At 53.4% G+C, this 57,412-nt stretch carries 51 protein-coding genes, 4 tRNA genes and 1 pseudogene (2 of these 56 only partly in view); 30 read left to right on the plus strand and 26 right to left on the minus strand.

Translation table 11 applies throughout. The features are described from left to right. From EKL30_RS11760 to EKL30_RS11780, 5 genes are all read right to left on the minus strand, one after another. Positions 1 to 1,212: the 5' portion of a polysaccharide biosynthesis tyrosine autokinase gene (locus EKL30_RS11760; protein ID WP_233583048.1), read on the minus strand. Its footprint begins 1,083 nt before the window's first position; only the first 1,212 of its 2,295 coding nucleotides appear in the window; it begins with the start codon at positions 1,210 to 1,212; its stop codon lies off the left edge, out of view. Next, positions 1,209 to 2,363, minus strand: coding sequence for a polysaccharide biosynthesis/export family protein (locus EKL30_RS11765; protein ID WP_233583056.1), 1,155 nt, complete (start codon positions 2,361 to 2,363; stop codon positions 1,209 to 1,211). Before EKL30_RS11765 ends, EKL30_RS11760 begins: the two co-directional genes overlap by 4 nt. A 240-nt stretch (positions 2,364 to 2,603) precedes the next feature. Next, entirely contained in the window at positions 2,604 to 3,191 is a 588-nt protein-coding gene (locus EKL30_RS11770; RefSeq protein WP_233583057.1) for a transcription termination/antitermination NusG family protein, read from the minus strand. Positions 3,192 to 3,638: 447 nt separating this feature from the next. Further along, positions 3,639 to 4,784 carry an AI-2E family transporter gene (locus tag EKL30_RS11775; RefSeq protein WP_370246262.1) on the minus strand — a complete coding sequence of 382 codons (1,146 nt, stop codon included), beginning with the start codon at positions 4,782 to 4,784 and terminating at the stop codon, positions 3,639 to 3,641. A 225-nt stretch (positions 4,785 to 5,009) separates the two neighbouring features. Continuing rightward, a tRNA-Ser gene (locus EKL30_RS11780) sits at positions 5,010 to 5,099 on the minus strand. A 242-nt stretch (positions 5,100 to 5,341) separates the two neighbouring features. Here EKL30_RS11780 and EKL30_RS11785 point away from each other — a divergent pair. Together EKL30_RS11785 and yaaA are read left to right on the plus strand one after the other, a co-directional pair. After that, positions 5,342 to 6,124 carry a 3-hydroxybutyrate dehydrogenase gene (locus EKL30_RS11785; RefSeq protein WP_126707430.1) on the plus strand — a complete coding sequence of 261 codons (783 nt, stop codon included), beginning with the start codon at positions 5,342 to 5,344 and terminating at the stop codon, positions 6,122 to 6,124. Positions 6,125 to 6,247: 123 nt separating this feature from the next. Further along, entirely contained in the window at positions 6,248 to 7,063 is an 816-nt protein-coding gene (yaaA, locus tag EKL30_RS11790; protein ID WP_126707431.1) for a peroxide stress protein YaaA, read from the plus strand. Between the two features lies 1 nt (position 7,064). Here the strand turns inward: yaaA and EKL30_RS11795 are convergent, their stop codons facing one another. Beyond that, positions 7,065 to 9,296: an FUSC family membrane protein gene (locus EKL30_RS11795; RefSeq protein WP_126707432.1), complete on the minus strand. Its 2,232-nt coding sequence runs from the start codon at positions 9,294 to 9,296 to the stop codon at positions 7,065 to 7,067. A 282-nt stretch (positions 9,297 to 9,578) separates the two neighbouring features. Between EKL30_RS11795 and EKL30_RS11800 the strand changes: the two genes are divergently transcribed. From EKL30_RS11800 to pssA, 11 genes are all read left to right on the plus strand, one after another. Beyond that, positions 9,579 to 11,195 carry an AMP-binding protein gene (locus tag EKL30_RS11800; RefSeq protein WP_126707433.1) on the plus strand — a complete coding sequence of 539 codons (1,617 nt, stop codon included), beginning with the start codon at positions 9,579 to 9,581 and terminating at the stop codon, positions 11,193 to 11,195. Between the two features lie 143 nt (positions 11,196 to 11,338). Next, positions 11,339 to 12,559: an ABC transporter substrate-binding protein gene (locus EKL30_RS11805; RefSeq protein WP_126707434.1), complete on the plus strand. Its 1,221-nt coding sequence runs from the start codon at positions 11,339 to 11,341 to the stop codon at positions 12,557 to 12,559. A gap of 84 nt (positions 12,560 to 12,643) precedes the next feature. Then, positions 12,644 to 13,516, plus strand: a complete 873-nt coding sequence (locus EKL30_RS11810) for a branched-chain amino acid ABC transporter permease (RefSeq protein WP_126707435.1) — start codon at positions 12,644 to 12,646, stop codon at positions 13,514 to 13,516. Further along, complete coding sequence (locus EKL30_RS11815; protein ID WP_126707436.1) at positions 13,513 to 14,457, plus strand: branched-chain amino acid ABC transporter permease; 945 nt, start codon at positions 13,513 to 13,515, stop codon at positions 14,455 to 14,457. The genes EKL30_RS11810 and EKL30_RS11815 overlap by 4 nt, the downstream gene beginning before the upstream one ends. Then, on the plus strand, positions 14,454 to 15,224 hold the full coding sequence (locus EKL30_RS11820; RefSeq protein ID WP_126707437.1) for an ABC transporter ATP-binding protein: 771 nt from the start codon (positions 14,454 to 14,456) through the stop codon (positions 15,222 to 15,224). Before EKL30_RS11815 ends, EKL30_RS11820 begins: the two co-directional genes overlap by 4 nt. Continuing rightward, positions 15,221 to 15,925 (plus strand): ABC transporter ATP-binding protein, encoded by a 705-nt coding sequence (locus tag EKL30_RS11825; RefSeq protein WP_126707438.1) that lies wholly within the window; start codon positions 15,221 to 15,223, stop codon positions 15,923 to 15,925. The genes EKL30_RS11820 and EKL30_RS11825 overlap by 4 nt, the downstream gene beginning before the upstream one ends. A gap of 401 nt (positions 15,926 to 16,326) precedes the next feature. Next, positions 16,327 to 18,048 (plus strand): acetolactate synthase 3 catalytic subunit, encoded by a 1,722-nt coding sequence (locus EKL30_RS11830; protein ID WP_126707439.1) that lies wholly within the window; start codon positions 16,327 to 16,329, stop codon positions 18,046 to 18,048. Between the two features lie 9 nt (positions 18,049 to 18,057). Then, positions 18,058 to 18,549, plus strand: coding sequence for an acetolactate synthase small subunit (gene ilvN / locus EKL30_RS11835; protein WP_126707440.1), 492 nt, complete (start codon positions 18,058 to 18,060; stop codon positions 18,547 to 18,549). A gap of 166 nt (positions 18,550 to 18,715) precedes the next feature. Next, on the plus strand, positions 18,716 to 19,732 hold the full coding sequence (gene ilvC, locus EKL30_RS11840) for a ketol-acid reductoisomerase (RefSeq protein WP_126707441.1): 1,017 nt from the start codon (positions 18,716 to 18,718) through the stop codon (positions 19,730 to 19,732). Between the two features lie 269 nt (positions 19,733 to 20,001). Continuing rightward, positions 20,002 to 20,673, plus strand: coding sequence for a phosphatidylserine decarboxylase (locus EKL30_RS11845; protein WP_126707442.1), 672 nt, complete (start codon positions 20,002 to 20,004; stop codon positions 20,671 to 20,673). A gap of 8 nt (positions 20,674 to 20,681) precedes the next feature. Continuing rightward, a complete protein-coding gene (gene pssA, locus EKL30_RS11850; protein WP_126707443.1) occupies positions 20,682 to 21,581 on the plus strand; it encodes a CDP-diacylglycerol--serine O-phosphatidyltransferase in 900 nt (299 codons plus the stop codon). Between the two features lie 100 nt (positions 21,582 to 21,681). Here pssA and EKL30_RS11855 read toward each other — a convergent pair whose 3' ends face one another. Beyond that, positions 21,682 to 22,203, minus strand: a complete 522-nt coding sequence (locus EKL30_RS11855; RefSeq protein WP_126707444.1) for a hypothetical protein — start codon at positions 22,201 to 22,203, stop codon at positions 21,682 to 21,684. Between the two features lie 269 nt (positions 22,204 to 22,472). On the opposite strand from EKL30_RS11855, the gene rpsO reads away from it, so the two are divergent. Both rpsO and pnp read left to right on the plus strand, forming a co-directional pair. Next, positions 22,473 to 22,742: a 30S ribosomal protein S15 gene (rpsO, locus tag EKL30_RS11860; RefSeq protein ID WP_126707445.1), complete on the plus strand. Its 270-nt coding sequence runs from the start codon at positions 22,473 to 22,475 to the stop codon at positions 22,740 to 22,742. A gap of 91 nt (positions 22,743 to 22,833) precedes the next feature. After that, a complete protein-coding gene (gene pnp / locus EKL30_RS11865) occupies positions 22,834 to 24,993 on the plus strand; it encodes a polyribonucleotide nucleotidyltransferase (protein WP_126707446.1) in 2,160 nt (719 codons plus the stop codon). A gap of 96 nt (positions 24,994 to 25,089) precedes the next feature. Here pnp and EKL30_RS11870 read toward each other — a convergent pair. Both EKL30_RS11870 and EKL30_RS11875 read right to left on the minus strand, forming a co-directional pair. Next, positions 25,090 to 25,175: transfer RNA gene (locus EKL30_RS11870), tRNA-Leu, on the minus strand. 86 nt (positions 25,176 to 25,261) lie between these two features. After that, positions 25,262 to 25,351: transfer RNA gene (locus EKL30_RS11875), tRNA-Ser, on the minus strand. Between the two features lie 196 nt (positions 25,352 to 25,547). Here EKL30_RS11875 and EKL30_RS11880 point away from each other — a divergent pair. The 5 genes from EKL30_RS11880 (at position 25,548) to EKL30_RS11900 (ending at position 29,697) form a co-directional block, all read left to right on the plus strand. Continuing rightward, on the plus strand, positions 25,548 to 26,525 hold the full coding sequence (locus EKL30_RS11880; protein WP_126707447.1) for an NAD(P)H-quinone oxidoreductase: 978 nt from the start codon (positions 25,548 to 25,550) through the stop codon (positions 26,523 to 26,525). Positions 26,526 to 26,632: 107 nt separating this feature from the next. After that, a complete protein-coding gene (tpiA, locus tag EKL30_RS11885; RefSeq protein ID WP_126707448.1) occupies positions 26,633 to 27,382 on the plus strand; it encodes a triose-phosphate isomerase in 750 nt (249 codons plus the stop codon). Positions 27,383 to 27,398: 16 nt separating this feature from the next. Then, a complete protein-coding gene (secG, locus tag EKL30_RS11890) occupies positions 27,399 to 27,935 on the plus strand; it encodes a preprotein translocase subunit SecG (protein WP_126707449.1) in 537 nt (178 codons plus the stop codon). Between the two features lie 82 nt (positions 27,936 to 28,017). Beyond that, positions 28,018 to 28,102 (plus strand) — tRNA-Leu (locus EKL30_RS11895). A gap of 356 nt (positions 28,103 to 28,458) precedes the next feature. Then, the gene (locus EKL30_RS11900; protein ID WP_126707450.1) at positions 28,459 to 29,697 is read left to right on the plus strand and encodes a formylglycine-generating enzyme family protein; all 1,239 of its coding nucleotides are present in this window, start codon (positions 28,459 to 28,461) and stop codon (positions 29,695 to 29,697) included. 234 nt (positions 29,698 to 29,931) lie between these two features. Here EKL30_RS11900 and EKL30_RS11905 read toward each other — a convergent pair whose 3' ends face one another. The 7 genes from EKL30_RS11905 to pqqA form a co-directional block, all read right to left on the minus strand. Further along, positions 29,932 to 31,575: an arylsulfatase gene (locus EKL30_RS11905; protein WP_199748551.1), complete on the minus strand. Its 1,644-nt coding sequence runs from the start codon at positions 31,573 to 31,575 to the stop codon at positions 29,932 to 29,934. Positions 31,576 to 31,627: 52 nt separating this feature from the next. Beyond that, complete coding sequence (locus tag EKL30_RS11910; protein WP_126707451.1) at positions 31,628 to 32,635, minus strand: HAD family phosphatase; 1,008 nt, start codon at positions 32,633 to 32,635, stop codon at positions 31,628 to 31,630. Between the two features lie 333 nt (positions 32,636 to 32,968). Then, positions 32,969 to 34,153, minus strand: a complete 1,185-nt coding sequence (gene pqqE, locus EKL30_RS11915) for a pyrroloquinoline quinone biosynthesis protein PqqE (protein WP_126707452.1) — start codon at positions 34,151 to 34,153, stop codon at positions 32,969 to 32,971. A gap of 12 nt (positions 34,154 to 34,165) precedes the next feature. Continuing rightward, positions 34,166 to 34,429 (minus strand): pyrroloquinoline quinone biosynthesis peptide chaperone PqqD, encoded by a 264-nt coding sequence (gene pqqD, locus EKL30_RS11920; protein WP_126707630.1) that lies wholly within the window; start codon positions 34,427 to 34,429, stop codon positions 34,166 to 34,168. Positions 34,430 to 34,449: 20 nt separating this feature from the next. Beyond that, positions 34,450 to 35,166, minus strand: a complete 717-nt coding sequence (gene pqqC / locus EKL30_RS11925; protein ID WP_126707453.1) for a pyrroloquinoline-quinone synthase PqqC — start codon at positions 35,164 to 35,166, stop codon at positions 34,450 to 34,452. Continuing rightward, on the minus strand, positions 35,163 to 36,089 hold the full coding sequence (pqqB, locus tag EKL30_RS11930; protein WP_126707454.1) for a pyrroloquinoline quinone biosynthesis protein PqqB: 927 nt from the start codon (positions 36,087 to 36,089) through the stop codon (positions 35,163 to 35,165). Before pqqB ends, pqqC begins: the two co-directional genes overlap by 4 nt. Positions 36,090 to 36,160: 71 nt before the next feature. After that, on the minus strand, positions 36,161 to 36,235 hold the full coding sequence (gene pqqA, locus EKL30_RS11935; RefSeq protein ID WP_102070171.1) for a pyrroloquinoline quinone precursor peptide PqqA: 75 nt from the start codon (positions 36,233 to 36,235) through the stop codon (positions 36,161 to 36,163). Between the two features lie 269 nt (positions 36,236 to 36,504). Between pqqA and EKL30_RS11940 the strand changes: the two genes are divergently transcribed. The 3 genes from EKL30_RS11940 (at position 36,505) to EKL30_RS11950 (ending at position 39,108) form a co-directional block, all read left to right on the plus strand. After that, a complete protein-coding gene (locus tag EKL30_RS11940; RefSeq protein ID WP_126707455.1) occupies positions 36,505 to 37,467 on the plus strand; it encodes an alpha/beta fold hydrolase in 963 nt (320 codons plus the stop codon). A gap of 102 nt (positions 37,468 to 37,569) precedes the next feature. Further along, on the plus strand, positions 37,570 to 38,124 hold the full coding sequence (locus tag EKL30_RS11945) for a cytochrome b (protein ID WP_126707456.1): 555 nt from the start codon (positions 37,570 to 37,572) through the stop codon (positions 38,122 to 38,124). Between the two features lie 36 nt (positions 38,125 to 38,160). Beyond that, complete coding sequence (locus tag EKL30_RS11950; RefSeq protein ID WP_126707457.1) at positions 38,161 to 39,108, plus strand: beta-propeller fold lactonase family protein; 948 nt, start codon at positions 38,161 to 38,163, stop codon at positions 39,106 to 39,108. 46 nt (positions 39,109 to 39,154) lie between these two features. Here the strand turns inward: EKL30_RS11950 and EKL30_RS11955 are convergent, their stop codons facing one another. From EKL30_RS11955 to thdT, 6 genes are all read right to left on the minus strand, one after another. Continuing rightward, positions 39,155 to 41,122: a sigma-54-dependent Fis family transcriptional regulator gene (locus tag EKL30_RS11955; protein WP_126707458.1), complete on the minus strand. Its 1,968-nt coding sequence runs from the start codon at positions 41,120 to 41,122 to the stop codon at positions 39,155 to 39,157. Positions 41,123 to 41,291: 169 nt separating this feature from the next. Continuing rightward, on the minus strand, positions 41,292 to 42,323 hold the full coding sequence (locus EKL30_RS11960) for an ATP-grasp domain-containing protein (RefSeq protein WP_126707459.1): 1,032 nt from the start codon (positions 42,321 to 42,323) through the stop codon (positions 41,292 to 41,294). A 65-nt stretch (positions 42,324 to 42,388) separates the two neighbouring features. Continuing rightward, complete coding sequence (locus tag EKL30_RS11965; RefSeq protein WP_126707460.1) at positions 42,389 to 43,072, minus strand: hypothetical protein; 684 nt, start codon at positions 43,070 to 43,072, stop codon at positions 42,389 to 42,391. Between the two features lie 3 nt (positions 43,073 to 43,075). Then, positions 43,076 to 43,966 (minus strand): quinoprotein dehydrogenase-associated putative ABC transporter substrate-binding protein, encoded by an 891-nt coding sequence (locus EKL30_RS11970; protein WP_233583059.1) that lies wholly within the window; start codon positions 43,964 to 43,966, stop codon positions 43,076 to 43,078. 44 nt (positions 43,967 to 44,010) lie between these two features. Then, the gene (locus EKL30_RS11975; protein ID WP_233583061.1) at positions 44,011 to 44,478 is read right to left on the minus strand and encodes a cytochrome c; all 468 of its coding nucleotides are present in this window, start codon (positions 44,476 to 44,478) and stop codon (positions 44,011 to 44,013) included. A gap of 115 nt (positions 44,479 to 44,593) precedes the next feature. Beyond that, on the minus strand, positions 44,594 to 46,435 hold the full coding sequence (gene thdT, locus EKL30_RS11980) for a thiol dehydrotransferase (RefSeq protein ID WP_126707461.1): 1,842 nt from the start codon (positions 46,433 to 46,435) through the stop codon (positions 44,594 to 44,596). A 368-nt stretch (positions 46,436 to 46,803) separates the two neighbouring features. Here thdT and EKL30_RS11985 point away from each other — a divergent pair, with 368 nt between their 5' ends. Further along, entirely contained in the window at positions 46,804 to 47,742 is a 939-nt protein-coding gene (locus tag EKL30_RS11985; protein WP_126707462.1) for a quinoprotein relay system zinc metallohydrolase 2, read from the plus strand. Positions 47,743 to 47,798: 56 nt separating this feature from the next. After that, positions 47,799 to 48,623 (plus strand): quinoprotein dehydrogenase-associated SoxYZ-like carrier, encoded by an 825-nt coding sequence (locus EKL30_RS11990; RefSeq protein WP_199748552.1) that lies wholly within the window; start codon positions 47,799 to 47,801, stop codon positions 48,621 to 48,623. A gap of 59 nt (positions 48,624 to 48,682) precedes the next feature. Here EKL30_RS11990 and EKL30_RS11995 read toward each other — a convergent pair whose 3' ends face one another. Together EKL30_RS11995 and EKL30_RS12000 are read right to left on the minus strand one after the other, a co-directional pair. Further along, positions 48,683 to 49,237 (minus strand): DUF3280 domain-containing protein, encoded by a 555-nt coding sequence (locus EKL30_RS11995; protein ID WP_126707463.1) that lies wholly within the window; start codon positions 49,235 to 49,237, stop codon positions 48,683 to 48,685. Beyond that, the gene (locus tag EKL30_RS12000) at positions 49,218 to 49,577 is read right to left on the minus strand and encodes a hypothetical protein (RefSeq protein ID WP_199748553.1); all 360 of its coding nucleotides are present in this window, start codon (positions 49,575 to 49,577) and stop codon (positions 49,218 to 49,220) included. The genes EKL30_RS11995 and EKL30_RS12000 overlap by 20 nt, the downstream gene beginning before the upstream one ends. A gap of 126 nt (positions 49,578 to 49,703) precedes the next feature. On the opposite strand from EKL30_RS12000, the gene EKL30_RS12005 reads away from it, so the two are divergent. The 4 genes from EKL30_RS12005 to fghA all read left to right on the plus strand — a co-directional run bounded on the left by EKL30_RS12005 (position 49,704) and on the right by fghA (position 53,459). Then, the gene (locus EKL30_RS12005; RefSeq protein WP_126707464.1) at positions 49,704 to 50,639 is read left to right on the plus strand and encodes an MBL fold metallo-hydrolase; all 936 of its coding nucleotides are present in this window, start codon (positions 49,704 to 49,706) and stop codon (positions 50,637 to 50,639) included. Positions 50,640 to 50,794: 155 nt separating this feature from the next. Then, positions 50,795 to 51,358, plus strand: a complete 564-nt coding sequence (gfa, locus tag EKL30_RS12010; protein WP_126707465.1) for an S-(hydroxymethyl)glutathione synthase — start codon at positions 50,795 to 50,797, stop codon at positions 51,356 to 51,358. A gap of 67 nt (positions 51,359 to 51,425) precedes the next feature. Further along, positions 51,426 to 52,535 (plus strand): S-(hydroxymethyl)glutathione dehydrogenase/class III alcohol dehydrogenase, encoded by a 1,110-nt coding sequence (locus EKL30_RS12015; RefSeq protein WP_126707466.1) that lies wholly within the window; start codon positions 51,426 to 51,428, stop codon positions 52,533 to 52,535. 84 nt (positions 52,536 to 52,619) lie between these two features. Next, the gene (fghA, locus tag EKL30_RS12020) at positions 52,620 to 53,459 is read left to right on the plus strand and encodes an S-formylglutathione hydrolase (protein ID WP_126707467.1); all 840 of its coding nucleotides are present in this window, start codon (positions 52,620 to 52,622) and stop codon (positions 53,457 to 53,459) included. A 35-nt stretch (positions 53,460 to 53,494) separates the two neighbouring features. On the opposite strand, the gene ligD is transcribed toward fghA, so the two are convergent. Continuing rightward, entirely contained in the window at positions 53,495 to 56,023 is a 2,529-nt protein-coding gene (gene ligD, locus EKL30_RS12025) for a DNA ligase D (protein WP_126707468.1), read from the minus strand. 2 nt (positions 56,024 to 56,025) lie between these two features. After that, positions 56,026 to 57,084, minus strand: coding sequence for a Ku protein (locus EKL30_RS12030; protein ID WP_233583063.1), 1,059 nt, complete (start codon positions 57,082 to 57,084; stop codon positions 56,026 to 56,028). Positions 57,085 to 57,271: 187 nt separating this feature from the next. On the opposite strand from EKL30_RS12030, the pseudogene EKL30_RS19475 reads away from it, so the two are divergent. After that, positions 57,272 to 57,412 (plus strand): annotated as a pseudogene (locus EKL30_RS19475) (imelysin family protein); its annotated part runs 180 nt beyond the window's last position; the annotation flags it as partial.

Consider the following 57,412-nt stretch of genomic DNA (forward strand, 5'->3'; position numbering starts at 1 on the left):
ATGCGCCGTCAGTCTGCCAACTTCACTTTCCAGTGCTGAAATCTGTCCATTTAACGCCTGGATGGTGGGGTGCGAAACACCGAACTGAGCTCCAAGTTCGCGGCGCTTTTGTTGTAGTTCGAACAATTGAGTTTGCATGGCCACTGATCGATTCAGCGACAAGGTTCCTTCAGTGCCTAGGTTAAACGTGCCGTGAAGGTCGCGAAAGGCGGTGTACTTATTATCAGAGGCATCCATTTGTCGCCTTAGTTGAGGCAGGAAACCCTCAAGGAACTCAAGCGATTTTTCCGCTTCAGCGGCTTTACGCTCTGTGTTCTGTTTCACATAAGCCAAACCTATCGCGTTCAGGATAGCAGTGATCCTTTCGGGGTCCGGGCCATCTAATGTCATGGACAATACGCCAGAAGGTTTGCCCTTTTCATCGATGAGCAGATCGTCTTGCAAGTCCTGAATGATGTTCTGGCGGGAACGCCGTACAAGCGTGAAGCGGGCGGCAGGCCTGGCGTTCAAGTTACTGATAAGTATCGTGCCGGTTTGTTTGCCAAGTTTGATTTCATTGGGCACACCCACCTTACCCTGGGCCAGCTTTTCGCCACCCGGTCCATGCAGCTCGTATCCGGTCAGGGTGGTGGTCAGCGTCAGTTTCTCATTTTCAAGCTTTTCCGGTACGTCCAGTTGAGCGACTTTTATTGATTCCGTCCCCCAGACGTAACCCCCTACCAGGTAGCTGCCGATTTTGAACAGGCGCGGTGTGGAGAGTTCGGTGGCGTGTTTAGCAAGCCACGACCCAACAATAGGTAAATAATCCGGCGCAGCGTCGACATACAGCTGCAACTGATCGCTGGCATGCCCGATCACGAGCCTGGAGCGAAGAATTTCAATTTCAGCCGTGGCCGGGGACTGAATGTTGAAGACCGTTGATAATTCGCTCAGAATATTCTGATTGGTAGAAGTGGTGGGATTCTGTTCCACCTGAATCAGTACGTCCGAGCGGTATATCGGTTGGCTGAACAGGGCGTAAGCTCCACCGATGAGCAGGGCGATCATCAGCACGCTTGCAATAAGCCAGCGAGAGTTCAGTGCGGTGTCCAGCACGCCCAAAAAGTCGATATCGTCGTTATTCGGCGGGCCGTAAGGCGGCGCGAAAATAATCGGTGCTGTCTGTCCTGCCTGCGCCAACGGATATTGCTTGTTCATATCTGAATTATTCATCGCGTCATGTCCCGGGTGACACTGACGGCACCGTAACTGGGCAGTAGCATGGTGATGACGCGGTTCCATCGGACAACAGGAGCCGGGTCAACGAAAACCATGTCGCGGGCTTTCAGCTCGAAGTCAGCAGCCAGCACGTATGCGGTAGGCGCACTGGCATCCAGGTGATAAATTTCGGCAAATCCATTACTGCCTTTGCGAATTACATAAACTTGGCGCGGATTGCTGGTTTCAGGGTTTACACCACCGGCTTCACCTAGCGCCTGAGCAAGCGTCAAATGGCCATCCATCAAAGGTTGGGAGCGTGGAGTGTGAACGTCGCCAAGCATGAAAACCTTGGAATCGTTGCGATTGATAACCCGCAGAAGGTCTCCGTTAGCCATCAGGATTTGAGCTGGATTCACGCCACTCCTCGTCAGCTGCGGCAAATTGATGTGCGTTGCAACACCATTGCGTGTCAGAATGACGGACGAACGGTCAGCCTCCGGTGTAAGGCCGCCTGCGCGATTAATGGCTTCCGGCAATGTCATGGGGATATCGTTCATCGTCAGCAGGCCAGGGCTTCGTACTTCCCCATCGACATACACCCGTCCGTTCCGATAGGCCTGGATGCGAACAGTGAGCTGGGGATCGTTGACAAAGCTGGCCATGCGCTTGGTCAATAGACTTCGAACTTCATATTCGTTCAGCCCTGCTACCTTAATGGCGCCGACAAATGGAAATTGGATCAGACCGTCCGGACTGACGTTGTATCCGTTTCCAACATCGGAGACGTTGGGGGTGTTCGCAGATACGGCGGCGCCGGCCATCGTCAAGGCCAGTTCGGGATGATTCCATACGACGATGTTCAAAATATCCCCGGGGCCGACCTTGTACTCTGCCGGCACGCCAAACAGGCGCTTTATTTCCTTATTGACGTTGGCATCTTGCGATGATCGCTGTTGTTCTATCAATTGAGGCGAAATAGTCAGCAGGACTCCCGGAGGAGCTCCTTCTTGTTCCATTGCTTCGGCGACATCCAGGGGCTTGCCCATATACATGCCTGGAGACATGCTGCATGCAGAAAGCAAGGAGACGATACCGGCCATAATGCCAGCGGTGGCAAGGCGCGAAAATCCCGATCGACGCGAGGAAAGAAGAAATTCTTTCATTGAGTTCACTCTAGAAAAACGAAGGTTAACGAGAAGGCCGGAGCTGAAATCAGTCGTCGGCTTCAGTAATTCAGTCACGCGCAGGCTGCCGCAATGTTTTCACCGTTTTGGCAAAAATCAAGGCTGTCCAGCGGTGTCATGTTGCGTTTTGAGGTCAGTGCTCTACAAACTGCGACGCGCCTCGCTCACCCCGGCAAGGTCGTTTTTTTCTTTTGGGTTGTACGCTTTAAGGTTTAAGCTTCAAGTTGGTTCTACGTGATCAATGGGTAGTTTGATGCGGGCCTGCCGTCCCAGAATCTCCATCAGAACGATGACTCGCTGGGTCGATACAGAATGCACAAGCCCCTCTAGTCCTTTTAGCGCCGGATCGCTGAACCGCACCCGGCGTCCGGCTTTTAATGCGTGAGTGCCTTGCTGGCTCTCGCGATTGCGTTCTCTTTCATGTTGCTCAATCGATGCGACAATTTCCGGCGAGACCTGCGCTAGTGTGGTTCCGAATCTAACAATAGAGTTGATTCCCCTGGTAGACCGCACAGTGCTGATTGACTGCTTGATGTTGGAAGGTTTAAAAAACAAATAGCGAGGGAACATGGCCTCGTGTGCGGCGGCTGCCGTAAGCTTCGCTGCGGCTTTTTTTCCTGTCTTCTTGTATAAAGGAAGATAGGTTACGAATCCTTGTTGCTGCAGGTTGGAGCGGGCCAGGTGCTCCTGGCGCGGTTCGGTGTATGCCACGTACCACGCGGTCGAGTGTTCAGCTTCGGCACGGTTGGCCGTCATACGTGCAGGCACCGCCGGTTTGGCGGGTGACGGGTTGACATGGCAATGCATACTCTCTCTTCCCCCAATCTCTGATCAATTTTTTTTCAAAACGGCTAACGGCAAACAGGCGAAGCGAGGCATATTGATCGGCGTCGCCTGCAGCGTTATCGAGCGTTATCGAACCGTTCGAGTATGTGCAATTTTTAGCAGATATTGATTTTCGTCAGCTATCAGCTGTACGAGGTAAGCCGGGGGAGTTAGGAAGCCTTGGGTAGGGAATGAGCCCTACGATTTTGTTGACGTGATGTAAGAGGGTGTGCGCGTTAAATCGCGGTTTTGCTAGTGATATGCGTGGATGGCGCACATAAATTTACACATCTGCTTTTTTTTTGTATTAATTGCACGACACGTAGAAGCGGCCGGAAGGACTTGGAACCTGCCGGACCGCAGCAAATGATCTACGACAAGCGGCTGACCGTACTTATTAACAAGGCGCGCCGTTATCAACCGAATTTCTTAGTCGGAACGCGATCGCGGCTGCAAAAACGGCAGAGCTTGATTCGATCCCACGCGAGCGACCTGAGTTCCCGATTCATCCACCGCTATCACTTCCATCTTTTCTTCGTGTATCCATTCACGCCATATCGCCACCAGCAAGGCCATAAGCACAGGGCCGATAAATAGTCCCACGAGGCCCATAGTTTTGACGCCACCAACCAAGCCGAAAAATGTTGGAAGAAATGGCAGTTTGACGGGGCCTCCGACCAGTCGTGGACGTAATGTTTTATCGACGATAAATAGCTCGACAGCACCCCACACGAACAAGCCCAGACCAGCCATGGCATTGCCAGAGCCGACAAGATATAGCGATACCAAAGTAAAGGAAAGCGGCGCGCCGCCCGGTATCAAGGCCATGAAACCTGTCACCACGCCCAACAATACCGGTGACGGAACGCCAGCAACCCAATAGGCGAGGCCAAGCACAACGCCTTCGCCTAAAGCGATAAGTCCCATGCCTGTAACGGTGGAGTTGATCGTCGCAGGTACCACTCGGGAAAATCGTTGCCAACGTTGCGGCAGAATGCGCTCGCCGACGATATCCAGCTGGCCTAAAATGCGAATACCGTCTTTATAAACAAAAAACAAAGTGATCAGCATAAAGAGCACGGTAAGCAGTAGCCGAAATATGTCGCCGGTCGCTGAAAGCAAGGTACGATAAATGTTGCCCAGGTGTTCGCCACTGACCATTTCGACCACGGCTCCTAGAGCATGAGGCTCACCTAAATAGCTTGCCCAATACCTGGCGAGGCGTTCTCCGACCAACGGTAGCGCGAGAATCCAGTCTGGCGTTGGCATCCCGTTGCGATTTGCGGCCAAGGCCCAGCCGATAAAGCTGCTTGCTTCCTGGATGGCGTAGCTTAGAGCCAGGGACAGCGGAACGATAAGCACCAGGATCACAATTATTATCGCAATCGACGCGGCTATAGCGTTGCGGCCATCGCAGCGCCGCAGCAACCGCCGGTAAAGTGGCCAGCTGGCCAATCCGACAATTAAAGCAGCCAGCACCGGTACCAGAAAGCCACTAAGAAAGTAGAGCCCGGCGACGACAACTAGCACCAACAACCAGCGAGCAATCAGAAAAGCGGGCAATACAGGTTGCATAATGATCTGACGGTTATATATGAGTGTGCTGAAACTTGAATGGATGCATCCGGAAGGCGGATACGCGAAGTTTCGACGATATCACGGAATGCCGCGCGTGCAATATTCCATTCATATGTCGATACAGAGCGGATAAGGGTAGGGAAGTCGTTACGCGAAAGATATATTCCGCGAAGGATCTTGAACAGTTTCTTATTAATTCTGACGCATCAAGATCTGAGCAAGTGGCGGACAGGGTGAGATTCGAACTCACGGTACGCCTAAACGTACACTGGATTTCGAGTCCAGCGCATTCGACCACTCTGCCACCTGTCCTGGTTTGCCGCTACGAAACTGCTGTGCATGGTAGCCATGGAGCAGCAATGTCGCCCGCCTGTAAAGCTGCTTCGGCTGGTCGAGGGCCGTTGCATACAAGCAAGTCCGCTATTCTAGCAAGGAAATATTAAAACGCATAATTGCCCTGGAACGAGCGGTCTGAAACAACGTCAATAGCGTATTGAACGGTACACTAACACCGCAGCATTGAGCAATTCTGGACGACATAACAAAGGAAAATCATGCTTACAGGAAAACATGCAGTCATCACAGGCTCGACCAGTGGGATCGGACTCGCCATCGCACGCGAGTTGGCCTCTAGTGGTGCCAATGTAGTCATCAATGGGTTTGGCGACGCAGCCGCCATAGAAAAAGAGCGCGTCAACCTCGAGCTTGAATTCGATATCAAGGCATACTATATCAATGCCGATTTGATGCAGGCCGGCGCCACGCGCGCCTTCATTAATGACTCGGTACAGGCGCTTGGAGGCCTCGATATACTGGTCAATAATGCCGGAATCCAACACACTGACCTGATCGAAGACTTTCCCATCGAACGCTGGGATGCCATCATCGCGCTCAACCTGTCTGCAGTGTTCCACGGTACTGCGGCCGCTTTGCCGTATATGAAAAAGCAGGGCTGGGGGCGCATTATCAATATTGCGTCCGCCCATGGTCTGGTTGGGTCGGTAAATAAATCTGCCTATGTGGCGGCCAAGCATGGTGTTGTTGGCTTGACCAAAGTAACGGCGCTGGAAAACGCCGGTAATGGCGTCACGTGCAATGCGATTTGCCCGGGATTTGTTCGGACACCATTGGTTGAAAAACAAATCGTAGCGCTATCCCAAAAATTGAGCATCAGCGTCGAAGATGCTGCCAAAGAGCTATTGTCCGAGAAGCAGCCGTCACTACAGTTTGTCACACCGAAACAACTGGGCGGAGCTGCAGTTTTCCTGGCATCGGAAGCTGCCGACCAAATGAGCGGCACTACACTATCGCTGGATGGTGGCTGGACAGCAAGGTAACCACACCTTATCGGGCCAGCGGGTAGAGCCCTGGCGCGATAAGGCTTTTACAGACAGGGTCTTCTTGGTCAGACCATAGCATTAAACTAGACCACCTCTGGATTTACTTAAGGAAAGGGCAGAATGTTGTTGCTACTGTCACCGGCAAAAAAGCTGGACTACGACTCGCCGGTACGAACTACGCTTACTACGCAACCATTGTTTGTCGAACAGGCGAGCGAGCTAATACAAGTCTTGAAAAAAAAGCCGGCGTCCGAAATCGCTCGGCTGATGAAATTAAGTGACGCTTTGGCAAAGCTCAATGTCGACCGTTACGCCGCATGGAAGCCAACATTCAACCAGACAAATTCTCGCCAGGCAATATTGGCCTTTAACGGCGATGTATATGAAGGCCTGCATGCTCCCGAGCTTTCGGACGCCCAGATGAAATGGGCTCAAAATCATGTGGCGATATTAAGTGGGCTATACGGAGTCCTGCGCCCTCTGGATCTCATGCAGCCTTATCGTCTCGAAATGGGCACCCGCCTGATAACCGGCAATAACAAGAATCTGTACGACTTCTGGGGTACGACTATTGCACAATACCTCAACTATCATTTCACTGAAATGGCAAGAGGCAGGGGCAAAACGACTGAACGCGTCGTCCTGAATTTGGCGTCAGAAGAGTATTTCAAATCGGTAGACTTAAACGTCCTGCATGCTCGAGTAGTGCAATGCGTCTTTCAGGATTTCAAGAATGACACGTGGAAGATCATTAGCTTCCACGCCAAGCGCGCACGCGGTTTGATGGCGCGTTACGTCATTGAAAACAAAATCAACAACAGCAACGGCTTGATCGGCTTTGCAAGTGAAGGTTATCGCTTCGAGCCCTCGATCTCAACGGAAAACAAGCTTGTCTTCCGGCGCTCAGAGCAGGCCGCTGCTCAACTTGCCGCGTGAATCACGTCGGTACGTTGGCTGCTTTCATTGTGTCGGTCTCAACGCCTCGCATTTCTTGACGTATCAGCTGGGCAGCCTTGACCATCTGGCGTAAAGGATACGCTAAAGTGGCCAGCTCGCCCTCGGTCTCGATTGAGACGGGAGGGTTCGCATCGTTGCCTTCCAGTAATTCGCCTACGGCATCCAGCGACTTCTGGATGCCTTCAGGAACGACGGGTAGGCTTGCCAGAATTGGGATCGCCGCGCTGATCTGAGATGCCAGGACATGGTTTTGAATCATCAGATGATTCAGTTCAGGCACATGCTTTTGTTGCTTGATGGGTTCGTCCATCATGCGATAGAACGCGGACGCGAAATTCCCAAACGCGATATATACGTTCTTGCGGGCGAGTCTCCACCGAACTTCCGCTTCGTGCTGCTCAGCGTCGAGCGCTTCAGCTTCTGGCAAGGATAGCGCCCGGGCTGCGGTTTTCGCCCTCGTTAACCCGGCGTAGCGAAGGCCAGTTTTCAAGAGCTCCAGGTTGGCTTTCTTTGCGGCATTTGCCAGTGAAGCCATGAAATTTCGTTCCCACCATGGCAAGATATAGCTGCAGAGCAGGGCTATCCCGCAACCTATGAAGGTGTCCATCAGCCGTTCTCCGATGACAAGGTTTGTGCTCGGCGATAGAAAGTGGAAGACAAGCAGCACGAAAAGGGTGTTAAATACGGCCGCTACCATGAAGTTCAACTGGATTAAGCTGTAACCCAGTATGCACGCAATGACCAGCACGGCAAGGTAGATGTCAGTACTTTGCGTCACATTGAACAATGCTAACGCCAGCCCGCAGCCTATCAAGGTACCGGCAAGTCGCCAACCATTACGCTGTCGAGTAAGCGCGAAGCCCGGCTTCATGATTACGAGAATGGTCAGGATGATCCAGTAGCCATGCATGCCGGCCCCTGGCATTACGCTGTCCAATCCCGCATGTGAAATAGCCGCATTTAGGGTCATGGCAACAAGGGCGGCGACGGCCACGCGGGTTGCATACCGGAAGTGCGATGAATCAATTCGCAGGTTGCTTGTCAACATGCCAATGCGCCATGTCTGGCGAGAAAGGAATCGGTCTAGCGCTTTATCCAGCCGCATGTCGACGAGTTCAGCGGTAACGGTATTGCTTATGTGGTCGGCCATACGGTCGACCAGCCGCGTAGCGTTGCGCAACCTGCGTAGCACCTGTACAAGCAGGGCATAGACTTCGGGCTCTCTTTCCACCAGTCCTCCCTGGCGGTATTGGTCGAGCTCAAACTCAATCGCGCGCAGTTCGGCCTTTACACTGTTGCGCTCCTTTACGCTACGGTTACGTGCAATGTTCAGCGCTATATGCGAGACGTTGATCGACAGTTTGAACAGGGCATCGCGCGCAAAGATCAAAACGTCGCTGTCAGGCACGCTACGGCGCAGGGTCGCATAGTCGGTATGGGTCGCCACCAGGCTGTCGAGCAGCGCCACCATATCTATGAAGACGTTCAGCGCCGCGGCGCGCAATCGGTCGCTGCGGTGTCGTCCTTTCGGTAGTTCTCGCAGAACCGTATCGCGCGCTGCCTGATGCTTCTCCGTCATGGCGGACTGTGCATGGATCAGCTTTCGATAGTCAGCGTCAAGATCAGTGTTTGGATCATAGAATTGAGCACGGGCGCCGATGTAGTCGGCGGTGGCGAACAAGGCCACCGAAAGGGCTTGCTGTTCTTCGCGATGCCACAGCAACCGATGCGCAATCGTACTGAAAATGAAATAGAAGGCGCCGCCTGAAAAGGAATAAATCGTGTGAAGAAGGACTTCATGGGGAGCCAGCGGGGTGCGCATGGTCAGCGTCATGAGCAGCAAGCAAGCGAAACCCAGCAAGCCGCCTTGCTTTCCGAATACCGTAAACATCGAAAAGAAAAAGCACAAGGCAGGAACGACCAGCCATATCAACACGCTATGCGATGACGCCAGGCCGGTTATCGCCGCGGTCAATGACCCCAGTAATACAGCGGCCAGCATACCGCTTGTTCCGTAGCGACGGGGGCCGCCCGGCTGGTCGATGATTGCGACGCAGGCTGCGCCAAAGGCGGCAATCATCCCGACGTCATACAAGCCTAGAGCGCCGCCTAAAAATAAAGGCGGCAACAGGACTCCAACCGCTTGGCGCAGGCCGCCAAAGAAATAATGGCTGTAGAAGAAGCGCTGCAAATGGGGTATGCGATTTGCCATTCTTGTACTGGGGCAGTAAGGGATGGTCCGAGTATATAGGGAGTTGGGCTGTGGCTCTCGCTCTCCCAAAGCTGGCCACTTTATTTTCCTCTCCTGGCCAAGCAGGAAGGCGTGCGCGCCGAGGCCTGCTTCATGCGGCTGGGACGAGCAGCATTAGCTTGCCGCGGAAAAAGGCGATAAGCAGACTTGGTCATGGGGCTTTGCGCCAATTGCTTTTGTTGTTCACACAAGCCAAGCTAGTCAACACCAATCTGAGGTACCTGGACAAATAAGAGGTATTGCATGGGCAGCATGTATCAAACCGGGCTGAATAAGCAGACGGCTAATTATTCCAGTTTGACCCCGCTTAGTTTTCTACAGCGATCCGCCTATATATTCCCGGACAAGACCGCAGTAATCGATGACGATATGGTCTTGAGCTACAGCAATCTATATCGCCGCTGTAGCAGTATGGCCTCAGCGTTGGCGGCGAAAGGCATTACGGCCGGCGACACGGTGTCGATCCTGTGCTTCAACACACACGAATTGCTGGAAAGCCATTATTCCATTCCCATGGCTGGCGCCGTTCTGAACGCTCTGAACACCCGCCTGGACGCTAACGCGCTGGCGTTTATCCTAGGGCATGCTGACTCGCGTATCTTGTTCTACGACACCGAATTCGAGCCGCTGGTTCAGCAAGTGGTCACGGCAATGGCGCAGCCGCCTTTGCTGGTCGCCATTGCACGTTTGGCTGGAGCCCCATCGTCTTCCTCTACATTGCTTTACGAGGATCTACTAGCGAGCGGCGATCCCGAATGCTCATGGTCGAAGGTGGCAGATGAATGGGATGCCATTGCGCTCAATTACACGTCGGGTACGACGGGCGAACCTAAAGGCGTTGTCTACCATCATCGTGGCGCTTACTTGGCCGCGTTAAGCAATACTATGGCATTCAACATGACCGCAGATACCGTCTATTTATGGACCTTGCCGATGTTTCATTGCAACGGCTGGTGCTATCCCTGGGCAGTCACGGCGGTTGGCGGAACTCATATTTGTTTGCGCAAAGTACAGGCTGAACTGGTTCTGGATCGGATCACGAATCATAGGGTCACTCATATGTGCGGCGCCCCTGTGGTGCTGAATATGTTGTTGGATAACTTCCGCAAGCACGCGGCGACCTTGAGCATGCCGGTGAAATTCGCCTTGGGTGGAGCCGCGCCGCCAAGTCCAGTTATCGGTCGCGCTCAACAGATTGGCTTTCAAATAACGCATTTGTATGGCTTGACTGAATCGTACGGTCCATCGGCCTTATGTGTGTGGCAAGACGACTGGCAGGATCTACCGCCCGAAGAGCTTGCTCTGAAAATGTCCAGGCAAGGGGTGGGCTTATTGGGGATCGACGAGCTAAATGTGGGTAGGTTGGACGGCGGTGGTTATGTACCGTTCGATGGTCAGACTTTGGGCGAATTGCTTATCCGGGGCAACACCCTTATGAAGGGATATCTGAAGAACGAGGCCGGTACGCGAGAAGCATTCAAGGATGGCTGGTTTCATACCGGAGACCTTGCGGTGGTGCACCCGGACGGTTATATCGAAATTAAGGACCGTGCCAAGGACATTATTATTTCCGGCGGTGAAAATATCTCGAGCCAAGAAATTGAAGAGGTCCTCTATCGCCACCCTCTGGTGTTAGAGGCGGCAGTAGTCGCCTTGGCAGATGAAAAATGGGGAGAGGTGCCTTGCGCTTTTATCGCCCTGAGGGACAGTCCGCAAGTCATCACAGACGAAGAAATCATCGCCTTCTGCAAAGCAAATATGGCGTCGTTCAAAGCCCCTAAAAGGGTGGTGTTTGGTGAGTTGCCAAAAACGTCAACGGGGAAGATTCGAAAGAACATTCTTCGGGATTCCCTGGCATAGAAGCAGCGCTGTAATCAGGCCTTATGCCAAAGCGTGTAGTCGCAGGACTTTAGTGCAGTAGTGGCAATGGGGGTTCAACCCACAGTAAAGCGGAATCAAAAATATACGGTTACAGCACAATAATTCTTCAAGGAGACGTCCACATGTTCAAGATACTGAGCAAGAAGCCGCTGTTGTCTATAGCCCTTGCCGGAGCCTTCGGTTTTAGCCCGGCGCACGGTGCTGACGGTCCCATCAAGATAGGCGCTATCTACATTATGTCCGGTAGCGCTGCTACCTATGGGAAATTTGCCCAGCAAGGTATGCAGTTGGCCATAGACGAAATCAATGCGGCGGGCGGTGTTCTCGGACGCAAGTTGGCGTTGCAGCTTGAAGATGGACAGGGCAAGGCAGCCGTAGCGATCCAGGCTGCCCGTAAACTGGTTTACCAGGACAAGGCCGACGTATTAATGGGCCTTGATAGCTCCGGCGTTGCGCAAGGCTTGGTACCCGTGCTGCCCGAGCTGGGCAAACCTTTTATTATCACGCATGCCGCCACACCCGATGTCACGGGCAAGCTGTGCAATTCCTATACCTATCGTGTCAGTGTCAACGTGCATCAAAATATGCAGGGTGCGGCAACGATCGCCGCAAAAACCGGCGTCAAGAAATGGACCACCATAGGTCCCGACTATGCCTTCGGTCATCAATCCTGGGAATTCTTCAGCAAATATCTTAAGGAAAAATCGCCAGAAGCTGTGCTTATGACCCAAACGGCATTTCCTCGATTCGGCGCAGAGGACTTCACGCCCTTTATCAATGGCGTCATGGAATCCAAACCGGACGGGGTGTTGATTTCACTATGGGGCGGTGATTTGGTCAATTTCATACGCCAGGCCAATAACCGAGGCTTTTTCAAGCAAGGTTTTGAAGTGTTGCTTACAGTGGGCGCGGCTACCGAGGTTTTGACAGCGTTAGGCGATCAAATGCCAGAGGGGGTCTGGCTGGGCACGCGGTATTGGTATGGCGCTCACGATAACGAGTTGAACAAGAAATTTGTCACTTCATACCAAAAAAAATACGCCACACCGCCCAGTTATAACGCCGAAGGGGCTTATGTTGCGGTATACGCTTTCAAGACGGCCATTGAGAAAGCTGGCAATGTCGATGGGAAAGCCGTAGCGACCGCGCTTTCTGGCTTGAGTATTGAAGCGCCCACAGGAACGTTGACGTTCCGCAAGGGCGACAATCAGGCCCTGATCGGCCCAACTTGGGGGAAAACGGTCGCGATGAACGAGCAAGACAAAATCCGTTCCTTAACGGATGTGCAGTTCTTTGACGGTCAAAAAATCACCCCAGCCGTAGATCCGGCCTGCAAGTTATAAGCCCTTTGCACTCTCCAGCATTACGGCACTCATCCCCCTGGCATTGATACGCCAGGGGGTAATACAAAATAACAAGGGGGCGTCATGAGCAGTTTAGGGATGGCTTTGCTCAATAGTCTTGATATTGGGCTGTTGCTGTTTGTTATTGCAGTTGGCCTGAATATAGTGTTTGGGGTGCTGAACGTTATTAATTTTGCCCATGGCGCACTGTATATGCTAGGTGCTTACTTGGCTTATAGCTGCATGACCTTACTGGGAATGTCGTTCTGGTCGACCCTGCTGCTAGCGCCGTTAGGTGTCGCCGCCCTGGCCGTGCTTATCGACCGGCTGATGCTGCGCTTTATTTATCAGCGCGAGATTTCCGACAGTCTGCTCCTTACTTTTGCCTTGCTGCTCATCCTTAACGAATCGGTACGCCAAATCTGGGGGACAGGCATACATGTCATTGATCCGCCGGCGTCGTTGCAAGGTACGGTGGCGCTGCCAGGGGGTATCACTTATCCGCTTTACAGCCTGTTCGTGGTGCTCGTGGGGCTGGTCGTCGTGTGTGCCCTGTGGCTGCTATTCAATCGTACGCGGATCGGCAGAATCATGCGTGCTGCGGCTCTCGATCGCGAAATGGCGCAGGTTCTTTGCATCAATACCAAACTGGTTATTACGGGGGTGTTTGCTTTTGGGGCTTGGCTGGCCGCGCTCGGTGGCGTGGTCGCCGCGCCCATGCGCGCCATCGATCCTGGCATGGGTGACAAGATTATTATCGAAAGCTTTATTGTCGTCGTTATCGGCGGTTTGGGTAGTTTTCCGGGAGCCTTGCTCGGCGCAATTGTTCTTGGCCTTATTTACGGCTTCGGAGGGCGCTTTTTGCCGGAGGTTAATCTGATACTTCCTTTTATAGGCATGGCCATTATTTTGCTGCTCAAGCCTCATGGCCTAATGGGCAAAGGAGCGGCGTCATGAAGAATTACTGCATTCCGATAGCGCTGATTCTAGTCCTGGCTGCCTTGCTTGCCTTACCCTCGATCGCACCGTACTTTTATATTTTCATTGTCACCGAAATTTTGATCCTGGGTTTATTTGCGGCCAGCTTCAACCTGATCTTCGGGTATACAGGCATGCTCAGTTTTGGGCACGCTGCTTTTTTCGGAGTAGGGGCCTATGCCACGGCGATGCTGTTGCAAGATGCTCAATGGCCTTTATTGGCCTGTCTATTGGCATCTACTGTTGCCGGCACCATTTTGGCGCTGGTAATCGGGTTTTTCAGCGTCAGGCTAAATGAAGTGTACTTTTCCATGCTGACTTTGGCCTTTGGCATGATGGTCTTTGCCGTAGTGCATCAATGGCGCTCCGTCACCAATGGAAGCGATGGTATCGCAGGGTTTCAGATGGGCTCGCTAGGTTTGGGAATTGAACTGGCATTGGGTAACCCTAGTGTTTATTACTATGTCGTGCTAGTCATCGTGGTCATCGCCGCCGGTGTTTTGTACCTGATTTGCCGATCGTCTTTTGGACTGATACTGCGTGCCATTCGACAGAACCCGGAAAGAGTTGCATTTTGCGGTGTCGACGTAAAAAACTATCGCCTTGCCGCCTTTACCGCTTCGGGCGCCTTTGCAGGCCTGGCGGGCGGATTGATGGCCCCGTTCCTGCGTATCGCCAGCCCAGAACTCGTGCATTGGTCGATGTCGGCTGAACCGATATTAATGTCGATACTGGGTGGTACGGGCTACTTTCTGGGGCCGTTTTTCGGGGCTGGCATGTTTGTGCTGTTAGAGACTTGGATCACCAGCATGACGCATTCGTGGATGCTCGTGCTTGGCATCATCCTGGCATTGATGGTGATGTTTTTCAGACGAGGCGTGTTTGGAACCGTTCTTGACCGCTTACAGGGGCGAAAATGACTAAGCCTATCTTACAACTCAGCCATCTGACCAAACGTTTTGGCGGAGTGGCTGCCGTATCAGATGTTTCGCTCGATGTTGTTCCCAAAGAAACGCTTGCCATTATCGGCCCCAACGGCGCGGGGAAAACCACTTTCTATAACTTGTTGTCGGGCCGCATGACACCAACAGAAGGGACAATTATCTTTCAGGGCTGCGACATAACAGGCCTGCCGCCGCATCGCATCAGCCGCATGGGCATATCACGCTCATTTCAGCTCAACAATATTTTCAATGAAATGAGCGTGCGCGAAAATATCGAAGTTGCGCTTACCGCCTATCACGGCCATAGCCGCCGCTGGACGAATATCGCTTCACGTAATCGGCCCATACAGCAAGAGGCCGACACCTTGCTTGAACGATTGTCGTTGACCGATCTAGCTCAGCGTCGCGCGGGAGTCATCAGCTACGGAGACAAAAGGCTCGTCGAAATAGCGGTGGTGCTGGCCACGCGCCCCCGCCTGGTGTTGCTTGACGAACCTACCGCAGGCATGACACCCGACGAAACCCATAGGGTTACGGCATTGATCAAGACCCTGGGTGCAAGCGGCGACTATACCTTCCTGATTACCGAGCACGACATGGGTGTGGTGTTCGATGTAGCCGATCGGATCCTGGTGCTGCATCGAGGCCAAACGCTGGCGTTAGGCTCGCCGCACGAGGTGAAGATGAATGCCGAAGTCAGGCGAGCCTATTTGGGCAGTACCGAAGAGGAGCTTGCGTCATGATGCTGGAAGTCGACAATATTCATACTTATTATGGAGAAAGCCACGCATTGCAAGGCTTGTCATTAAAGCTTGAAGCGGGCGAAATTGTGTGCCTGCTAGGGCGCAACGGGGCGGGGAAAAGCACCACACTGCGCAGTATTATCGGCTTATCATCGCCAAGCAAGGGTAGGGTCATATTTCAGGGCCGCGACATTACCGGACAGCCGGCCTATCGTATTGCCCGGCAGGGTATAGGGCTCGTGCCCGAAGACAGGCGTATTTTTCCTGGTCTAAGCGTTCGGGAAAATCTTGAGGTGGCCCAGTACCGGCGCCGTGGTAGCAGCGGCCAATGGACCATAGAACGTATATTTGACGAATATCCGATGTTGGGTGACCTGGCGGATCAAGACGGTAAAACCCTGTCCGGTGGCGAGCAGCAAATGCTGGCAGTCGCCCGGTCATTAATGAGTGAGCCCTTATTACTATTGCTGGATGAACCCAACGAAGGTCTGGCTCCGGTCATCGTCCAGCAAATCGGTGCCCTTATCGATGAATTATCCAAAACCACCACCATTCTATTTACCGATCAAAGCGTGCACTTTGCCCTGAAGTATGCTGGACGGGCGTATATTTTAGAAAAAGGGATGGTCGTGCACGAAGCCAAAAGCCAAGACCTGATTAACGATCTGGATACGCAACACCGGTACTTGTCGGTCGCATAAGCCGCATTATTTCGTCGACCAACGGTGCAAGACCGGTGTTTGTTGCCCCACGATTTGCCTACGCCGCTGCAAAAAGGTAAAGTATTGTGTTGACTCGCCTAATACCAACGGCTAGTCACGAAGGGCTCTGTCATCCGGGCTATCCGCCCGGTTTTTTGCGCTCGTAATACTTTGCTGTTGGCCGCGCCACAAGCGTGTGTTGCCAAAGCTTCCGTTCTACCTCCCGCGTTCACGCGAACGCTCGTGCTGTGTTTCGACGAGTCCGAGTCGGTTCGGCAAGGTGTCTGGGTGGCATGGCTCCGTGAGCCATAAAGCGCCAGATCATGTTGCTGTAGCTGGTTTACGCTCAGGCCATCATTGGCCAGTCGGGGTGTCAGTACTGGTTACGAAAGGAATACAATATGGAACTCAATGGCGCAGATATCGTCGTGCGCTGCCTTGCCGAACAGGGTGTTGACCACGTGTTTGGTTATCCCGGCGGCGCGGTACTCTACATCTACGACGCAATCTATAAACAAGAAAATTTTCAGCATATATTGGTGCGTCACGAGCAAGCAGCCGTGCATGCAGCCGATGCTTATTCACGCTCATCCAACAAAATCGGTGTGGCGTTAGTTACCAGTGGCCCAGGCCTGACCAATGCCGTTACCGGCATCGCAACGGCGTATATGGACTCCATTCCCATGGTGATCATCAGTGGGCAGGTACCTAGCCATGCAATCGGAGAAGACGCTTTTCAGGAGTGCGATACCGTCGGTATTACGCGTCCTTGCGTCAAGCACAACTTTCTCGTACGTGACGTCAAAGACCTGGCCGAAACCATGCGGCGGGCATTTTATATCGCTAAAACGGGTCGTCCTGGTCCGGTGCTGGTTGATATTCCCAAAGACATAACCGTTGCCACTTGCAAATACACCCCGCCACGCGGCGAGGTGAAAATGCGCTCGTATGCTCCCGTCGTCAAGGGGCACCAAGGCCAAATCAAAAAAGCGGTACAAATGCTGCTTACGGCCGAACGGCCCATGATTTATTCCGGCGGCGGGGTGGTGCTTTCCAATGCGTCTGCCGAATTGCGTCAACTGGTCGAACTTGTCGGCGCGCCTTGCACAAATACCTTGATGGGGCTGGGTGCCTTTCCTGCAAGCAACGACAAGTTTGTCGGTATGCCTGGCATGCACGGTACCTACGAGGCCAATATGGCCATGCAGCATTGCGATGTTCTTATTGCGATCGGCGCTCGTTTCGATGACCGGGTCATTGGTAATCCCAAGCATTTTTCGCAAAATCCTCGCAAAATCGTGCATATCGATATCGATCCTTCGTCGATCTCGAAGCGCGTTCGTGTCGACGTACCGATCGTCGGAAATGTTAAAGACGTGCTTGACGAACTCAATGCCTTGTATGCGCAGTCAGCAGCCGAGACGCCGCCCAATAAAGCGGCTTTGGGCAAATGGTGGCAGCAAATCAATACCTGGCGTGGCAAAGAATGTCTGGTGTACGAGAACTCCGACACGCTTATCAAGCCTCAGTATGTGGTTCAAAAGCTCTGGGAGATCACGCACGGCGACGCCTTCGTCACATCGGACGTTGGGCAGCATCAAATGTGGGCCGCGCAGTATTACCGTTTCGACGAGCCGCGTCGCTGGATCAATTCGGGGGGCCTTGGCACCATGGGCGTAGGTTTGCCTTATGCCATGGGCGTACAGATGGCCAACCCCGATAGCCAGATCGCCGTTATCACGGGTGAAGCGTCGATTCAGATGAACATCCAGGAACTTTCGACCTGCAAGCAATATCACCTGACGCCCAAAGTGCTCTGCTTGAATAATCGCTACCTCGGAATGGTGCGTCAGTGGCAGCAAATCGATTACGGATCTCGTTACTCAGAGTCCTATGTCGATGCCTTGCCCGACTTCGTAAAGCTGGTTGAAAGCTATGGCCACGTTGGCATGCGCATCGATAAACCAGCCGATGTCGAGCCGGCTATCCGCGAAGCATTTACTAAATACAAAGACAGGCTAGTGTTCATGGACTTCATTACCGATCAAACCGAGAACGTGTGGCCTATGGTGAAAGCGGGCCGCGGACTTACCGAAATGTTGCTTGGTTCTGAAGACTTGTAAGGGAAGAACATGAAACACGTAATTTCTATCCTTCTCGAGAATGAGCCTGGTGCACTGTCTCGCGTCGTGGGGCTTTTTTCGGCGCGCGGTTACAACATCGAAACCCTTACCGTAGCCCCGACTGAAGACAGCACCTTGTCGCGAATGACTATCGTCACCAATGGTTCAGACGAAGTCATTGAACAGATCACCAAGCATCTGAATCGCTTGGTCGATGTCGTCAAGGTGGTGGACTTGTCCGAAGGTCCCCACATCGAGCGCGAGCTCATGTTGATCAAGGTGCGCGCGGTGGGCAAAGAACGCGAAGAAATGAAGCGCATGGCCGACATCTTCCGAGGTCGCATCATCGACGTGACTGATAAGGTCTACACCATAGAGCTTACAGGCGACCAGGGCAAAATCGAGGCCTTTATCGGGGCGCTCGATCGCAGTGCCATTCTGGAAACAGTGCGCACTGGCGTGTCCGGTATAGGCCGCGGCGAACGCGTCCTGAAGCTGTAGAACGTGCCGTAACTTTTAACTAGCACGAATAAAAAGGGCATGGTGCTTCACGCCGCAACGCGGAGCGCGAAATGCCATGATCCGGTTCGCGGTACAACTTAATCTGATATAAAGCCCGGTATCGGGCTAAATGAACAACAATTCCTCAAGCATTGGAGCACTTTAAATGAAAGTTTTTTACGACAAAGATTGTGACTTGTCCCTAGTCAAGGGTAAAACCGTTGCCATCATCGGTTATGGTTCGCAAGGCCATGCGCACGCGCTGAATTTGCACGAGTCGGGCGTCAATGTGGTGGTCGGCCTTCGTAAGGGCGGCGCATCCTGGAGCAAGGCGGAAAACGCCGGCCTGAAAGTTCAAGAAGTGGCAGAAGCCGTTAAACAGGCCGACCTCGTCATGATCCTGTTGCCGGACGAAAATATTGCTGAAGTCTATCGTTCGCAAGTTGCCGCCAACATCAAGGCTGGCGCCGCATTGGCGTTTGCCCACGGTTTTAATGTCCACTACGGACAGGTTCAGCCACGCGCCGATATCGACGTCATCATGATCGCGCCTAAGGCTCCTGGCCACACTGTCCGCGGTACATACCGTCAGGGCGGGGGCGTACCTGCGCTTGTCGCGGTGCACCAAGACACATCGGGTGCCGCACGTGATGTCGCCTTGTCGTATGCGTGCGCCATCGGTAGCGGCCGTGCCGGTATCATCGAAACCAACTTCCGCGAAGAAACAGAAACCGACTTGTTCGGCGAACAAGCTGTCTTGTGCGGCGGCGCGGTCGAGCTCATCAAAGCCGGTTTTGAAACCCTCGTCGAAGCGGGTTACGCACCGGAAATGGCTTATTTTGAATGCCTGCACGAACTGAAGCTTATCGTTGACTTGATCTACGAAGGCGGCATTGCCAACATGAACTACTCCATTTCGAACAACGCCGAGTACGGTGAATACGAAACGGGTCCGAAGATCGTTACTGAAGAAACCAGAAAAGCCATGCGTCAATGCCTGGCCGATATTCAAAATGGCGTATACGCTAAGAACTTCATTTTGGAAAATGCAGCCGGTGCTCCTACGCTGACTTCCCGTCGCCGTATTAACGCCGAGTCGCAAATCGAGCAGGTTGGCGGGAAGTTGCGCGCCATGATGCCTTGGATCGCTGCCAACAAGCTGGTTGATCAAACCAAGAACTAATCGCTTCTATGCTTGCTGCGCAAGCGCGTCCCCAGGCTATTTTTCGACCTCGGTTCGCGCCTTGCGTCAAGCAAGATAAATAGTGCTTTGTAAACGGCACCCCAGACGTTGGAGACTGATCCAATCTCTGGGGTGTTCCTTTTGGCTTGCGCCAGATGGCCTCCAAGGGGTGTTTTGGTAGATAATCGGTTCAAAGGGCTCGCCGTAATGCCGGTCTCACGGTAAACGGGTAAACACTCACGCACATTTGGGTTATTCTTCGTCCTACGATGAATAAACCTCCTTATCCCCATCCCATTATTGCGCGCGAAGGCTGGCCATTCCTGGCCGGCATCGTGCTGGTTTCCATAGTAGTCAGCTTTTGGTCGGGCGCTGCCTCGATCCCGTTCTGGCTACTGTCGATTTTCGTACTACAGTTCTTTCGGGACCCTCCGCGCATTGCCCCTGAAGGCGAGTTCAATGTTCTGTCGCCCGCCGACGGCCGCATTGTGGCGGTGGAAGAAGTTCACGATTCCTACGCCGATCGGAACGCGCTAAAGATAAGCGTGTTCATGAACGTCTTCAACGTTCACTCTAATCGCTCGCCCGTCAAGGGATCCGTCGTTTCTGTCAATTATTTTGCCGGCCAGTTTTTCAATGCTTCGCTGGACAAGGCTTCACTCGAAAACGAGCGCAATGCTACGGTATTGCTCACCGAACACGGTCACGTGGTCACTGCCGTTCAGGTGGCTGGTCTGGTGGCCAAGCGCATTCTTTGTTATATCAAGCCGGGTGACCCGCTGTATGCAGGACAACGCTACGGTTTTATCCGTTTTGGTTCGCGGGTAGATGTTTATTTGCCCCCAGGTTCACGCCCTCGCGTTGCGATAGGCGATAAGGTTCAAGCCACTAGTACGGTATTGGCCGAATTGCCCGACGCTATCGCCGATTTGCCAGAGTAAACTAACCAATGCCAAATTTCTCATCGGACGAAGCACGCCGCCGCAGTATTTATCTGCTGCCTAATGCCTTCACTACCGCCAACCTGTTCGCCGGGTTCTACGCGGTGGTGCAGGCCATGAACGGCCAATTCGAGATGGCGGCTATTGCAATCTTTCTTGCCATGGTTTTTGATGGCATGGACGGGCGTGTCGCCCGGCTTACAAATACGCAGTCTGCCTTTGGTGAGCAGTATGATTCCTTGTCGGATATGACATCCTTCGGAATCGCTCCTGCTCTGGTCATGTACGAATGGTCTTTGCAGGGCCTGGGGCGTTGGGGCTGGCTAGCAGCTTTTATTTATGTCGTCGGTGCGGCGCTGAGGTTGGCACGTTTCAATACCAATATTGGCGTCGTCGATAAGCGTTTCTTCCAAGGGTTGCCCAGCCCTGCCGCAGCGGCACTGGTCGCCGGCTTTCTTTGGTTGGCTGTCGACAACAAATTATCTTTGCAAAACGAAACAATTGCTTGGCTGTCGTTCGGTTTTACAGTCTATGCAGGCATTGCAATGGTCACTAATGCGCCATTTTACAGCGGAAAAAGTTTTGCGCTGGGCCGTAGTGTGCCGTTTTGGGTCATGCTGTTGTTGGTGGGTGCGTTCGTCTTCGTATCCAGCGATCCACCCATCGTGCTATTTAGCCTGTTCGTCGTCTATGGTTTATCGGGGTGGGCCATTATGTTCTGGCGGTGGCGGCGTGCCCGCGAACTGACGCGCTTGCGCCAAGAAGGGATCGAAGAACGCGACACGCCGATAGCACCTACATTTACCGCGCCTCATACCTATCAGCTTCCCGAGAGCGAAATACAAAGGACGGATACTGATCAGCGTTCACCACCAAGCGGAAACATTAGGGGTCCAGACGGACCCTAGGTTGCGGCGCGGCATTAGGCAGTAAAGCCTGATGCCGGCTCGCATGCTCGATCGTGCTGCGGTTTCACCTTGACGCCACTGGTTGCGACAAGGCTATCCACTAGTCGAACATGAAATTTCTTTCATACATGGGATCTGGCCCGGGGTGAAAGCGCGTCACTTTCGATCCGTCTCTACCGAAATAAACATACATGAGCGAGTTCCAGGTATGGTTCTGCCGATATCGGTAGCTCCAGACAATCTGCCTCGACGCGGGCAAACCAACTGTCGTGATTTCGGCAGGCGGCCCGAACTCGCAGCGCACCTGGTCGGGAGTCCAGGTTCCTGAAGACAGAACGCGAAAGTGCTCATCTGTCAGTACGGGTTGGACGCGATCGGTGTTGCCCGCGGCATCCGCATTAGTCGCCCAGGCGTATTGGCCCATGGGCTGCATGCTCCAGATCAATCGTTGACCGCCGTTTTCAGTGGGACATGAGTAAGTGGGACGGCCATACTCTGCCTCTATCTGATGCAGTGGGGTACCGGGGGGGGTGTCGGCCATTGTTCCGCAGGCAGTCAGAAACGCTACCGATATGGCAGCGAAGCCCGCTTTACTAATTCGTGTGAAGTTAGAATTTTTCATCGAGTCTCTGCCAAGAGGTTATCCTTGCGATATTTTACGAGCATACTCCTCAATAGTGGCAGGTGTTGACCCGATTTATATCGCTGTGCTATTGGCGCGACATATCGCGTTTGGCACTGGCCCAGGCGAATATTCGGCCATTCCGCTATAATGCTTTCTGCTTGGAGATCCGCGTACGCATGTGCATGGCAGGTATCCAGGTAAAATTTTTATTTTTAATCATCCACGTCAGGGCACCTCGGCGCTGACGCCTGTTAAAGAGGCTAATAATGTCTGTTGCTGACATCAAAAAATCCGATATCGTTGCAGAATATCAACGTGCACAAGGCGATACCGGTTCCCCCGAAGTACAAGTCGCGTTGCTAACCGCACGCATCAACGAACTGACCGGCCACTTCAAGGCCCACATGAAAGACCACCACTCACGCCGTGGTCTGTTGCGCATGGTTAGCCGCCGTCGCAAATTGCTAGATTACCTAAAGGGCCGCAATCCCGATTCGTATCGTGCGCTTATCGAAAAGCTCGGTCTGCGTAAGTGATACTCGGGGCTGGCTCCCCATGATGCAACCGTGCTCACTGCGATTCTAATCGTGGTGTGCACGGTTTTTTCCATTGTAAGGATACCCACCAATGTTTAATAAAGTGAGCAAATCGTTTCAGTACGGTCAGCACACAGTGGTTCTTGAAACCGGCGAGATAGCTCGCCAGGCATCAGGCGCCGTTCTCGTTTCGATTGAAGATACCGTTGTACTGGCGACCGTTGTCGCCGCAAAGACCGCAAAGCAGGGCCAGGACTTTTTCCCATTGACCGTCGACTACGTCGAAAAAACCTACGCTGCGGGCCGTATCCCAGGTGGGTTCTTCAAGCGTGAAGGCCGTCCTTCCGAAAAAGAAATCCTTACGTCGCGCCTGATCGATCGTCCTTTGCGTCCCTTGTTTCCTGAAGGCTTCTACAACGAAGTCCAGGTCATTATCCACACCGTCTCGGTCAATCCTGAAATCGACCCCGACATGGCGGCCATGATTGGTGCGTCGGCTGCGTTGGCTATTTCGGGTATTCCATTTGACGGCCCTATCGGCGCTGCGCGTGTGGGTTATGTGAGCGGACAGTATGTACTGAATCCTACCAGCAGCCAACTTAAAGAATCGCAGATGGATCTGATTGTGGCCGGAACCGAAGCCGCCGTGCTGATGGTTGAATCCGAAGCCCAGCAACTGTCTGAAGAAGTCATGCTCGGTGGTGTGGTGTTTGGTCACGAACAAATGCAGGCCTGCATCAACGCTATACACGACTTGGTTGCAGAAGCCGGCAAGCCCGAGTGGGAATGGCAGGCTGCACCGAAGAATGAAGCTCTGGTCACGGCTGTAACAGCTGCCGCGCAAGACGACTTGCACGCTGCCTACCAGATTCGCGAAAAGCAGGCTCGCACCACGCACCTGCAGAACGTCTACACCAACGTCAAAGCCAAGCTGCAAGAGCATGCTGCTGCAAAAGGCGAGGCTGCACCCGATAACGTCGGTGTCGAAAATCTGCTTTTTGATCTCGAGTCCAAAATCGTACGCGGCCAGATCTTGAACGGCGAGCCCCGTATCGACGGCCGTGATACCCGCACCGTACGTCCTATCAGTGTACGGCTCGGTGTATTGCCTCGGGCTCACGGCAGCGCCTTGTTCACACGTGGCGAGACGCAGGCTCTGGTCGTCGCCACCTTGGGAACCAAGCAGGACGAACAGATTATTGACTCGATCATGGGCGAATCCCGTGACCGTTTCATGCTGCATTATAATTTCCCGCCGTTCGCTACCGGTGAAACCGGTCGTTTCGGCTCGCCCAAGCGTCGCGAAATTGGCCATGGCCGACTAGCCAAGCGTGCATTGGTGTCGTCCTTGCCTGAAGCTCAGGATTTCCAGTACACCATTCGCGTTGTCTCTGAAATTACCGAGTCCAACGGCTCGTCCTCCATGGCGTCGGTATGTGGCGGTTCGCTCGCCATGATGGACGCGGGCGTACCCATCAAGGATCACGTTGCCGGTGTGGCGATGGGGCTTATCAAAGATGGCGGCAAGTTCGCTGTGCTTACCGATATTCTGGGCGATGAAGATCACCTTGGCGATATGGATTTCAAAGTCGCTGGCACGGTACAAGGTATTACCGCCTTGCAGATGGATATCAAGATCCAGGGCATCACCAAGGAAATCATGCAGGTCGCATTGGCTCAGGCCAAAGAAGGGCGTCTGCATATCTTGGGCAAAATGAAGGAAGCTATCGACGGTTCGCGTACCGAGCTTTCCGAGTTTGCGCCGCGCATGCTTAGCATTAAGATCAATCCTGAAAAAATCCGCGACGTTATCGGTAAGGGTGGCGCAACCATCCGTGCCCTGACTGAAGAAACCGGCACACAAATCGATATCGGCGACGATGGCACCATCACCATCTCCAGCGCCGATCTCGATAAGGCTCGCGAGGCCGAGCGCCGTATCAAGGAATTGACTGCCGACGTAGAAGTAGGTCAGGAATATGAAGGTCCAGTCTTACGTTTGCTCGACTTCGGCGCAATCGTTCAGGTATTGCCGGGGCGTGATGGTCTACTGCACATCTCCGAAATCGCCAACTATCGTATCGCGAACATCAACGATGTCCTGAAAGTTGGTCAATTGGTACGAATCAAGGTTATCGAAGCTGATGACAAGGGCCGTTTGCGCTTGTCGATGAAAGCGATCGGTGGCATTGAGGCCCAAGGCGGGCCGCAGGGTCCTGTCGCGGCGCCTGCCGTCACACCGGAAGCCTAATGGCGAAGGGGCGACCTTAGTGGTCGCCCGCCCGCTATTTCCTTCTGTATGCGCTTAAAAAAATAGACACCCAAGGGTGTCTATTTTTGCAAATGCTGGTGCACCCACCCGGAATCGAACCGGGACGACCAATGATCGAGAGATTTTAAGTCTCTTGCGTCTACCTATTCCGCCATGGGTGCGCGGGGCGCATAGCGCCGGGTACTGTCTGTATGTCGGATTGGCAATGCTGCTGCTTGATCCGATAGTACTTGATCGAACGATCAAGTGGCGGAAGCGGTGAGATTCGAACTCACGGACGAGTTACCCCGTCGCTGGTTTTCAAGACCAGTCCATTCAACCGCTCTGGCACGCTTCCGTTCTTCTGCGAGCATGCAAGGACTACTTGCAAACCCCTGTGGCGCGCATATCCGTTAATCACGGAAATTGCACCTTTCAGAAGGACGTGAGTTTAGCCTAAGTAGCGGCCCTTGTGGGCTGAATGACGCAGATTGAAGGAAAAAAGTCATTTCACAGGTGATAATAGGATCTTTCGTTTGTGCCAAGGAGTCCCAATGAAGGCAGTGGAAATCTCGAAACCGGGCGGCCCGGAGGTTTTGGTGCTGGTCGATAGGCCCCTACCTGAACCGAAAGCTGGAGAAGTTCTTATCAAGGTGTCGGCAGCTGGCATCAACCGCCCTGATGTCTTTCAGCGCAAAGGCAATTATGCGCCTCCTCCCGGCGCCTCCGACCTACCTGGTCTAGAGGTTGCGGGCGAAATCGTCGGTGGCGATGCGGCCGCCGGTGGGTTTGCTATTGGCGACAAAGTTTGTGCCCTGTTGGCCGGTGGCGGTTACGCTGAATACTGTGTCGCTCCTGTCGCTCAGTGTTTGCTTATTCCCGAAGGTCTATCCGACATCGAAGCTGCAGGCTTGCCGGAAACCTATTACACGGTGTGGAGCAATGTGTTCGATCGTGGGCAACTGTCGACTGGCGAGTCTTTGCTGGTTCACGGTGGCGCAAGCGGCATCGGTACCACAGCCGTGCAACTCGCTACGGCCATGGGACATAAGGTCTATGCAACGGTGGGCAGCGACGAGCGTGCCCGGGCTGTCGAGAAACTGGGTGCAGTGCTTGGGATTAATTACCGCACTCAAGACTATGTAGAGGAAGTCAAGAAAGCCACGGACGGCCAAGGCGTTGACGTCATACTCGATATGGTGGCCGGCGAGTACATCAATCGTAATCTTAATTGCCTGGCTGACGACGGCCGTATTGTCATCATCGCCTTGTTGGGCGGTTCCAAGGCAACCTTAGACTGCAATCACATATTACGCCGGCGCCTTACCGTTACCGGCTCTACGTTGCGGCCACGCCCGGTTGCCTTCAAAGCAGAAATTTCAAAGGCATTGAAGCAGCATGTGTGGCCGTTGCTTGAAGCGCGAAAGATACGGCCGATCGTTCACGCAACGTTCCCGTTGGCCAAGGCTTGCGATGCGCATGCAATGATGGATGCCGGAGAACAAATCGGCAAAATTATACTGACCGTGTAGTCAAGTCTTCCGGATCACGCCACCGTGGTGTGATCCGGGCATTCCGTGCGTATTTCCGGCTAACAAGCTACAATGCCGGGTTATCCAATTTTTTCTTACTGAGCTTCATGAATACTGCCTTAGTTCGTAAGCGCCTTGTCATAGGCAACTGGAAAATGCACGGTACTCGTGCAAGCAATGCGGCTCTTCTTACGGGCTTGTGTGCTGGGGTGGCCGTCGTTCACGACTGTGACCTTGCGGTTTGTGCGCCATTTCCTTATCTGGCACAGGTAAGCAGCAGTTTGGCGGGCAGCGGGATTTCTTGGGGTGCCCAAGACATCAGCAAGCACGAACACGGCGCTTATACCGGTGAAGTCTCATCGACGATGCTAGGTGACTTCGGTTGTAAGTGGACTCTGGTAGGTCACTCCGAGCGTCGCACCCTGCACGGCGAGTCCGACCAGTTGGTTGCCGACAAGGCGGTATCAGCAATCAAGGCCGGCATCACTCCGGTGGTTTGTATTGGTGAAACCTTCGCTGAACAAGAAGCCGGGCGCACCAATGAAGTGATTTCCCGGCAACTGGCTCCTGTGCTGGCCCTAGGGGCGCAGTCGCTGAGTCAAATGGTATTGGCCTACGAGCCAGTATGGGCAATTGGTACAGGACTTACGGCGACGCCTCAACAGGCTCAGGACGTTCATGCCTTTATTCGAGCACAACTGTCCGAATTAGGTGTGCCGCAGGTCCGAATTTTGTACGGCGGTAGCGTCAAGGCGTCTAACGCTGTCAGTTTGTTTGCCATGTCTGATATCGACGGCGCCCTCGTAGGTGGCGCGTCGCTGGTGGCAGAAGAATTTTTACGTATAGCGGCCGCATAGGCCTCGGAGTTTTTTCATGCAATGGTTGTCACCTGTTCTTCTGGCGATCCAGGTCGTATCGTCGTTGAGTATTATTTTGTTGGTCTTGCTGCAACAGGGCAAGGGCGCCGACATGGGCTCTTCGTTCGGGGGCGGTTCGGCAGGTAGTTTGTTTGGCGCCACCGGTGCCGCCAATTTCCTGTCGCGCGCAACCAAATGGGCCGCAATTATCTTTTTCGTATCCACCGGTGGTTTAGCCTACGTCGCGCACCATCCTGGCGGAAAGTCAATTCTTGATGGCGGCGTTATGCAGGGCTTCCAGGCCCCCGTGCCTGCGACAGGGTCAGCGGTACCCGTAGCACCTAATGCTGCCGTGCCCGCCGTTCCCGCCGTTCCTGCAGTTCCTGCGCCCGCAGAGGTCCCCGCGACCCCCGCACCGGCTCAAGAGCCAGCAGCGACTGTTCCGGCTGCACCCGCTGCACCCGCTGCGCCGGAAGCGGTTCCTGCTCCTGAAAAACCAGCCGCGACGCAGGGTACAACGCCGCCTGCCACGGCGCCCGCTGGAACTAAATAACTGGCTTTCTGGGCTTTCGCTTGTTTCGGAAGGCTTGGAAAAATGCGAACCAAAATTCGTGCTAGAATACCGCTCTTTACAGGCCGACGTGGTGGAATTGGTAGACACGCTATCTTGAGGGGGTAGTGGCGAAAGCTGTGCGAGTTCGAGTCTCGCCGTCGGCACCAAATAGTGGTAATGCAAAGCAGTCTGATCAAGTCTAACTAACCCGCTTCTTCATAGGAAGGCGCGGGTTTTTTAATGCAGTGTAGTCTTGTAAGGCCTTATATAATCAGTTGCTCTGTGTACGTTTATGTGTTCCTTATTAAACGATGCACATATATGGTTTCACGCTATGCCGGCATGGGCCACGTCTGTGGTTCCGGTATTTTTGGACCAGATTCCAACCGGGCAAACCGGCACAGCCTTGCTACAGACTTAGTGGCGCACATACGTTCCGCATGCAACTTGCTGGCCGCCAAGTAAGCTGCACTAAGCGATGCACTTACGCCTCTGTTAGAAGCACCTGCCCAGGAGTCGCCTTATGAAACGTAAAACTTCAAAAGTTCGGTCTGGCAAGTTAGACGCAATTCCGGAACCAGAGTCGGCCAGGCCAAGGTGGCGCAATGCCATTTTCGTGCTGCTAGGCCTCGTGCTGTGCATTGCTGCTGGCGGGTATGCAGCGCAGCGCTTTAATGCCCGTGCGGACCAGGGCACGTCTACCGATAGCGCGTTGCCGATGGCAGTGATTATGGGCGACGGTGTAAAGGGTCCCAAGGGCATGGTGTGGGTACCCGGCGGCGAGTTTCTGATGGGCAGCGATTCCAAGCAGGCGCAAGCAAATGAAAAGCCCACGCACAAGGTCAATGTGCACGGTTTCTGGATGGATACGCATCACGTCACGAATGCCGAGTTCGCCCGTTTCGTCAAAGAAAGCGCTTATGTGACGACGGCCGAACGTAAACCCGACTGGGAAACTCTCAAGGTTCAAATGCCGCCGGGCACGCCGGAGCCGCCAGCTGCGGCATTCGTAGCAGGGGCTATGGTCTTTGTCGGGACAGAGTCAAAAGTGCCCCTCAATGATTGGTCGCAATGGTGGCGCTATATGCCTGGTGCGAACTGGCGCCACCCAGAGGGGCCAAATAGTGACATCCAGGACAAGGACGATCACCCGGTGGTGCAGGTGTCGTATGAGGATGTGCAGGCCTACGCCAAGTGGGCCGGCAAGCGTCTGCCGACCGAGGCCGAATGGGAGTTCGCTGCGCGCGGTGGCCTAGAACAAGCGACCTACGTTTGGGGCGACGAACTGAAGCCGGACGGCAAGCAGATGGCTAATATCTGGGACGTACAGAGGCGCGACTTCCCGGTCATCAGTCCCAAAGCCGGCGGTGCCGCCGGTACTTTGCCGACCGGCACGTTTCCGCCCAATGGCTACGGTCTCTACGACATGACGGGCAATGCCTGGCAGTGGGTGGCCGACTGGTACCGTGAGGATTACTTCCAGCAGCAGGCAACACTGAAGCACATCGTCGATCCGCAGGGGCCGGACAACAGCTACGACGCACACGATCCGGGTGTGCCTGTCAGTGCGCCCAAGCGTGTGACACGCGGCGGTTCATTCCTGTGCAACGAAGATTACTGCCTCAGCTACCGGCCCAGCGCGCGGCGTGGCAACGATCCCTATAATCCCATGTCACACATCGGCTTTCGATTGGTCATGACTGATGCGCAGTGGCGCGCATATACGAGTGAAGGTAAAGCCAAAGCGGCATCTCTGAATTAATTCACGTTATGCTGCGAAAGCTCGGCGAGTTGATAAGCCATTTCTACCTGCTTATGGTCTGAGGCAAGTATTGAAGAAAAAGGGCGTAGGTTGATGATCATAAGCCCTTTCTCGTCAGGCTCGTGCTTATGTTTCACCCATATATTTCCCGAGTCTGGGCGATGCAATATCAGTAAAGCGGTGCTGACGGAATCGCCCGCAGCTTTTCTGCCGCGGGCGTCCTTGCGGGGTGGATTACTTGCTGGGTCGTGCCGTTTCAATTTTTTTCTGTGCCTCTTCCAGCGCCTTTTTCAGACTAAGCGTATCCGCGCCCTGACTTGGTGGGTAGTCCGTCAGCGTTTTCAGATGCTCGGCGATGAAAGGCCCCGATGAATTCAGCGCCCACATTTTCGCGGCAAAGAACTTTCGGCCAGCTGCGCCCCACTCATGTGATTCCTGATCCATCCTCTCAAGCGGATCCATGAGCAGATTGAACAGGTAAGGAACGCTCATATAGGTTTTCTGGTTCCACCACGAGCCTTCCTTCTTGGCGCCGATGTGTATCTTCCAGGCGTCTACCCGTAAAGCCATGAGATCGGTTTCGTCGTAATAGAAAATCTCGTGTCGGGCGGATTCTTCACTTTCTCCGGTCCAATGTGCGAGATTGTTATAGCCGTCGAGATGGACCCTGTACTTCGTCTCGCCCATCGTTTTGTCCCTGAGTAAGTCGTCCTTGAGGGTGGGTAGACCCGCTGCCGCTGCGAGCGTGACATAGAGGTCTTCATGATTCTGAATACCATTGGAAACGCTTCCGGGTTTGATCTTGCCAGGCCATTTCACTAGCATCGGTACCCGCACACCGCCTTCCCAAGTGGTGCCTTTCTCGCCACGGAAAGGCGCATAGCCGCCGTCTGGCCACAGCATTAGCTCGTAGCCGTTGTCGGTGGTGTAGATGACGATGGTGTTGTCGGCGATGCCCATGTCTTCGAGTTTCTTGAGCAATGTACCGACCTGCTCGTCATGCTCGATCATTTTGGCGCGCACCACGTCTTCCTCGGCGCGGCCTTCATCGACCGCCATCTGGATGTATTTCTTCGGCGAATGCGAATGGATATGAGTGGCCGTCGTATTGAACCACAGGAAGAAAGGTTTGTCCTTGGACTGGCCATCCATCCACTTAAGCGTATGGGTCAATACTTCGGCATCGAAGGTCTCCATGCGCTTGCGCGTGAGGGGCCCGGTGTTCTCGATTTTCTGCTTGCCCACGCGTCCGAATTTCGGATCCTCGGTCGAATCGTCCGTCGTTGTCGCCCAGGCATGAAGTACGCCACGCGGTCCCATCTTCTTCAAATACTCAGGATGCTTCTGGCCAGGATAATCGAGCTCTTCGGGCTCCTCTTCGGCATTCAGGTGATAGAGGTTGCCAAACCACTCGTCGAAGCCATGTACCGTCGGCAGGTGTTCATTGCGGTCGCCGAGGTGGTTCTTGCCGAACTGTCCGGTCGCATAACCTTGTGTTTTGAGCACTTCGGCGAGCGTGGGATTCTGCTTCTGTATACCCCGCGTTGAACCGGGGATGCCGATGGTCGTCAAGCCAGTGCGTATCGGCATCTGCCCCAGAATGAAGGCTGCGCGCCCAGCTGTGCAGCTCGGCTGCCCATAGTGATCGGTGAAGAGCATGCCTTCCTTGGCGATGCGATCAATGCTGGGCGTTCGCCCCATCATGCCGTGCGAATAAGCGCCGACGTTCCACATGCCGATGTCGTCGCCAAAGATAACGACGATGTTGGGTTTGTTGCTTTGTGCGTGTCCTGTCGTTGGCACGATGGTTGCCGATACGGCCGTTACGGCCACCACGGCACCCATCAGGACTCTGCCCCATGAGTATCTATTGAACATGTCATCTCCTCTGTTGCGAGCGACCACACCCGGCGGCCATGGTTGATGCAGACTACTTCTTTGTCTGATCCGGATAGATGCATTTCCAGTCATTTTTCATGCTGATGACGACCCATTGTTTTGTTCTGGCTTCGTCCAGTGCCTTGTCGAGTTTGCCGACCTTGGATTCGCGGTCGTAGGCAAATTCGCGTTCGGCGTCGTCGTGGTGAACAAGGACCGTCAGACGCTTGCCACTGCCGGCCATCGTGTACTGCAGCATCTCCAGGTCGCCATCTGAATTGCCGAAGGCTGCAACGGGGCGACGTCCGATGGCGCGGTAAATACCGGCCGGTTTTCCGGGGCCGTCGTCGACAAAGTCAATCTTGGATTCGCGAATGAGTACCGGATGTCCGTCCTGCATGTCGAACTTCACATCCGACAATGTGCCGATCACCTGCTCGGGAGGAATACCGTAAGCGGCTTCGGACCAGGGCCGCATGAATTCGACGCTTCCGCCGGAAACGATAAAAGTTTTGAAGCCATTGGCGCGCAAATAGGAAAGCAGTTCCTGCATGGGCTTGTAGACCATCTCGGTGTACAGGCGCTTGGTTTGAGGATGGCGCGTCGTGGCCAGCCAGTCGCGTATGGTCTTGTCGTAGGCCTCAGTGGTCATGCCGCTATTGGCTTGTACCAGCAGTTCGATTAGCGGCTTATGGCCGAGCTCGGCGAGTGCCGCGTCATCGTGTGCAATAAGCGCCTTGAAAACGGGGTTATCTTTCCACTCTGGATGCTCTGGCGCTGCGGCCTTGACCTGTTCAATCATAAAGGGGAACTGGAAGTAGAGCGGCTGTTCGCTCCATAAGGTGCCATCGTTATCGAAGGTGGCGACGCGCTCAGCCGGAGCAACGTAATTGGGCGACCTCTTATCTGTGACTTCGGCCACGAATTTGAAGATGGCCTGTTTATTGGGACCGTTGTTCCAGCAGGGGAGCGGTTCCGCGGCATGCGCTGCCGCGATCACAACCAGAGCGATGCAGAGTGCGGCGAACAACTGCTGAGCAGCAAATCGAAGTGCATTCATACATATCCCCCAAAATAGGAACAGGACTGTTTCGTGCGTGATCTTTGCTTTGTCTCTATCGTGAACTCGGTAAAACCGTAGGTCAGTATAGATTGAGATTGTTAGATGCCATTCACGGAAAGGTGCTTTCTTTGCCAAGAAAGCGCATTCTGTGGTAACGGACTGAAACCCGTCAGTTCAGAAAAAATGAAACATTCATCCGGCGGCGCTCTGGAAAGCCTTGCTTTTTCCGGGGTATGTTTCTGGGAAAGTTTTCTGTATTTTGTAGCGTTTGGACAGTTTATGCTTTATCAGGTGCCGCGACATCGTCGGCAAGATGATTGAGCAGCCGCTTCAGCTAATTGGGGTTTTCTCGGCTTTTGTCTTTAGTCGGGCGCCGGACTCTTGGCCAAACAATCGTGAATTCGCGTCAGTGCGGAAGAGGACTGTTGGCTTTGTTGTGGCACTGGCGCCTTTTGTTTGCGCACGCACGACGATTTTCTGCACTGTCTCGTGATAGGGGGATTTATCGCAAACGGGATCTGCATTGGTCGCGTCGCCGGTCAAGGCCAGCGCCTGGCAACGGCACCCTCCGAAATCTTTTCCTTTTTCCGGACAGCTACGGCAGGGTTCTTTCATCCAGGCGTCACCGCGGTACATGTTAAAAGCCTCGCTCTCGTACCAGATATGCTGCAGGCGATGTTGGGTGACATTGGGAAATTCGATACCGGGCAGGGACTTTGCCGCATGGCAAGGCAGCGCGGATCCGTCCGGCGCTATGCCTAAAAACACAGAACCCCATCCGTTCATACAGGCCTTGGGCCGTGTTTCAAAGTAATCCGGCACGACAAATAAAATTCGCATCTTATTGCCGAACTTGGCTCGGTAGTCGTTAACGATGGCCTCGGCATGTACGAGTTGTTGGCGATCTGGCAACAATTGAGCCCGGTTAGCCAAGCCCCATCCGTAGTACTGGGTGTTGGCCAGTTCTAGGTACTCGACGCCCATGGCATCCGCCATCTCGATAATGCGTCCCACGTGGTCAAGATTGTAGCGGTGCAATACGACGTTAAGTACCATGGGGTAGTCGTACTCTTTGATCAGTTTAGCTACCCGCATTTTAAGATCGAAGGTTTTTGTGCTCGACAGGAAATCGTTCATCTCTTTGGTCGAGTCTTGGAAAGAAAGCTGAATGTGGTCAAGCCCTGCATCCTTCATTCGAATGATGCGCGTTTCGTTCAGTCCTACACCGGAAGTAATTAGATTGGTATAGAAGCCCAAGCGGTGTCCTTCGTCAATGAGTTCTTCGAGATCGCTACGCTGCATGGGCTCTCCGCCCGAAAAACCCAACTGTGCCGCGCCAAGTTGCCGGGCTTGCTGCAAAACATCTATCCACTGCGTCGTAGTCAGTTCTTGCTGGTTTTGAGCATAGTTCAGCGGGTTGTAGCAAAACACGCAGTGTAACGGGCACTTATAGGTCAGTTCGGCCAAAAGCCATAATGGTGGCGCAACAGATAGGGGAAGGGCATTGGCATTCATGATGAAGATACCTCAAGTTATCCACCCGCGCTCGTAAGCCTCGCGCATGAAGTCCTCGACGTCCGGGCGCAGCCCCGTGGCCGAGAAAGCGCTCTCAAGGTCGTCGGTGATAGCGGAAATATCGCGCTCGCCATCACAGCGCTTCAGGATCTCTGCAGCGCTGGTGTTCAGTTTGACCATTCCTTCGGGGTAGAGCAGCACGTAATTGGATTGTGCTTCTTCCCATTGAAGGCGAAATAGTCTGGATAATTTCGGTTTTTCCGGAAGGTCGCTCATGGGGTGGGTTTCAACCGTTTTCAAGGGTTGGCCTTTTCTATGGCATCCAGCATAGACCATAATACATCTAGCTTGAATTGCAGTATTTCTAAAGCGCGCTCTTGTTGGGCTCTGGTTGTGAAATGATCCAGGGTTACTTGCAATCCGTGTTCCACATCACGTTCCGCGAGCGAAATGCGACTTCGAAAGTATTGCAGCCCGTTTGCGTCGATCCAAGGGTAGTGCTGGGGCCAGTTTGCCAGACGGTCCTTGTGAATACGCGGCGCAAACATTTCAGTAAGTGAGGAACATACGGCCTCCTGCCAGGAAGACTGTCGCGCGAAATTTACATAGGCATCGACAGCAAAGCGGACACCCGGGGCCAAGTGCTTTAGTGACCACAGTTCGTCGCTTGGAATGCCAACGGCGTTGCCCAGCCGCGACCAGGCTTCGATTCCGCCATCGTTTCCGTCGAAACCGTCGTGATCAAGTATTCGCAGAACCCATTTGCGGCGGGTTTCGCGATCGGGGCAATTGGCAATGATCGCGGCATCCTTTCGAGGGATGCTGATCTGATAGTAGAAGCGATTGGCAACCCAAGTGCGAATCTGGTCTGGCCGCAGTTGCCCGTTTGTCATCTTGATGTTGAATGGGTGATTAATATGGTAGCCAGCGCCTTTCGCCCGCAATTGCTCTTCGAACGTCCTGCGGTCCCACGCAGGACCTAATACGGTGGTGTTAGGTAGTGGTGCGTTCACAGAGTTATCTCCATTCCGTCGAATGCAACCTCGATATCGTGACGCCTTAGCACGGCTGCCTCGTTCGAGTTTTCGTCGAGTATCGGGTTGCTATTGTTGATATGAATAAGAATTTTGCGTCGTGCTCCCAGAGCATCCAGCGTTTCGATCATTCCTCCGGGACCAGACTGGGGCAAGTGTCCCATGTCGGCCGACGTTTTTTTTGAAAGGCCCAGCCTGATCATCTCGTCTTGTGTCCAGAGTGTGCCATCGACCAAAACGCAGTCGGCGCTGCTCATTGCGGAGTTAATATGAGGTTCGATTTGCCCTAGTCCCGGGGCGTAGAAAAGCTTTCTGCCAGTCGACGTGTTTTCGATCAGAAGGCCGATGTTGTCCCCTACTTGTGGATTATCGCGATGCGGTGAGTAGGGCGGCGCTTTGCTTTTGAGGTCTAGCGCAGTAATGCTGATATTCGCCAAGCCAGGAATCTGTATTCGAGGCTCATTTCCCAAAGCCTTCACTGGAGTAACTGGATGCCAGGTTACGCCGCAATAGTGGGATAGCACCTTGGCCACTGGCATACCGTTGGAAAGATCATCCCAAACAGAGGGGGTGCAATATAGCGGTAAGGGCTTTCCCTCGCGTAGCATTAGCAAACCGGTAATGTGATCGATTTGCGCATCCATAAGCAGCACTGCACAGATGCCGGTATCACGTATGCCGCGCTCCGGCTGCAATTCGGGCGTGGCGCGAATCTGGGCCAATATATCGGGAGAAGCATTGATAAGTAGCCAGTCGTCGCCGTTTTCGGAAACAGCGATGGAGGACTGGGTGCGTGCGCGGGCCTGAATCGTGCCTTTTCGGATGCCGTTGCAGTTGGGGCAATTACAGTTCCACTGCGGAAAACCTCCTCCGGCGGCAGAGCCTAGAACAATGACTTTCATAGAGCTTCCGACAAAAAAACGCGGCGCCGATTTACCACTAGCGCCGCGCCGTCCGCGAGATAAAGATCGTATTAGCGGTTGGCAATGTACATGGTAATTTCAAAGCCGAATCGCAAATCGGAAAACTCTGGTTTACTCCATTTCATAGCGTCTCCTGTCGAAAGTTTGAATACTTTTCCAAGAACGAACGACTGCTTGAATTATTGCTATGCTGCACTAACCGCTACAGTCAAATTAATGTTATCACTGTGCTTTGGAATGTCAAGATCTTGCGCGGCGTTTTTTGGCGGAGTTGTCCCTGTTTAAATTTTAGCGGTAACTTGTAGGCAGTTAGCTGCAGTAGTGTGCTGTTTCGTATTCGGAGCATGTGCGTCACTGGCGCCACATAGGTGCACATATCATTGAACGGAGACCTATGGTTATTCCCATTTCCGAGGGTATGCTCGACGTCGGTGAGGGGCATCAAATGTACTTCGCCCAGTATGGGCGCCCAGATGCACCTGCGGCCGTAGTGCTACATGGCGGACCGGGGAGTAGTTCTCGAATCTCTATGCTGGATTGGTTCGACCTTACGCAGCACCGGGTCGTTTTATTCGACCAGCGCGGAACTGGAAAAAGCAAACCATCGGGTGAGCTTCGGTTCAACACAACGCAGAACCTTATCGCCGACATAGAACGGTTACGCGCCTTCTTGGGAATCTCCAAATGGGTGGTCGTGGGCGGGTCTTGGGGCGCAATGCTAGGCGTCCTGTACGCGGGCAGGCATACGACCTCGATCAGTGGCCTCGTCTTACGCGGAGTTTTTTTGCCTGGTGGCGCCCAACTTGACTGGTTCTTTCGCGACCTTCAGGCATTGGTGCCATTTGCATGGTCCGAACTGACGGCAGGCATGACAACTGAAGAAGCGATATCCGTTCTCGCAACTCTGACCCACCGACTGCATTTCGGAACAGAGTCGGAAGGAATAGAAAGTGCCAATCGGTGGAGCAGATACGAGAACGCCGTGATGGACGCCATGGCCGGTAAAGTGGACAGTGTTTCCGCCAATATAGAAGCCGGCGTGCTCCACAAGTATCGAATCCAATCGCATTATCTTTCGCAATCATGTTTCACGACAGAATCCGCCGTATTCGATGCGGCAAGGCATATTTCCGCACCTGTAATCTTGGTCCATGGGACTCACGACTGGATCTGCCCGCCCGCAAACTTGGTTCGTTTGATCGATTACATACCAGACGCAGAGGTCAGGTGGGTGTCAAGGGGTACCCACACTGCTTCGGATCCGTCTATATTCCGCGCCTTACGTAGTGCCGTTCATGATATTTTTGCCCGGCATTTAAATGCCACAAGGAACGCTGTCGACTCGTCACAGCATTGAAGCAGGCCCCCATACTACACAAATTAATCGGGCTACTTATCAGAGCAGGTATGGTAAATTCACTTCAATAATAAGGAACTATAAAAAAGCAGAGAGGCTGCAATGGTGGATCAACGATACACTCGTACTGCAATATTTTTGCATTGGCTTATCGCAGCGCTGTTGATCGGCCAGTTCTCATTTGGATGGTACCTGGACGAAATCCCGCGCGGCGTACCGGAACGATCGTACTTCGTTAATCTGCATAAAAGCACGGGCATCGTCATCGGTCTGCTGATCTTTATACGGCTGTTTTGGCGCCTTGCGCACACCCCGCCTCCGCTTCCACTTACCGTTCCATCATGGGAGCGGCGCTTGGCAACTGCCGGCCACCGGCTTCTATATGCGCTTATGGTAATCATGCCGGTTTCTGGCTATATCGCGTCCAACTTCAGCAAGTACGGAATCAAGTTCTTCAACGTTGTTTCTTTTCCTCCGTGGGGCATTGATGACAAGGCAATTTACGCGTTTTTTAATGGAACGCATAAGTTGGCATCTTGGTTGCTTCTTGTAATGGTGATACTCCATGTGCTTGCGGCGTTAAAGCATTTGTTTATTGATCGCGATCAGGTTTTTTCACGAATGTTATTGCGTCGTCGTGCAGCACAACGTCAATGAAGCATCCAATTATGGAAACACCGGAGATTGCCCTGTATGAATTGTCCTCATTACCCCAAGTACCTGCTCGCCGTTGGCCTGATGTCCTTGTCGTCTGTCGCCTTTGCTGCTCCGTTTGCCTATGTGGCCAATGAAGGCTCGGGCACCATCTCGATTATCGATGTCGCCACTGATAACGTGGTTGGCGATATGCCTGCGGGCAAGAAACCTCGGGGTCTCGCCATCAGTGGCGAATGGATCTATGTCAGTGATCAGCCTAACAATAGTTTGCAGTTAATCGATCTTAAGTCCCGCAAACCGGGCCCTTCAATCGACCTTGGCAAGTCACCCGAAGGGGTGTATGCCTCGCCGGACGGAAGGTGGATCGCAGCAGCAATCGAGGAGAACGATGAAGTCGCTATTATCGATACACGAGACAATAAGGTCGTTTCCAGCATCAAAGTCCAGGGCGAAAATCCCGAACATGCGGTATTCAGCCCCGACGGCAAAACAATGTTGGTCAGCGCTGAAGATGGTGGGGCTCTGGATATCATTGATTTCGACACCCGCAAACAGGTCGCTCAACTGAAAATTGGCGACCGGCCTCGGGGAATCGGCTTTCTTCCTGACGGTAGCCGTGCCTACGTTGCCGCAGAAAACAGCAATGCGATCTACGTGATCGACATGGCGAGCAAAAAGGTGCTTACGCATTTGAAGGGGGGCACCCGCTCCAACGGGGTCACCGTACACCCCGATGGCAGCCGCGTCTACATCTCAAACGGTGGTGACGCCAGCGTGTCCGTGATCGACACGACGAGCAATAAAATCATTGCGACTGTCCCCGTGGGGCAGCGCCCGTGGAATATGGCGATTACTCCCGATGGGAAGAAGCTTTATGTCGCCAACGGCCGCTCTAACAGCGTGTCGGTGGTCGATACCGAAAAAAACATAAAGCTGCACGATATTAGCGTCGGCGAACGGCCGTGGGGCGTTGTTATTCATTAATTTACGTCCATGGCCTGCCTTTGCTGCAGGCCATGCAGATGAAAGCTTAATAGATTTCGCGAGAAGCTATATGCACGTCAAGACGCTCCAGTTTGCGGTAAAGCGTATTGCGACTAACTTTCAGCTGTCTGGCCAGTTTGCTAAGATTCCAATGGGATGTTTTCAACTCTTGAATCAACGCATCGCGTTCTGCTAATTCCAATGGATTCAGCAGGTTAGGATCTGCCGGCATTGTTCCTTTTACAAGCTCGAGCTTAGGGCCGACGAAGAAATCAGCTGGCAGGCAGTCTATTGTCAGCACATCACGGTTTCGCAGCGCCACCATTACCCGTAAGACGTTACGCAACTGGCGAATATTCCCGGGCCATGGATGGCTTTCAAGGGCGTCCATGAGTCGGTCATCGACCGTGATCGTGGTGCCGTCGGGAGACTCTTGTTGCAGAACATAAAGGATAAGGGCGCGCCGGTCTGTGCGTGCGCGCAGCGGCGGCAACGTAAGGGTTACGCCCTGGATTCGGTAGTACAAGTCGGCACGAAATTCGTTATTTGCAATTTTTGAGGGTAAATCGCAATGAGTTGCACTGATCAACCGGATATCGAGTTTGATCGGCGCCTTGCCGCCAAGCGGAGCTACTTCGCGCTCTTCCAGCACTCGAAGCAATCTTGTCTGCAAAGCAAGTGGCATATCGCCGATTTCGTCTAGAAATAATGTGCCGCCATTGGCCTGAAATATCTTGCCCGATTGGCCTTCTTTACTCGCTCCGGTGAAGGCGCCCGGCTTATATCCAAATAACTCACTCTCGATCAGTTGTTCGGGAATTGACGCGCAATTGATTGCTACGTACGGATGGTCTGCACGGGTGCTTGATAAGTGGATCGCTTTCGCGAACAGCTCCTTTCCAGTGCCGGTTTCTCCGCAGAGCAGAATGGCGACGTCACGATCGAAGACCCTCATGGCGGTCTTGATATTGTGTTCCATTTGGGCGTCGTGCCCCCTTCTCAAGGCGTCTAGCGGAGCAAGCGGACAGGGACTTGGTGCATTACTGATCGCTGCTGCGGCAATCTGGGTGGCGAAACCTTGTAGCGCCTCTTTCCTGTCTGCCACAGGAGCAAACGCGGTTGCATAGAAGCGACGGCCGTGTCGGGCATCGAATACGATCGACGGAGTTTGTGCAGACTTGTTTTGCCGTAATAACGACTTGAACGACAGGTCAAAAAACGCCTCTAAAGGTTGGCCGACAATTTCGTCGGAAATTACACCTAGCTGCGCCATGGCATTGCGGCTGGCAGCCAGAATGCAACAATCAGAATCCAGCGCGATGATGCCTTTATTGAGCGTGCTGACAAATTCAGGGCGACTGTGGAATATAAATAGCTGACGGGATGGAAACTCATTAATGAAGATTTTGTTTTCGATTTCTTGAACAGTCATATTCACCAGGTCGAGTACATGGTTGGGCACCCGATGCGCTTCGCCAGAAGCGTCTAAAACGGCCAGTATGTTGCCACGCCAGTCGAAAATTGGCGCGGCGGCACAAGTGAGCCCCGTATTGCGGAACAGATAATGGTCGCCTTGGTGAATCATCATGGGGCGTTGTTCTGCCAAGCATGTCCCCATTCCGTTCGTTCCCTGGAATTGCTCGGACCACACGGCGCCCGGCATAAGGCCGGATTTGGAAGCGGCATGGGTGAAACCGGGGTCGCCAAAAAAATTCAGCAAGACGCCTTCGGCGTCAGTCAGCATGATGGCATAGTTGGACTTCGCGATTTGCTGGAATAGCACTGTCATTTCGCTTTTTGCGGCACGCATGACGGGACTGGATCGATCCTGGCGTCCTAGCAATTCTTGGTTCTCGACCACGTACAGTTCGCGGGCTACGGTGGGATCAAGCTTGTATTCGCTTGAACATCGAATCCAGGAATCGGTTATGTGACTCGGCACGGTCAAATACGGTGCCGCTACTGATTCGACGACCTCGCGGATGCGAGCGCCATGACTGCGCGCACTGACCATTTATGTCTCCTCACTCGATGAGCAAACCATCCAGGTTCTATCGGTCGACCCGGTATGGTGCGCTGAGTTAGATAACATAACGGTATACGAAATTATTGATCAAAGCCACCTATTACCGTCGGTATTCCAGCAGATAGAAGCATTTTGAAGTGATTTGTCTAATTTTGAGTTATTCCCTAACGCTATCGTCGGGACCCCATGCTTCTTGACACGCTTTAATATCAACACTTATCTGGCGAATCTTGCGGCGGGAGGGCGCACTTCGATAAGTGCTGCTCAGAACATCCAATAATACTTGCACGGGGTTCGTGCCGGTCGACGCGTGCAGGCCAACATGTGACAGCGTCATGCGCGGGTTTACCTCTAGAACAACTGGTCCGCGATCCGTGATGATGAAATCAATCCCGACATAGCCCCACATTCCCGGCATTGCTGCAAGCACACAACGAGCCATATGTTGCAACTGGCCGTTCGAATCCTGAATACTGTTGATGATGCTGCCCATATACTGGAACTGGTTATCCGATACCGCCACGCGATGGTCATTGCAACCCATCAGCAAAACGTCGCCGTCGCTGCACAACAAAGATAGACTGCAAGGGCGGCCAGGGACATACGGTTGCAGCACATAGTCGCTTTGTCCTTGCCCGCCTATCCATTTAAGGGCGCCAGCCCGATGGGGAAAAATATGGGTGTCTGAACAACCGGCTCCGTCGTCTGGTTTCACGACCCAGGCTGAAGAGTCGGTGGGAAGCTTGCTTTGTGCGCGATAGGTGGGCACAACGGGCACCCCGTTCGCCTGCAGCGCTTGCGACGTACGATATTTGCTGGCGGCCAGATGCACTGCGTCACGTGTGCTGCCGAATAGCTTTCTGTTATGTTGTATTGCTTTAGTGGCTATCAACTCTAGCAAGCCATTCGATTCGGCTGCCAGCGGCCAAACAGCATCAGCTTCCAGCATGCATTCATCTACGGTTTGCAGCGATGCCTGCTGGCCTACAGAAATGTGCAGTTCTTGTCTTGGAGCGGAATGCGGAGGGCTCGTTGGCTGTTGAAGCGTCAGGACTTCCAGGGACTCGATCTGCGAAATATCAGCCAACAGGGCGCGCATCATAATATCGCCTCGAAACCCTGCTGACGACGATGCATTACTACCGTCAGGCAATGTCACGCCGCTGTGGTCACAAATGAAGATTTTCACTTTCCTGCCTCGAAGTGCAATCGATGGCCCAATCTACGGCGTGCACGGGTTAGCGGCGCGCTAGCCTATTCTGGCAGAACGCCGGATAAGATAGTCAGGCTCGTCTCCAGTGATGGGCCGGTACTTCCGACGCGGGTATACGCTGAATACAGCGTTCCAGGTACTGCATCGCTCAAGATAAAGACATAGGACTTGTTGACATAGCTTCCCAGTTGCGCCTTATGGGGGTCGCCAGTGTACGGGTTGATAACAATTTCCTGCCCCTTGATAGAACGGCCTTCGTAGCTAATGGTTTTCTCGACAACCTTGGTACCTGGCATGGCCAGGGCCGTGCGGATGGCTTTGCGGAAATAGTCGGTCGATCCGCCCGTCAGACGCTTCATGTCGGCAATGTCGCGTTCCAAAAATCCCAAAATGGCGGGATTGCCTTCGGCGTTTTCGAGTGTTGGAATAGCAATGCTGCGATCGCCGGATAGAAATCGCGTCGCAACTGAAGCGGTTCCGTCGCGGTGGCGTTCCAGGACGTCAACAAAAACCTCATCCGTGTAATGGGTTGCGCCTGTTGTGTAGTGGCGGTAGTGATAGGTGATGGTTTGCAGATCGGTTTCGACGAAGTGATTGTTAAGAAACAGAAGCCGTTCGGCCTGCGTGTATTCCTGTGCGCTTGCTTGAGTGCATGCCAAGCTCAGGATAGCCGTGCCAATGGCAATCAGCATGGGGCCGAACAAGGGCTTTGTTGCGGGGATCATGCCTTAGCTCTTGGTAGCGGGGGGAGTCGAGACGATGGGAACGCTATATTCTTCAAGAATGGCACGTATCTCGGGTTGGCTTGAATCAATCAGGGCATTGAGCTGGTCGCGCAGTTGTCTTTGCCCGTGGCGCACCCCCATTGCAATGCCGAACCCATACTGGATGCCATCGTTCCGGAATTGAAAAGGAACGACCTCGATTGGCACGCCATTCGTACGCTTAGCGAAATATCCTACGATGGGTCCCCAGGCAATGGCAATGTCAAGCTTGCCCGTAGCCAGGTCATTCTCGATGATCTGCCCCGGGTATTGGTCCGGGTCGCCGGTTTGCAATTGATAGGACACCATCAGATCCGAAAGATCGTTTTTTATCAACCAGTCGGCAGCGGGCGTTCCGGTAAATATACCGATTCTCAGTTTCTTGCGTGTGGTTTGATCAAGCTTCAGCACATCTTCGGGTACGTGTATGGAGTCCAGTCCCTTGCCTTTTACATAGGCCATCGCGTAGGTCGATGTCAGATAGGGTTTGGTCGCAAGTCCCATTTCGAAATTTGGCGAAACGCTGGTCACGACGTCGCACTTATAGGTATCGGTATCGGGAATTTTCGCTTGCAGCGTGTTGCGTATGAAGCCCATGCGTTGAGGCCACCATGCGTGTTCCAGTTTCCAACCGAGTTTTTTGGCAAACAGCTCTGCTATCTTATTTTCATAGCCATGTTCTTGTCGATCCGACATAGGAAGGTTGTTTGGATCCTGGCAGACTCGCAATACTTGTTGCTCTGGCCCGGATGCAGATGTTGTTTGGGCCTGTGCACTGCTAGCCAGCAAGCTGACGAGGAGGGCGACAGTCGTGCGATATGTCATGCCGGCAATTGAAGGTTGATTCAAAAACATGTATGAAAATCCTTTTTCACATTGATTTTGCGCTCTAGCGTTTTTTACTTTGCAATGGGCTCGAGCCGGCCTGGGCCGATCGCGCCGTCGGAACGACCTTTCAAATAAGCGTAAAGATTATCCAGATTTTCGATGACCCGCGGAATGCTTCCGAAAGGTGGCATGCCTTTTTCGATTCGGCCTTCTTTTACGGTGTGCTCGAATTCCTCTTTGCTCAATCTCTTCAGACCTTCAAGGAGTGATGGTCCAACGAGTCCTTCTTGTTCGGCCCCGTGGCATCGGGCACAGGCTTGTGCTCGCCATGTTTTCCACCCAGCCAGGGTATTGTCGTCTACGTGCGTTTTATCAACGACGGTATATAGTGCGACGTCACTGGATGTCGTGGCTGGTGGACTGGATGGCGATTCCGTATTCGCAGCGACCGTGTCGGAGACCTCTGCACTATGCCCAGGCACGGTAAAACCCAGGGCAACCGCAAGGCTTGCACTCATAAAAGCAAAGCGTAACGACATACAGATATATCCCTTAAAAAAATCTGACGAGCGGCGTGCGCCGCGTCGCCAGTTCAAATTGTCTTGAGAGAGTAGGGAAGCGACGGAATCTTCATAGAGTCCGCCGCGTGTTTGCTTACTTAACGGATGCAACCTTCGTGGTTTGTAGAGCGCTATCGGGCAGTGCAAAAACCATCAGCACGCCTCCGAGTTCGGTGTAGCGAGCCAGTTCTTTGTAGCCCCCCACCGCGCCCAGTCCTTCGGTTGGCCCCTCGAGCGCGGCTGCCAGACCGATACCCGCCCAGCCTCCAATTCCTGATAAGACGCCCACGTATTGTTTGCCTTTATATTCCCAAGTGGTGACGTTGCCGATAACGCCTGACGGAGTTTTGAATTTCCACAACTCCTTGCCGTCGTTATCCACGGCCTTGAGGAAGCCTTCAAGCGTGCCGTAAAAATTTACGTTACCAGCAGTTGCTAATGCTCCGCTCCATACTGAGAACTTTTCAGGCTTGGACCAGACGATCTTGCCAGCGCCAGCGTCCCAGGCAATGAAGTTGCCCATGCCGCCATGACTTCCCGGTGTCGGGTACATAGACAGCGTTGCGCCGACATATGGTTGACCAGCCGTGTAATCGATCTGATACGGTTCGTAGTCCATGCAAACGTGGTTAGTTGGAACATAGAACAGACCTGTAATCGGAGAGAACGCTGCCGGTTGTTGGTCTTTGGTTCCTAAAGCCGCAGGGCAAATGCCTTTGGTGTTCACGTCTTCACCATTTTGCAAGGTGCTGTATTTGGCATTCACTTGCGGCCGCCCGGTTTTCATGTCGACATGGGATGCCCAGTTCACCGTTGGGTCGAATTTCTCGGCGATCAGCAGCTCGCCGGTAATACGGTCCATAGTGTAGGCAAAACCGTTACGGTCGAAGTGCACCAGCGCTTTGCGGTCTTGTCCCTTTACTTTGATGTCGGCCAGTATCATCTCGTTGACACCGTCGTAATCCCATTCGTCATGTGGGGTCATTTGGTACACCCACTTGGCTACACCTGTGTCCAGATCGCGGGCAATGATCGCCATTGACCATTTGTTATCGCCGGGGCGTTGTTTAGGGTTCCAAGTTCCCGGGTTGGCAGAGCCGTAATAGACGAGGTTGGTCTCCGGGTCGTAACTGAACCAGCCCCAGGTCGTGCCGCCGCCGATTTTCCACTGATCCCCCTTCCATGTTTTGAGTGAAGAGTCGACCCCGACAGGGGCCATTTTCCCGTCCGTCCAAGTCATTGTTTTTTCCGGATCGAACAGCATTTCCTTGTCGGGCCCGACCGAGTACCCCTTCCAGACTTCCTTACCGGTTTTCAAGTCATACGCTGTCAGGTGGCCCCGCACACCAAATTCCCCGCCGCTGATGCCGGTAAGTACCTTATCTTTAAAAATATGAGGCGCATTGGTGTTCGATTCGCCTATTTTGGGATTGCCGTTAACTGTTTTCCACACTTCTTTACCGGTCTTTGCATCTAGCGCGACAAGGGTTGTGTCAGCCTGCTGCAAGATGATTTTTCCATCACCAAACGCGAGGCCGCGATTTACGGTATCGCAACACATTACAGCGATCACCGAGGGATCTTGCTTAGGCTCGTACTTCCAGAGCATGCGTTGATCTTCCAGACTGATGGCAAATACCTTATTAGGAAACGGGCTATGCACGTACATGGTGTCGCCGATGACGAGTGGGCCGCCTTCGTGTCCGCGCAGTACGCCTGTCGAGAACGTCCAGGCGACCTGGAGGTCTTTGACGTTCTCGTTAGTAATCTGTTTAAGGGTGCTGAAGCGATGGTTTGCCAGATCGCCGGACTGCATGGCCCAATTCGCCGGGTTGGCCGCCGCCTCGTTCAGTTGTGTATCTGCCTGTGCCGCACCGGTCGCCATCATGACCCCAGCGATGCATAGCACGTGTTTTAAAGATATCTTCAATGACATGTCTATCTCCGTTATGGTTTTACGGCAAGGCACGGAATGAAATCCGGTTCAGCATTTCGGCGCCTCGACGGCTAGCTGCACGTTTTGTGAAGCACTAATCGTGCCAGGAATTGACGTCAGCTAGGCTATGGTCAAGAAGCCGCCTTCGAATCTGAAGATATTGGCCGCCAGTTGCTTCAGGCCCGCATTAGATGTCCTGCACGCTGAACAATCATCAGATGCGAGTGTTCCGTTTAATGGACATATCTCCATCTTTACAATTTGCTCTAACCTCGTTGACGGGCGGACCGGTCAAAGTTGGCCCTTGTGGCATGAGTCTTGCGACACTGCAGCCCCAAGGGGACTCCAGGCTTATGCAGCGACGTCATATGAAGCATAAAGGGGCAATAAACGTCTTGATCGGGTTTCTGGTTTCGGGCAGTCTGGTGCTTGCCGCGCAAGCGCAGGAACCGTTGTCCGTACAGCCCGTGTCATCGGGTGTCTTCGTACACATTGCTGTCCATGAGGATGCAACCGCTGACAATCGCGGGATGATTGCAAATGTGGGCTTTATCATCGGGCAACGTTGCGTTGCTGTCATTGACTCCGGAGGAAGTCTGGCCGGAGGCCGGGCGCTTAGAGCGGCAATTCGCCTTCAGACGGACAAGCCGGTTTGTTATGTCATTAATACACATGTACATCCGGATCATATATACGGGAATTCGGCATTTATTGAGGATAGACCGCGTTATATAGGGCATCGTAACCTTGCCGCCGCGATGCGTGCTCGGCAGGTCTATTACGCCGCTTATCTTGACCGGACAATAGGTACGGAATTGGCGCGGCCCAGTGCGCTTGTATTTCCCGATCAATTCGTAGATTCTGTACAGGAAATCGATTTGGGTGATCGCAAGCTCATCCTGCAGGCGTGGCCAACGTCGCATACCGATAATGACTTGACGGTTTTCGATGTGCAAACGGCCACATTATGGCTGGGCGATTTATTATTTCGAGAAAGAATTCCGACTCTCGACGGCAGGCTTGCCGGCTGGCTTTCAACGATGACGCAACTCGAATCCATACCCGCACGTCAGGTGGTGCCTGGCCATGGTCAATTCAGTAGTGATTGGCCAGCAGTGTTGATACCGCAGCGCGAGTATCTGCAGCGCCTGCAAAAGGATGTCCGTTCTGCTTTAAAGGCAAATCGTTCGCTCCAACAAGCAACAGATGAAATTGGGGCGTCGAATCGGGCGCAGTGGAAATTATTTGAAGAGTCGCATCGCCATAATGTGACTGCTGCCTTCACCGAACTCGAGTGGGAGGATTAACCCGCTTGTCTACAGTTTGGAATCGGAGTACAAAAACAAAAGGATCAGGAGGTGTCATGAACGCTTTTCTTTACTGGATTCGGCGTGTTGTTGCCGGCCTGCTGGTAGCGGTGCCAATGGCGGCGATGTCGGCTGAATTGTCCAATCCGCCCGACAGTCCAATGTGGCAAAAGCTTCATGCAGGTCTTTTTCAGAACAGGCCTATAAGTGATGACGGCAACGAACTTATTCAGCTGACAGCCCCCAAACGAGCTGAAGACGCTGCGGTGGTGCCCATTTCGATCCGCGCAAAAATACTGCAGTCTCCCGAGCGCTACATCAAGTCCATATATTTGATTGTTGACGATAATCCCGCGCCTCTGGCGGCGGTGTTCCATATGACGCCCGAAAGTGGACGTGCCGATATTGAAACGCGAATTCGCGTTGAGCAATACACCTATGTGCGAGCAGTAGTTCAGACGAACGATGGTGCACTTGCCATGACGAAGGTGTACGTCAAGGCGTCTGGCGGATGTTCCGCACCTGCGAACCGGCAAGGGCCTGGGGGCGATGACCAACTGGGCAAAATAAAGCTTATGACGCAGGAATCGCCGCCCTTGAATCAGCCCGTAATGGTGCAGTTGATGATACGTCACCCAAATGCCTCGGGCATGGTAATGGATCAGGCGACCCGGCTTTATCAGCCGCCACATTATGTACGCAAGCTGGACGTCTCATATGCGGGTAAACCGGTAATGAGCGCAGATGTCGATTTTGGAATCAGCGAAAACCCAAACTTCCGCTTCTATTTCATTCCGTCGACTCACGGCGTCTTAACTGCCAGAGCCGAAGATTCAAACGACTTGGTCTTCGATACGTCGTTGGAGGTCCGTCCAGAATAGATAAACGGCCGGGTATTACCATCGGAGCCGGCGCCTGCACTATCGGCAGCAATCTCGACCTAGTTGGCCTGCTTGTTTTCAACCATACTGCGTACCATATAGCGAATTCCTCGGCTCCAGGTTTGATCGGTGTTGCCGCGGATATCCACTGATTTATTCAGAACTATATTGCCAGTTTGTACATCGCGTACTTGAATATTGATGTTCAAAATAAGGTTGCTGACTTTCTGGACCCAGCCTGTCAATACGCGGGGCGTATTCAATGCGTGCCCAATGTCGACGTCGCATCCATTGCAGCTGTGCAATTCGAAGCGTTTTTGCAATTCGGCGATCAGTGAGGCTGCCGGAGCGTTATCGACGACGGTATACAACTGATTTTCTGCAATGGCTTCACGCAGCTGCTGGCTTATCATGGCGAGCCGCCTTTTTTGTTCGGCGTCCTTTGCCGATTCACCGGTATTGTCGATAAGCTCAAAGTCCATTATTGCAATGGAGTGTTTTTGCGGTTCGTCGGTGGCGCAGATAAAAGGCGCATAACCGATCAAGGCGGCCGCACACAAAGTTCGGGCCGCAGAAAGCATAGAAGCATGACGCTTATTTAAGGAAGCATTCATCGGCGGCTTTGCCTTCGATTGCCTTGTATTTCTTCGCCATTACCTTAACCTGTTCCGGGTCGCGGAATTCAGCGCCGCGCTCGCCGCCTAAACGCAAGTACTTCGACGCCGTGGATATTTCGGCATATTCAATAAATGAAGCTTGCTTTGCAATTTCATCGATGACGCAGGAGCACTTATAGAAAGATTCATAGTTTTTCCCGCTGTGACTCTGCATGCATTCCAACACATACTCGACACGTGTCGTGGTGGGAAAATCGTTAGTGGACTGTGCCGTAGCTGCAACTGGCATACTGATTGCTAAAGTAATGAAGAGCGCTGCCAACCTGGAGAGCTTCATATATTCCCCTGAATGCGAATAATCGTAGTGACGACAAAATCGGAAGCCAGAATCCCAAAGGGGAAGATCATCGAGGCCTGATGACTTCTCGAATCCTATGCGGCTCTATGGGTGATAGCAAAAGCCATGCCATTTTTATTATTAGTGCTGATATTGTGCGGGGCGAGTTCGTTGATGCCAGCTTCAGCAACGGAGTCACGGGTTCCCCCTATGCAGGAACTCGCGCCGGGCGTCTATGCGATCATCGGAGAAAACGCCGAGGCGGCTCCTGAGAATCATGGGGCGGTCGGCAATCAGGGCGTCCTGATCGGTGACGATGGCGTGATTCTTATTGACACGGGTACCAGCGCGCGCTACGCAGCTGAGCAGTTAGACGCGTTGAAGCGCCTTACCCCCAAGCCGGTCGTGCTGGCCATCAATACGCATCAAAGTCCCGCGTTTGTCTTTGGAAACGGCACACTTGCGCTACAAGGTGTGCCAATTCTTGCACACCGCGACGTTGCCGACTTGATCCGCCAGCGTTGCGAACGATGCCTGAAGAAACTCAACGAGGTATTGGGAGCGCAGGAAATGGCGGGGACTACAGTCACCGTTCCAGACAGGCTTATTGAAGGCGCAATGGTCATTACTGTCGCCGGACGGCAGTTGGATATCGTGTATTTCGGCCACACCTCGTCCCCAGGCTCAATAGGGATTATCGATCGGGCGTCCGGTGTGTTATTTGCGGGCGGTTTGGTTTCAATCGGTCGGATTCCCGACGTAAAAGATGCCCGCATTGATAATTGGCTAGACGCTCTCGACAAGTTGAAGGCTCGCAAGCCCCGGCTTCTAGTGCCTGGCGAAGGGCCGGTATCTGCCCCATCACAGGTCGATGATCTAGCCGGTTATTTAAGGGCCTTACAGAGTTCGGTCATTGGGGTTTATAAGGGCGGGGCAGGACTTGGCGAGGCAGCAAAGCTGTCTCGACTTCCGCAATTCGAACGTTGGCCTTTATACGATCCTCTACACAACAAAAACGTCGAGCAGCTCTATCTTCAGCTCGAGCGCGAAGCTCTCCAATAGCGCAACATCGGGCGGGTATCGTTAAGACCGAACTCATCTTCTCAAAACTGGCGCGGTTATTGCTAAGCATTGGGAAGCTGGCATATAGCCACTCACCCAGGGGTCCTGGTTATCAGAAAGTCGGTCGGACCTTATTGTTTATTAGGAGACAAAAAATGAGCATAAAAATTCATCCGGCGGTCGACGATGGCATCAGGCCCGCAACTCCGGGATTCGCAGGAGGAACGCTGTTGTGCGACTGCGCAGATAATAAAGTCGAGGTGACCATCAGTTCGCAAACAGCCCATAACCACGTATGTGGTTGCTCCAAGTGCTGGAAGCCGGCTGGTTCATTATTTTCGCAGGTAGCTGTGGTATCGAGCGATGCCGTGAAGGTGACCGCCAATGCCGACAAGCTCAAGGTGGTAGATCCCAGCGCGACCATACAGCGCCACGCCTGCACCGGATGTGGCGTCCATATGTACGGACGCATCGAGGATAAAAACCATCCCTTCTATGGCCTGGACTTCGTACATACCGAGAGATCGCCGCAAACGGGATGGGCGGCACCGGAGTTCGCGGCATTCGTATCGTCGATTATCGAATCGGGCGCGCCGCCTGAGCAGATGGGTGCTATCAGAGCGCGTCTGGTCGAGTTAGGGCTGCCACCTTATGACTGCCTTTCGCCACCGCTCATGGATGCGATCGCCACCCATGTCGCCAAATCGAAAACACGATAAGCTACTGCGTTAACCTATGGGGGCGGCATAGCCGCCCCAAGCCATTTTATTAGAAGAGGAATTACCCATGGACGTACGTGCAGCAGTAGCCACCAAGGCCGGCGCTCCGCTTACCATTGAAACAGTGCAACTCGAGGGGCCTCGCGCCGGCGAAGTGCTTGTCGAAATCAAGGCATCCGGGGTCTGCCATACTGACCTATTCACATTGTCGGGCGATGATCCGGAAGGCCTGTTCCCCGCAATTCTCGGACACGAAGGCGCAGGCATCGTCGTCGAGGTAGGCGCCGGGGTCACGACGCTTAAAGCTGGCGATCACGTGATTCCGCTGTATACGCCCGAATGTCGAACATGTTCATATTGCCTCTCTCGCAAGACGAATCTTTGCCAGGCCATCCGTGAAACTCAGGGCCGCGGTGTCATGCCCGATGGCACCAGCCGCTTCAAAATGAACGGCAAAGAAGTGCTTCATTACATGGGCACATCGACGTTCTCGAATTACACCGTGGTGCCGGAGATCGCCTTGGCGAAAATCCGCGAAGACGCGCCATTCGAGAAGGTTTGCTATATAGGATGCGGCGTAACGACTGGTATTGGCGCGGTGATCAACACCGCCAAAGTGCAACCTGGCGAGAACGTGATTGTCTTTGGCCTCGGAGGGATCGGCTTAAACGTAATCCAGGGCGCACGTTTGGCCGGCGCTGACATGATTGTAGGGGTCGACATCAATCCGGCGCGGGAAGAACTCGCACGTAAGTTCGGCCTTACTCATTTTGTCAATCCTAACGAGGTAGAAGGCGACCTGGTCCCCTATCTGGTGAACCTGACCAAAGGAGGAGGCGATCACACTTTTGAATGCATCGGTAATGTCAAGCTCATGCGCCAGGCCCTTGAGTCCGCTCACAAGGGGTGGGGCAAAAGCACGATCATTGGCGTAGCAGGAGCTGGGCAAGAGATCGCTACTCGCCCTTTCCAGTTAGTTACGGGTCGCGTCTGGCAAGGCTCCGCTTTCGGCGGCGCGCGGGGGCGTACCGATGTGCCCAAGATCGTAGACTGGTATATGGACGGAAAGATCAACATCGACGACCTCATCACCCACGTGATGCCGCTCGATAAAATCAATGATGCCTTCGATCTGATGAAAGAAGGAAAGTCCATTCGTTCGGTCGTGACGTTCTAAAGCACACCACCGATCGGGCCCATGTGTCGCGTTAATGGCGGCGCATGGGCCATTTTGCTATTTACGACTAACTGGATTAAAAACATGACGATCACTACCCTATCGAAAAACAAAAGCTTCGGAGGTCAGCAGGGCGTTTATAGCCACGAGTCGCTCGAGACCGGCACAACCATGAGGTTCGGTGTGTATTTGCCTCCCGCCGCCGAAGTGAAGCCCGTGCCAGTGCTTTTCTGGTTATCTGGCTTGACGTGCACCGAAGAAAACTTCATCGTTAAAGCCGGGGCGCAGCGTATGGCTGCTGAATTGGGGCTGGCCATCGTTACGCCCGACACCAGTCCCCGCGGCTTGAATTATCCGGGCGATACCGACAGCTACGATTTCGGTGTAGGCGCAGGCTTTTATGTTGATGCCACAACAGCACCGTGGGCAAAGGGGTACAGAATGAGCTCCTACATCACGAAGGAACTGTTCGATCTGGTCTTTTCAGAGTTTTCGGTGGAGTCCGGTCGGGCGGGCATATTCGGGCATTCTATGGGGGGCCACGGAGCCCTGACGATAGGCCTGAAAAATCCAGAAAAATTCCGGACCATTTCGGCCTTCTCACCCATTGTGTCTCCTAGTAGATGCCCATGGGGTGAAAAGGCACTGTCCGGATATCTCGGTGCTGACCGCAGCACGTGGGACGAATACGATGCTACCTGCCTCGTCAGGAAATATGGCTGGTCCGGCCCGGAGATCCTTGTCGATCAAGGAAGCGCCGACCAGTTCCTGCAAGAGCAGCTCAAGCCGGAGCTGCTGGTGGACGCCTGCACCGAAGCGGGGGTCTCTTTGAATCTGCGCATGCAGCCTGGCTATGATCACAGTTACTTCTTCATTTCGACCTTTATCGAAGATCACCTGCGCCATCATGCAAGCCATCTGTAAATATTGTTGACGCATAGCCGTCCTGGCATGCTGGTTTACGCTTTTAGCATCTTCATTGCCCTGGTGAGTGTTTGGCTCGCTACCGAATATTTTCGCCAGGGATCATTTCCGCGGTCTAGACGTTCGTGAATATTCCCGACGTGCCATTGAGCTGAATTTTTCAGTTTCTCGACTTCTTCCCAGGAAACCGGTACCGACACTCCCATGCCGGGCCGGGCGCGCGCCGACCAGGCCGCAACGGTGGTGGCGCCGAACCCATTGCGTAGATAGTCAATGAATATCTTCCCAACCCGGTTGCGCGGCCCGCTTTTGGCGGCGAAGCGTTTGGGAAGAATTTTGGCAACGTGTACCACGACAGCCTGGGAAAAATCCTTGACGGTGTCCCAGTCGTGCCTTCGTTTCAAAGGCACTACTACGTGTAAACCTTTGCCGCCGCTGGTCTTCACGAACGAGGTCAGTTCCAACTCAGCAAGAAAAGCGCGTATTACAAGCGCCGCTTCCTGCATGGCAGGCCACTCAACGCCTTCACCAGGGTCCAGATCGAAGGTCATGCGATCGGGCTTGCCGATCGACGTCTTGATAGCGTTCCAGGTATGGAATTCGATGACGTTCATTTGCGCCGCGCTTAATAAGCCCTGCGCGTTGGCGACTTCCATCAACGGTTCATGATCAGGGTCTAGCTCTTGGGAAAGCAGCCTCACTCCCGTCATTTTTCTGGTCTCGAGATGCTTCTGAAAGAACATGGTGCCATTGACGCCTTCGGGCGCGCGCAGCAATGAGACAGGTCTACCTTTAAGGTGCTCGAGCATAAGAGGAGCCACCAAGGCGTAATACCGGATGAGCTGGATTTTTGTCGTCGCTGTGGACGTGTCTATCACGCGCTCAGGATGCGTGATCTTCATCTTGCTCAACAGTGATTCGTTGCCAGCTGAACGATCAATGGAATTGTCTGGCGAGCCATCAGTGTGTTCGGCCTTTCGCACGGTATGGGTTTTTCTAGTGGCGGGGGTCGACATGCTTGTCTCTCGAATGATGGCGCTGGCGGGTTTGTCAGTGCGCAAGCCATGAAACACGGAGTGCCGTACGCGGCCTGTGTCAGTCCACTGGCCGAAGGAAACCTCGGCGAGTAGCGTTGGTTTTACCCAATGGGCCTTCTTGTCGATGCCGGTTGATTCTACAAATGGTCGGTCTGCTGAATGCAAAGCGGAGAGTTTTTGTTTTATATCGTTCAACGAACTGGCATTAAAGCCCGTTCCGACGTTTCCGGCATAATGCAATGCGCCATGTGCGTCATGCACGCCAAGCAACAAGGAACCAATTCCTTCCCGCGACCCTTGAGGGTCGGTGTAGCCCCCAATGACAAATTCTTGGCGCAAGGTGCACTTGAGTTTGATCCAGTCAGCCGATCGTCGTGAAACGTACGGCGACGCTTTTTTCTTGCCGATGACTCCTTCGAGCCCCATTCTGCAGGCTGACGCAACGATGTCGCGTGCTGCGACATCGAAGGTATCGCTGAATCGTATGGAGCCGGGAATGTCTGCTTTACGCTGCTTCGAAGATTTTCTGCCTTCATCGGTCACCAACGTCCGAAGTTTTTCGCGACGCTCGGTCAAAGGCAGTTTGCGTAAATCATGGCCGTCGCAGAAGGGCAAGTCGAACAGATAATAGACAATATTGCTTGTCTTGTTGCGATCGAATGCGCCTTGCAATGCTTGAAAGTCGGGTATGCCTCTATCATCCAGCACAACAATCTCGCCGTCGTACCAGCCGTCAGGCAACTTCATCTTGGTGAGGTCTTTGGCTAGCGAAGTCAGTTTATCGGTCCAGTCGTTCCCATTACGCGTGATAAGTTGGACGCCGTTGTTCTCGATACGCGCGAGCAAGCGGTAGCCGTCGAACTTTATTTCGTATAACCAGGCGTCGGCTTCTGTTTGGGGTGCATCAACTAACGTCGCCAGTTCAGGACTGAAATTCACTGGGAGCTTGGTAATGGATTCAGCCACTTCTTTATTCTGGATCCCCGCAACGCTGTCCGGCATTTCGTCCACGACACTGAATTCGGATGCAGGACGAACGAATTCATCCTTCTCTTTTATAAGCAACCATGGGTCCTGCTTTTCTGTTCGGCTTTTCATGCGGATCAGCGCCCATTTCCCGTGCAATTTGTGCCCATGAAGTTCAAACTTCAGCCTACCCTCGCGATAGGCCTTGGCCGCATCGCCCAATGGTTTCCACGTGCCTTTGTCCCAAATGATGACCTTCCCCGCGCCGTACTGTTTTGGCGGAATCACGCCTTCAAAGGTATTGTAGGAAATGGGATGGTCCTCGACATGGACGGCCATCCTCTTGTCAGCCGGGTCGAAACTCGGGCCCTTTGGAACGGCCCAGCTTTTCATGGACCCATCGATTTCCAGTCGAAGGTCGTAGTGCAGACGCGACGCCCAATGTTTCTGGATGACAAAAGAGGGCGCTTGCTCGTTAGCGGCTCCCCCTTCCGGCGGTTCGCTGGTAAGCGAAAAGTTTCGCTTCGACCTATAAGTGGATAAGGGATCGGCTTTGCTCATGACTATGCTGCTTTACGACCGGCCGGTGATGGCGACTTTCCGGTTTTTCTTGCGTGAGCCGGCTTTCCTGTGTTTTTGTCGCCGCTCGACGATTTCGCCGGTTTGCTTGGCGATGTCTTGGCCGCGGCGGTTTTCGATTTTTTCACCGTAGCCGCTGGACTGCGCTTCGCGGCAGACTTCGCAGATGTACTTGCTGCGCTTTTCTTGGTCGCGCTCGTTTCGGCTGGCGCATTTTGCGATGCGCCAGTTCGACTCCCCTTATTCAAGCTACGTTGTAGCATCTCCGTCAGGTCATAAATCTTTGCGCCGGCGGTCTCGCTTTCTTCAGCTTCCGGCTGCGATACGGATTCCGTTTCACCAGCCTCGATTTTTTCTTTAACCAGTTGCAGGATCTGGTCTTTGAAGGAGTCGGTAAAAGCTTCGGGTTTCCATTTCGCGCTCATGTCCTTTACCAGTTGCTCTCCCATCGCCAGCTCTTTTTCCGTGAGTCCCGCCGCCTTGGCGCCTTCGGCAGGAAGATTAAGCTCGTCCCACGATCGGATTTCATCTCCCCAGCGCAGTAAATTCAGAATGAGGGCCGGTCCGCAAGGCATGAGCACGGCAAGGTGCTGTTTAGTCTGAATCACCACCTTGGCAATGCCTACTTTCCTGGTTTTTCGCAATACCTCCCTTAGCAGGGCATATACCTTAGAGCCCCGATTTATGGGCGATATGTAGTAGGGACGCTCCAGATAGATAAAGGGTATATCGCTTAACGGTACGAAAGCTTCTATTTCAACCGTTTGTGTGGTTTTCGGATAAGCCGCCTGGATTTCTTCAGGGGACAACACAACATATTGGCCGTCCTCGTACTCGATGCCCTTGACGATGTCTTCTTTGGCAATTTCCTTACCCGTCTTCTTATTAATGCGTTTGTAGCCAACAGGATCCATGCTGCGTTTATCCAACCAGTCAAAATCCAGTCCTTGATCCGCGGTAGCCGAATGAAGGGCTATCGGAATGTGTACCAGGCCGAAGGAGATCGCCCCTTTCCACAATGCACGCTTACTTGTAGTTGCCACCACGGATCTCCCCTGCAGAAGGCGCTTTGCTAGCGGTGATGTCATCTGTAGCAACTAACATGCCTGCCCTAGTGGAAGTTAAGCCAGTCGTCTTTCGTTTGTTGCAATTGCAAATGGAGAGCGTTTACATTTTTGTTCGCTATATTTAATGCAAATCGGGATCATGCTATGCAGCGAAGGCATCAGGATGCGTAAATTATTATTGGGGACCATGTTGGCCGGGTTGTTGAACGCGACCGCATATGGGGCCCATCGAGTCCAAGGCCGTTGTCAGCAACTATGCCGCTTTAGCTCAGGCCGGATAGGAAGATGCGTTGTCCACCGCACG

Origin of the sequence: Candidimonas sp. SYP-B2681, assembly GCF_003971065.1 — a bacterium.
In the GTDB taxonomy this organism is placed as follows: Bacteria; Pseudomonadota; Gammaproteobacteria; order Burkholderiales; family Burkholderiaceae_B; genus Pollutimonas.

Bases quoted from the DNA above. Each gene is read 5' to 3' on its own strand.
- pqqD (WP_126707630.1), bottom strand. From the start codon at position 34,429: ATGAGCGACCTTCCGGAAAAACCGAAATTATCCAGACTATTTCGCCTT.
- pnp (WP_126707446.1), top strand. From the start codon at position 22,834: ATGTTTAATAAAGTGAGCAAATCGTTTCAGTACGGTCAGCACACAGTG.
- EKL30_RS11820 (WP_126707437.1), top strand. From the start codon at position 14,454: ATGACTAAGCCTATCTTACAACTCAGCCATCTGACCAAACGTTTTGGC.
- EKL30_RS12000 (WP_199748553.1), bottom strand. From the start codon at position 49,577: ATGAAGCTCTCCAGGTTGGCAGCGCTCTTCATTACTTTAGCAATCAGT.
- EKL30_RS11910 (WP_126707451.1), bottom strand. From the start codon at position 32,635: ATGAATGCACTTCGATTTGCTGCTCAGCAGTTGTTCGCCGCACTCTGC.
- rpsO (WP_126707445.1), top strand. From the start codon at position 22,473: ATGTCTGTTGCTGACATCAAAAAATCCGATATCGTTGCAGAATATCAA.
- EKL30_RS11775 (WP_370246262.1), bottom strand. From the start codon at position 4,784: ATGCAACCTGTATTGCCCGCTTTTCTGATTGCTCGCTGGTTGTTGGTG.
- pqqE (WP_126707452.1), bottom strand. From the start codon at position 34,153: ATGAATGCCAATGCCCTTCCCCTATCTGTTGCGCCACCATTATGGCTT.
- pqqB (WP_126707454.1), bottom strand. From the start codon at position 36,089: ATGAAAGTCATTGTTCTAGGCTCTGCCGCCGGAGGAGGTTTTCCGCAG.
- EKL30_RS11950 (WP_126707457.1), top strand. From the start codon at position 38,161: ATGAATTGTCCTCATTACCCCAAGTACCTGCTCGCCGTTGGCCTGATG.
- EKL30_RS11970 (WP_233583059.1), bottom strand. From the start codon at position 43,966: ATGTTTTTGAATCAACCTTCAATTGCCGGCATGACATATCGCACGACT.
- ligD (WP_126707468.1), bottom strand. From the start codon at position 56,023: ATGAGCAAAGCCGATCCCTTATCCACTTATAGGTCGAAGCGAAACTTT.
- EKL30_RS11805 (WP_126707434.1), top strand. From the start codon at position 11,339: ATGTTCAAGATACTGAGCAAGAAGCCGCTGTTGTCTATAGCCCTTGCC.
- EKL30_RS11880 (WP_126707447.1), top strand. From the start codon at position 25,548: ATGAAGGCAGTGGAAATCTCGAAACCGGGCGGCCCGGAGGTTTTGGTG.
- EKL30_RS11995 (WP_126707463.1), bottom strand. From the start codon at position 49,237: ATGAATGCTTCCTTAAATAAGCGTCATGCTTCTATGCTTTCTGCGGCC.
- EKL30_RS11905 (WP_199748551.1), bottom strand. From the start codon at position 31,575: ATGTTCAATAGATACTCATGGGGCAGAGTCCTGATGGGTGCCGTGGTG.
- ilvC (WP_126707441.1), top strand. From the start codon at position 18,716: ATGAAAGTTTTTTACGACAAAGATTGTGACTTGTCCCTAGTCAAGGGT.
- EKL30_RS11990 (WP_199748552.1), top strand. From the start codon at position 47,799: ATGAACGCTTTTCTTTACTGGATTCGGCGTGTTGTTGCCGGCCTGCTG.
- fghA (WP_126707467.1), top strand. From the start codon at position 52,620: ATGACGATCACTACCCTATCGAAAAACAAAAGCTTCGGAGGTCAGCAG.
- EKL30_RS11845 (WP_126707442.1), top strand. From the start codon at position 20,002: ATGAATAAACCTCCTTATCCCCATCCCATTATTGCGCGCGAAGGCTGG.
- EKL30_RS11785 (WP_126707430.1), top strand. From the start codon at position 5,342: ATGCTTACAGGAAAACATGCAGTCATCACAGGCTCGACCAGTGGGATC.
- EKL30_RS11825 (WP_126707438.1), top strand. From the start codon at position 15,221: ATGATGCTGGAAGTCGACAATATTCATACTTATTATGGAGAAAGCCAC.
- EKL30_RS11975 (WP_233583061.1), bottom strand. From the start codon at position 44,478: ATGTCGTTACGCTTTGCTTTTATGAGTGCAAGCCTTGCGGTTGCCCTG.
- EKL30_RS11800 (WP_126707433.1), top strand. From the start codon at position 9,579: ATGGGCAGCATGTATCAAACCGGGCTGAATAAGCAGACGGCTAATTAT.
- EKL30_RS11855 (WP_126707444.1), bottom strand. From the start codon at position 22,203: ATGAAAAATTCTAACTTCACACGAATTAGTAAAGCGGGCTTCGCTGCC.
- EKL30_RS11945 (WP_126707456.1), top strand. From the start codon at position 37,570: ATGGTGGATCAACGATACACTCGTACTGCAATATTTTTGCATTGGCTT.
- yaaA (WP_126707431.1), top strand. From the start codon at position 6,248: ATGTTGTTGCTACTGTCACCGGCAAAAAAGCTGGACTACGACTCGCCG.
- ilvN (WP_126707440.1), top strand. From the start codon at position 18,058: ATGAAACACGTAATTTCTATCCTTCTCGAGAATGAGCCTGGTGCACTG.
- EKL30_RS11770 (WP_233583057.1), bottom strand. From the start codon at position 3,191: ATGCATTGCCATGTCAACCCGTCACCCGCCAAACCGGCGGTGCCTGCA.
- thdT (WP_126707461.1), bottom strand. From the start codon at position 46,435: ATGTCATTGAAGATATCTTTAAAACACGTGCTATGCATCGCTGGGGTC.
- EKL30_RS11815 (WP_126707436.1), top strand. From the start codon at position 13,513: ATGAAGAATTACTGCATTCCGATAGCGCTGATTCTAGTCCTGGCTGCC.
- tpiA (WP_126707448.1), top strand. From the start codon at position 26,633: ATGAATACTGCCTTAGTTCGTAAGCGCCTTGTCATAGGCAACTGGAAA.
- gfa (WP_126707465.1), top strand. From the start codon at position 50,795: ATGAGCATAAAAATTCATCCGGCGGTCGACGATGGCATCAGGCCCGCA.
- EKL30_RS11940 (WP_126707455.1), top strand. From the start codon at position 36,505: ATGGTTATTCCCATTTCCGAGGGTATGCTCGACGTCGGTGAGGGGCAT.
- secG (WP_126707449.1), top strand. From the start codon at position 27,399: ATGCAATGGTTGTCACCTGTTCTTCTGGCGATCCAGGTCGTATCGTCG.
- EKL30_RS12005 (WP_126707464.1), top strand. From the start codon at position 49,704: ATGCCATTTTTATTATTAGTGCTGATATTGTGCGGGGCGAGTTCGTTG.
- EKL30_RS12015 (WP_126707466.1), top strand. From the start codon at position 51,426: ATGGACGTACGTGCAGCAGTAGCCACCAAGGCCGGCGCTCCGCTTACC.
- EKL30_RS11965 (WP_126707460.1), bottom strand. From the start codon at position 43,072: ATGATCCCCGCAACAAAGCCCTTGTTCGGCCCCATGCTGATTGCCATT.
- pssA (WP_126707443.1), top strand. From the start codon at position 20,682: ATGCCAAATTTCTCATCGGACGAAGCACGCCGCCGCAGTATTTATCTG.
- EKL30_RS11765 (WP_233583056.1), bottom strand. From the start codon at position 2,363: ATGAAAGAATTTCTTCTTTCCTCGCGTCGATCGGGATTTTCGCGCCTT.
- EKL30_RS11900 (WP_126707450.1), top strand. From the start codon at position 28,459: ATGAAACGTAAAACTTCAAAAGTTCGGTCTGGCAAGTTAGACGCAATT.
- EKL30_RS11830 (WP_126707439.1), top strand. From the start codon at position 16,327: ATGGAACTCAATGGCGCAGATATCGTCGTGCGCTGCCTTGCCGAACAG.
- EKL30_RS11955 (WP_126707458.1), bottom strand. From the start codon at position 41,122: ATGGTCAGTGCGCGCAGTCATGGCGCTCGCATCCGCGAGGTCGTCGAA.
- EKL30_RS11795 (WP_126707432.1), bottom strand. From the start codon at position 9,296: ATGGCAAATCGCATACCCCATTTGCAGCGCTTCTTCTACAGCCATTAT.
- EKL30_RS11810 (WP_126707435.1), top strand. From the start codon at position 12,644: ATGAGCAGTTTAGGGATGGCTTTGCTCAATAGTCTTGATATTGGGCTG.
- EKL30_RS11985 (WP_126707462.1), top strand. From the start codon at position 46,804: ATGAAGCATAAAGGGGCAATAAACGTCTTGATCGGGTTTCTGGTTTCG.